The 56197-nt window shown below is 69.5% G+C and carries 52 protein-coding genes, 1 tRNA gene and 1 riboswitch (2 of these 54 only partly in view); of the genes, 25 read left to right on the forward strand and 28 right to left on the reverse strand.

The genetic code is table 11. From position 1 onward, the window contains the following. Positions 1 to 634, forward strand: the 3' portion of a protein-coding gene (locus ATK30_RS24670) for an MOSC domain-containing protein (protein ID WP_101441044.1). 41 nt of this gene lie to the left of the window's left edge; 634 of the gene's 675 nt are visible here — the last part of the coding sequence; the start codon falls outside the window, past its left edge; its stop codon occupies positions 632 to 634. On the opposite strand, the gene ATK30_RS24675 is transcribed toward ATK30_RS24670, so the two are convergent. After that, positions 611 to 2182, reverse strand: a complete 1572-nt coding sequence (locus ATK30_RS24675; protein ID WP_167441992.1) for a beta-N-acetylhexosaminidase — start codon at positions 2180 to 2182, stop codon at positions 611 to 613. The genes ATK30_RS24670 and ATK30_RS24675 overlap by 24 nt on opposite strands. A 118-nt stretch (positions 2183 to 2300) precedes the next feature. After that, positions 2301 to 4175, reverse strand: a complete 1875-nt coding sequence (locus ATK30_RS24680; protein ID WP_101437601.1) for a propionyl-CoA synthetase — start codon at positions 4173 to 4175, stop codon at positions 2301 to 2303. Between the two features lie 394 nt (positions 4176 to 4569). Between ATK30_RS24680 and ATK30_RS24685 the strand changes: the two genes are divergently transcribed. Further along, on the forward strand, positions 4570 to 6318 hold the full coding sequence (locus tag ATK30_RS24685; RefSeq protein WP_220817862.1) for a protein kinase domain-containing protein: 1749 nt from the start codon (positions 4570 to 4572) through the stop codon (positions 6316 to 6318). Between the two features lie 41 nt (positions 6319 to 6359). Here the strand turns inward: ATK30_RS24685 and ATK30_RS24690 are convergent, their stop codons facing one another. Beyond that, complete coding sequence (locus ATK30_RS24690) at positions 6360 to 6926, reverse strand: class I SAM-dependent methyltransferase (protein WP_101437602.1); 567 nt, start codon at positions 6924 to 6926, stop codon at positions 6360 to 6362. Between the two features lie 55 nt (positions 6927 to 6981). Between ATK30_RS24690 and ATK30_RS24695 the strand changes: the two genes are divergently transcribed. Then, a complete protein-coding gene (locus ATK30_RS24695) occupies positions 6982 to 7761 on the forward strand; it encodes an AraC family transcriptional regulator (protein ID WP_244194715.1) in 780 nt (259 codons plus the stop codon). Here ATK30_RS24695 and ATK30_RS24700 read toward each other — a convergent pair. Then, on the reverse strand, positions 7712 to 9280 hold the full coding sequence (locus ATK30_RS24700) for a dolichyl-phosphate-mannose--protein mannosyltransferase (protein ID WP_101437603.1): 1569 nt from the start codon (positions 9278 to 9280) through the stop codon (positions 7712 to 7714). The two genes, ATK30_RS24695 and ATK30_RS24700, sit on opposite strands and share 50 nt — an antisense overlap. Before the next feature lie 54 nt (positions 9281 to 9334). On the opposite strand from ATK30_RS24700, the gene rsmI reads away from it, so the two are divergent. Then, a complete protein-coding gene (rsmI, locus tag ATK30_RS24705; protein ID WP_101437604.1) occupies positions 9335 to 10174 on the forward strand; it encodes a 16S rRNA (cytidine(1402)-2'-O)-methyltransferase in 840 nt (279 codons plus the stop codon). A 75-nt stretch (positions 10175 to 10249) separates the two neighbouring features. Here rsmI and ATK30_RS24710 read toward each other — a convergent pair whose 3' ends face one another. Then, entirely contained in the window at positions 10250 to 10735 is a 486-nt protein-coding gene (locus tag ATK30_RS24710; protein WP_101437605.1) for a QsdR family transcriptional regulator, read from the reverse strand. Positions 10736 to 10911: 176 nt separating this feature from the next. Between ATK30_RS24710 and ATK30_RS24715 the strand changes: the two genes are divergently transcribed. After that, positions 10912 to 11871, forward strand: coding sequence for a quinone oxidoreductase family protein (locus tag ATK30_RS24715; RefSeq protein ID WP_101437606.1), 960 nt, complete (start codon positions 10912 to 10914; stop codon positions 11869 to 11871). A gap of 34 nt (positions 11872 to 11905) precedes the next feature. Here ATK30_RS24715 and ATK30_RS24720 read toward each other — a convergent pair whose 3' ends face one another. The 5 genes from ATK30_RS24720 to ATK30_RS24740 all read right to left on the reverse strand — a co-directional run bounded on the left by ATK30_RS24720 (position 11906) and on the right by ATK30_RS24740 (position 16338). After that, positions 11906 to 13144 (reverse strand): aminodeoxychorismate synthase component I, encoded by a 1239-nt coding sequence (locus ATK30_RS24720; protein ID WP_101437607.1) that lies wholly within the window; start codon positions 13142 to 13144, stop codon positions 11906 to 11908. 45 nt (positions 13145 to 13189) lie between these two features. Beyond that, a complete protein-coding gene (locus ATK30_RS24725) occupies positions 13190 to 13804 on the reverse strand; it encodes a glycoside hydrolase family 25 protein (protein WP_101437608.1) in 615 nt (204 codons plus the stop codon). A gap of 97 nt (positions 13805 to 13901) precedes the next feature. Continuing rightward, positions 13902 to 14666: an ABC transporter permease gene (locus tag ATK30_RS24730; protein ID WP_101437609.1), complete on the reverse strand. Its 765-nt coding sequence runs from the start codon at positions 14664 to 14666 to the stop codon at positions 13902 to 13904. Then, positions 14656 to 15654 (reverse strand): ATP-binding cassette domain-containing protein, encoded by a 999-nt coding sequence (locus ATK30_RS24735; protein WP_101437610.1) that lies wholly within the window; start codon positions 15652 to 15654, stop codon positions 14656 to 14658. Before ATK30_RS24735 ends, ATK30_RS24730 begins: the two co-directional genes overlap by 11 nt. 96 nt (positions 15655 to 15750) lie before the next feature. Then, complete coding sequence (locus ATK30_RS24740; protein WP_101437611.1) at positions 15751 to 16338, reverse strand: PadR family transcriptional regulator; 588 nt, start codon at positions 16336 to 16338, stop codon at positions 15751 to 15753. Positions 16339 to 16399: 61 nt separating this feature from the next. Here ATK30_RS24740 and metG point away from each other — a divergent pair, with 61 nt between their 5' ends. The 5 genes from metG (at position 16400) to ATK30_RS24765 (ending at position 24135) form a co-directional block, all read left to right on the forward strand. Then, positions 16400 to 18196 (forward strand): methionine--tRNA ligase, encoded by a 1797-nt coding sequence (metG, locus tag ATK30_RS24745; RefSeq protein WP_167441993.1) that lies wholly within the window; start codon positions 16400 to 16402, stop codon positions 18194 to 18196. 382 nt (positions 18197 to 18578) lie between these two features. Then, on the forward strand, positions 18579 to 19403 hold the full coding sequence (locus tag ATK30_RS24750) for a TatD family hydrolase (RefSeq protein ID WP_101437613.1): 825 nt from the start codon (positions 18579 to 18581) through the stop codon (positions 19401 to 19403). A 427-nt stretch (positions 19404 to 19830) separates the two neighbouring features. Continuing rightward, entirely contained in the window at positions 19831 to 21219 is a 1389-nt protein-coding gene (locus ATK30_RS24755; protein WP_167442216.1) for a resuscitation-promoting factor, read from the forward strand. Between the two features lie 98 nt (positions 21220 to 21317). Continuing rightward, on the forward strand, positions 21318 to 22160 hold the full coding sequence (rsmA, locus tag ATK30_RS24760) for a 16S rRNA (adenine(1518)-N(6)/adenine(1519)-N(6))-dimethyltransferase RsmA (protein WP_101437615.1): 843 nt from the start codon (positions 21318 to 21320) through the stop codon (positions 22158 to 22160). Between the two features lie 655 nt (positions 22161 to 22815). After that, positions 22816 to 22906: riboswitch (SAM riboswitch) on the forward strand. Positions 22907 to 23121: 215 nt separating this feature from the next. Then, positions 23122 to 24135, forward strand: a complete 1014-nt coding sequence (locus tag ATK30_RS24765; protein WP_101437616.1) for a methionine ABC transporter ATP-binding protein — start codon at positions 23122 to 23124, stop codon at positions 24133 to 24135. A gap of 106 nt (positions 24136 to 24241) precedes the next feature. On the opposite strand, the gene ATK30_RS24770 is transcribed toward ATK30_RS24765, so the two are convergent. Further along, entirely contained in the window at positions 24242 to 24718 is a 477-nt protein-coding gene (locus tag ATK30_RS24770) for a hypothetical protein (RefSeq protein WP_101437617.1), read from the reverse strand. Positions 24719 to 24839: 121 nt separating this feature from the next. Here ATK30_RS24770 and ATK30_RS24775 point away from each other — a divergent pair, with 121 nt between their 5' ends. The 3 genes from ATK30_RS24775 to ATK30_RS24785 all read left to right on the forward strand — a co-directional run bounded on the left by ATK30_RS24775 (position 24840) and on the right by ATK30_RS24785 (position 29384). Continuing rightward, positions 24840 to 25808 carry a 4-(cytidine 5'-diphospho)-2-C-methyl-D-erythritol kinase gene (locus ATK30_RS24775; protein WP_101437618.1) on the forward strand — a complete coding sequence of 323 codons (969 nt, stop codon included), beginning with the start codon at positions 24840 to 24842 and terminating at the stop codon, positions 25806 to 25808. Between the two features lie 38 nt (positions 25809 to 25846). After that, positions 25847 to 27616 carry an ABC-F family ATP-binding cassette domain-containing protein gene (locus tag ATK30_RS24780; protein ID WP_101437619.1) on the forward strand — a complete coding sequence of 590 codons (1770 nt, stop codon included), beginning with the start codon at positions 25847 to 25849 and terminating at the stop codon, positions 27614 to 27616. A gap of 79 nt (positions 27617 to 27695) precedes the next feature. Next, positions 27696 to 29384: a fatty acyl-AMP ligase gene (locus tag ATK30_RS24785; protein ID WP_101437620.1), complete on the forward strand. Its 1689-nt coding sequence runs from the start codon at positions 27696 to 27698 to the stop codon at positions 29382 to 29384. 239 nt (positions 29385 to 29623) lie between these two features. Here the strand turns inward: ATK30_RS24785 and ATK30_RS24790 are convergent, their stop codons facing one another. The 3 genes from ATK30_RS24790 to ATK30_RS24800 form a co-directional block, all read right to left on the reverse strand. Next, complete coding sequence (locus ATK30_RS24790; protein WP_101437621.1) at positions 29624 to 29992, reverse strand: DivIVA domain-containing protein; 369 nt, start codon at positions 29990 to 29992, stop codon at positions 29624 to 29626. A gap of 216 nt (positions 29993 to 30208) precedes the next feature. Continuing rightward, the gene (gene pth / locus ATK30_RS24795; protein ID WP_101437622.1) at positions 30209 to 30802 is read right to left on the reverse strand and encodes an aminoacyl-tRNA hydrolase; all 594 of its coding nucleotides are present in this window, start codon (positions 30800 to 30802) and stop codon (positions 30209 to 30211) included. Between the two features lie 10 nt (positions 30803 to 30812). Further along, on the reverse strand, positions 30813 to 31412 hold the full coding sequence (locus tag ATK30_RS24800) for a 50S ribosomal protein L25/general stress protein Ctc (protein WP_101437623.1): 600 nt from the start codon (positions 31410 to 31412) through the stop codon (positions 30813 to 30815). Positions 31413 to 31738: 326 nt separating this feature from the next. Between ATK30_RS24800 and ATK30_RS24805 the strand changes: the two genes are divergently transcribed. Beyond that, positions 31739 to 32854, forward strand: coding sequence for a hypothetical protein (locus ATK30_RS24805; protein ID WP_208637417.1), 1116 nt, complete (start codon positions 31739 to 31741; stop codon positions 32852 to 32854). Between the two features lie 110 nt (positions 32855 to 32964). Further along, on the forward strand, positions 32965 to 33609 hold the full coding sequence (locus ATK30_RS24810; protein WP_101437625.1) for an NAD(P)-dependent oxidoreductase: 645 nt from the start codon (positions 32965 to 32967) through the stop codon (positions 33607 to 33609). Positions 33610 to 33659: 50 nt separating this feature from the next. Here the strand turns inward: ATK30_RS24810 and ATK30_RS24815 are convergent, their stop codons facing one another. Then, complete coding sequence (locus tag ATK30_RS24815) at positions 33660 to 34505, reverse strand: esterase/lipase family protein (RefSeq protein ID WP_101437626.1); 846 nt, start codon at positions 34503 to 34505, stop codon at positions 33660 to 33662. Positions 34506 to 34615: 110 nt separating this feature from the next. Between ATK30_RS24815 and ATK30_RS24820 the strand changes: the two genes are divergently transcribed. Then, complete coding sequence (locus tag ATK30_RS24820; RefSeq protein ID WP_101437627.1) at positions 34616 to 35293, forward strand: TetR/AcrR family transcriptional regulator; 678 nt, start codon at positions 34616 to 34618, stop codon at positions 35291 to 35293. On the opposite strand, the gene ATK30_RS24825 is transcribed toward ATK30_RS24820, so the two are convergent. Then, positions 35229 to 36101, reverse strand: coding sequence for a TIGR03621 family F420-dependent LLM class oxidoreductase (locus tag ATK30_RS24825; protein WP_101437628.1), 873 nt, complete (start codon positions 36099 to 36101; stop codon positions 35229 to 35231). The two genes, ATK30_RS24820 and ATK30_RS24825, sit on opposite strands and share 65 nt — an antisense overlap. A 96-nt stretch (positions 36102 to 36197) precedes the next feature. On the opposite strand from ATK30_RS24825, the gene ATK30_RS24830 reads away from it, so the two are divergent. Then, positions 36198 to 36623, forward strand: coding sequence for a pyridoxamine 5'-phosphate oxidase family protein (locus ATK30_RS24830; RefSeq protein WP_101441047.1), 426 nt, complete (start codon positions 36198 to 36200; stop codon positions 36621 to 36623). 321 nt (positions 36624 to 36944) lie between these two features. Here the strand turns inward: ATK30_RS24830 and ATK30_RS24835 are convergent, their stop codons facing one another. From ATK30_RS24835 to ATK30_RS24850, 4 genes are all read right to left on the reverse strand, one after another. After that, a complete protein-coding gene (locus ATK30_RS24835) occupies positions 36945 to 37925 on the reverse strand; it encodes a ribose-phosphate diphosphokinase (protein ID WP_101437629.1) in 981 nt (326 codons plus the stop codon). Next, a complete protein-coding gene (gene glmU / locus ATK30_RS24840; protein ID WP_101437630.1) occupies positions 37922 to 39418 on the reverse strand; it encodes a bifunctional UDP-N-acetylglucosamine diphosphorylase/glucosamine-1-phosphate N-acetyltransferase GlmU in 1497 nt (498 codons plus the stop codon). The genes ATK30_RS24835 and glmU overlap by 4 nt, the downstream gene beginning before the upstream one ends. A 45-nt stretch (positions 39419 to 39463) precedes the next feature. Next, positions 39464 to 41143, reverse strand: a complete 1680-nt coding sequence (locus tag ATK30_RS24845) for a GGDEF domain-containing protein (RefSeq protein ID WP_101437631.1) — start codon at positions 41141 to 41143, stop codon at positions 39464 to 39466. A 90-nt stretch (positions 41144 to 41233) separates the two neighbouring features. After that, a tRNA-Gln gene (locus tag ATK30_RS24850) sits at positions 41234 to 41305 on the reverse strand. A gap of 197 nt (positions 41306 to 41502) precedes the next feature. Here ATK30_RS24850 and ATK30_RS24855 point away from each other — a divergent pair. Both ATK30_RS24855 and ATK30_RS24860 read left to right on the forward strand, forming a co-directional pair. Further along, the gene (locus ATK30_RS24855; protein WP_101437632.1) at positions 41503 to 42462 is read left to right on the forward strand and encodes an acyl-CoA desaturase; all 960 of its coding nucleotides are present in this window, start codon (positions 41503 to 41505) and stop codon (positions 42460 to 42462) included. A gap of 139 nt (positions 42463 to 42601) precedes the next feature. Then, on the forward strand, positions 42602 to 43192 hold the full coding sequence (locus tag ATK30_RS24860) for a TetR/AcrR family transcriptional regulator (RefSeq protein WP_143271500.1): 591 nt from the start codon (positions 42602 to 42604) through the stop codon (positions 43190 to 43192). A 4-nt stretch (positions 43193 to 43196) separates the two neighbouring features. On the opposite strand, the gene ATK30_RS24865 is transcribed toward ATK30_RS24860, so the two are convergent. From ATK30_RS24865 to ATK30_RS24875, 3 genes are read right to left on the reverse strand one after another with little or no spacing between them, the layout of a single operon-like run. Then, complete coding sequence (locus tag ATK30_RS24865) at positions 43197 to 43577, reverse strand: VOC family protein (protein ID WP_101437633.1); 381 nt, start codon at positions 43575 to 43577, stop codon at positions 43197 to 43199. Then, a complete protein-coding gene (locus ATK30_RS24870) occupies positions 43577 to 43975 on the reverse strand; it encodes an NUDIX hydrolase (protein ID WP_167441994.1) in 399 nt (132 codons plus the stop codon). Before ATK30_RS24870 ends, ATK30_RS24865 begins: the two co-directional genes overlap by 1 nt. 10 nt (positions 43976 to 43985) lie before the next feature. Beyond that, the gene (locus tag ATK30_RS24875; protein WP_101437635.1) at positions 43986 to 44519 is read right to left on the reverse strand and encodes a MarR family winged helix-turn-helix transcriptional regulator; all 534 of its coding nucleotides are present in this window, start codon (positions 44517 to 44519) and stop codon (positions 43986 to 43988) included. Positions 44520 to 44551: 32 nt separating this feature from the next. On the opposite strand from ATK30_RS24875, the gene ATK30_RS24880 reads away from it, so the two are divergent. Beyond that, entirely contained in the window at positions 44552 to 45268 is a 717-nt protein-coding gene (locus tag ATK30_RS24880; RefSeq protein ID WP_101437636.1) for an SDR family NAD(P)-dependent oxidoreductase, read from the forward strand. Between the two features lie 3 nt (positions 45269 to 45271). Here ATK30_RS24880 and ATK30_RS24885 read toward each other — a convergent pair whose 3' ends face one another. From ATK30_RS24885 to ATK30_RS24895, 3 genes are read right to left on the reverse strand one after another with little or no spacing between them, the layout of a single operon-like run. Next, entirely contained in the window at positions 45272 to 46423 is a 1152-nt protein-coding gene (locus ATK30_RS24885) for a PQQ-dependent sugar dehydrogenase (protein WP_101437637.1), read from the reverse strand. Positions 46424 to 46442: 19 nt separating this feature from the next. Then, complete coding sequence (locus ATK30_RS24890) at positions 46443 to 47096, reverse strand: response regulator (protein WP_101437638.1); 654 nt, start codon at positions 47094 to 47096, stop codon at positions 46443 to 46445. Then, positions 47093 to 48232: a sensor histidine kinase gene (locus ATK30_RS24895; RefSeq protein WP_101437639.1), complete on the reverse strand. Its 1140-nt coding sequence runs from the start codon at positions 48230 to 48232 to the stop codon at positions 47093 to 47095. The genes ATK30_RS24890 and ATK30_RS24895 overlap by 4 nt, the downstream gene beginning before the upstream one ends. 131 nt (positions 48233 to 48363) lie before the next feature. Between ATK30_RS24895 and ATK30_RS24900 the strand changes: the two genes are divergently transcribed. Both ATK30_RS24900 and ATK30_RS24905 read left to right on the forward strand, forming a co-directional pair. Further along, positions 48364 to 48969 carry a class I SAM-dependent methyltransferase gene (locus ATK30_RS24900; RefSeq protein ID WP_101437640.1) on the forward strand — a complete coding sequence of 202 codons (606 nt, stop codon included), beginning with the start codon at positions 48364 to 48366 and terminating at the stop codon, positions 48967 to 48969. Beyond that, entirely contained in the window at positions 48941 to 49447 is a 507-nt protein-coding gene (locus tag ATK30_RS24905; RefSeq protein ID WP_101437641.1) for a DedA family protein, read from the forward strand. The genes ATK30_RS24900 and ATK30_RS24905 overlap by 29 nt, the downstream gene beginning before the upstream one ends. Here ATK30_RS24905 and ATK30_RS24910 read toward each other — a convergent pair. Then, a complete protein-coding gene (locus ATK30_RS24910; protein ID WP_463672426.1) occupies positions 49425 to 50210 on the reverse strand; it encodes a helix-turn-helix domain-containing protein in 786 nt (261 codons plus the stop codon). The genes ATK30_RS24905 and ATK30_RS24910 overlap by 23 nt on opposite strands. Here ATK30_RS24910 and ATK30_RS24915 point away from each other — a divergent pair. Together ATK30_RS24915 and mfd are read left to right on the forward strand one after the other, a co-directional pair. After that, positions 50191 to 51231, forward strand: coding sequence for an LLM class flavin-dependent oxidoreductase (locus ATK30_RS24915; protein ID WP_416332794.1), 1041 nt, complete (start codon positions 50191 to 50193; stop codon positions 51229 to 51231). The genes ATK30_RS24910 and ATK30_RS24915 overlap by 20 nt on opposite strands. Before the next feature lie 24 nt (positions 51232 to 51255). Then, complete coding sequence (gene mfd, locus ATK30_RS24920) at positions 51256 to 54816, forward strand: transcription-repair coupling factor (RefSeq protein WP_101441049.1); 3561 nt, start codon at positions 51256 to 51258, stop codon at positions 54814 to 54816. A gap of 6 nt (positions 54817 to 54822) precedes the next feature. On the opposite strand, the gene ATK30_RS24925 is transcribed toward mfd, so the two are convergent. Continuing rightward, positions 54823 to 55716 carry a LysR family transcriptional regulator gene (locus tag ATK30_RS24925; RefSeq protein ID WP_101437643.1) on the reverse strand — a complete coding sequence of 298 codons (894 nt, stop codon included), beginning with the start codon at positions 55714 to 55716 and terminating at the stop codon, positions 54823 to 54825. Between the two features lie 115 nt (positions 55717 to 55831). On the opposite strand from ATK30_RS24925, the gene ATK30_RS24930 reads away from it, so the two are divergent. After that, positions 55832 to 56197: the start of an NAD(P)H-binding protein gene (locus ATK30_RS24930; RefSeq protein ID WP_101437644.1), read on the forward strand. It continues 438 nt past the right edge of the window; 366 of the gene's 804 nt are visible here — the first part of the coding sequence; its start codon is at positions 55832 to 55834; its stop codon lies beyond the right edge, outside the window.

Genomic DNA, 56197 nt, shown 5'->3' on the forward strand with positions numbered 1-56197 from the left:
CGGTCTTCGACGGGACACGCCGGTCCTGAGCGCCATCCGCAAAACCCGGGTCGACGCACCGGAACTGGCGCTGTCCGAGCTCAACCTGAACGGCGACCGGCAAGCCGACCTCACCGTGCACGGCGGTCCGGACAAGGCCGTCTACGTCTACCCGGCCGAGCACTATCCGTCCTGGACCGGCGAGGGCTACGACGTCGCGCACGGCGATTTCGGCGAGAACCTTTCCGTGCGGGGCATGCTGGAGGACGAGACCCGGATCGGCGACGTCTGGGCGTGGGGCGACGCGATCGTGCAGGTCTCGCAACCGCGCAACCCGTGCTTCAAGCTGGCCATGCGCACCGGCCGCAAGGACGTCGTGCCCGCGATGATCAGCACCGGCCGGTGCGGCTGGTACCTGCGCGTGCTGCGGCCGGGCACGGTCCCGACCGCCGGGCCCCTCGACCTGATCGAACGGGCCGAGGAGCCGACCGTCAGCGAGGCGTTCCTCGCGTCCTCGGCGAACTACGCGCAGCAGGACGTCCGGGAGCTGGCCGAGCGGGTGCTGGCCAGCACCGCGCTGCCGAAGACCTATCTGGCGATGATTCAGTCCAAAGTGGACCGCACGCGGGAGCTACCTCCAGTCGACCTGCGGTGAGCGGTAGAAGTCGATTCCCTGCGCTTCCCAGCGCGGTGCTTGCTTGGCGATGCGCTGCCGGTAGCCGTCCCAGGCCCGGGCCGACTTAGGCGACCAGCCGATCTCCGCGATGCCGGGCAGGCGCGGGAAGGCCATGTACTCGATGTCGTCGCTGGTCCGGATGGTTTCCGTCCACAGTGGAGCTTCGACCCCGGCGACCGACTTCTCCCCGACGCCGGGAACGAGCGTCGCCGGGTCCCATTCGTACGCGTCGCGGACTTCGACCAGGCCAGCCCAATCCTGGCCCAGTTTCGTCGATTCCGTGTACTTCATGTCGAGATAGGCGTGATTGGCGGGAGACATGACGAACTTGTTCCCGCGTGCCGCGGCGGCGGCCACGTCCGCGTTCGGGCCGCCCTGGTCCCAGTACTGCGGCACGGCGGACGTCGGCAACGGCGTCTTCGCGATTTCGTGCCAGCCGGTGATCAGCTTGCCGTACTTGGCGACCATCGGGCTTACCTTCTCGTAGAAGGTTTTGTAGTCCGCGGCGGACGTCGAATGCGCTTCGTCGCCGCCGATGCCGAGGTATTTGCCGGGGGTGATCGCGGCGAGCTCGCGGATCACGTCTTCCACGAATCGGTACGTGGTGGGCGAATTGATGCACAGCGAGCTGTACCCGACCTCGATGTCCGTGCGCGGCGGGACTGCCTCGCCGTCGCAGTTCAGCTCCGCGTACACCGACTGCGCCGCGTTCGTGTGTCCGGGCATGTCGATTTCCGGCACGACCGTCAGGTGTCGGCTCGCGGCGTACGCGACGATGTCGCGGTACTGCTCCTGCGTGTAGTAGCCGCCCGGGTCGCCGTACGCCGCGGTTTTGCCGCCTTCGGTCGCCAGCCGCGGCCAGCTCTTGATTTCGATGCGCCAACCCTGGTCGTCGCTGAGATGCAAGTGCAGCGTGTTGACCTTGTACTGGACGATCTGGTCGATGTACTTCTTCACCTGCGCGGGCGTGAAGAAATGCCGCGCGACGTCGAGCATCGCGCCGCGGTGGGCGAAGCGCGGGTAGTCGAGCACGCTGCCGCCGGAGATCGTCCACGTGCGGTGCTGCACGGTCTTCGCCTCGATCGCCGACGGCAGCAGCTGCCGCAGCGACTGGACGCCCTCGAACAGTCCGGCGGCGGTGTTGGCGCGCAGCCGGACGTCGTTCTTCGTGACGTCGAGCTGGTATCCCTCGTCGCCGACGCGCGGGTCGGCGTGGCCGAGGTCGAGCGAGATCGCGGACAGCCCCGGGCTCGCCGGGACGACCGGCAGCGGGAATCCGGTCGCGGGCCGCAGCAAGCCGCGCAGGTACGCGGCGACGTCACCGGCGCCGCGCCCGGCTCGGATCACGGTCAGCGGCGTGAGCCGGAAGGTGTCCGCCTTCGCCACAGCGTGCACCGGCACCGGCACGAGATCGGTGACCTGCCGTTCGCCGGCCGCCGGACTCGCCGTGGCCGGCCCGGGCGCTCCCACCGCGGCGAGCCCGAGCACAGCCACCCCAAGCACGGCCCTGGACAGGGTCTTCCTCACGGCATACCTCCGGTCGCGTCGCGGAGAAGGCGGACCTCAAGAGGTATAGACCACTGCGGTGCCGCTGACAACGCCCGAAAGGGTCGGCCGGCGATGCGTGTCCCGTTCGCCGGGATGCTCAGGGCCGCAGGATCGCCCGCAGCGCGTCGAGCACCGACGGATCCTCGATCGTCGACGGAACCGCCTCGTCGCGGCCGTCCGCGATACCGCGCATCGTCTTGCGCAGGATCTTCCCCGAACGCGTCTTCGGGAGCGCGCTGACCACCGAGACGTCCCGGAACGCCGCCACCGGCCCGATGTCCCGGCGAACCAGCGCGACCAGCTCGTCCCGGAGCTGGTCCTCGGGCACGTCCACACCGGACTTCAGCACCACGAAACCACGCGGCACCTGCCCCTTCAGCTGGTCCGCGACCCCGATGACCGCACACTCCGCGACCGCTGGATGCGACGCCAGCACCGCCTCCATCGACCCGGTCGACAGCCGGTGCCCGGCCACGTTGATCACGTCGTCGGTGCGGCCCATGACGAAGAGGTAACCGTCCTCGTCGAGGTAGCCCGAGTCGCCGGTCAGGTAATAGCCGGGGTAGCGCGACAGGTACGCCTCGCGGTAGCGCTCGTCGTCGCCCCACAGCGTCGGCAGCGAACCCGGCGGCAGCGGCAGTTTCAGCGTGATCGCACCCTCGCGGCCAGCCGGAAGCTCCTCGCCCGCCTGGTCGAGAATGCGCACGTCCCAGCCGGGCACCGGCTTCGTCGCCGACCCGGGTTTGACCGGCATCGGTTCGAGACCGCGCGGATTGGCCGCGATCGGCCAGCCGGTTTCGGTCTGCCACCAGTGGTCGACGACCGGCGTGCCGAGGATGTCGTGCGCCCAGTGGTAGGTCTCCGGGTCGAGCCGCTCGCCCGCCATGAACAGGGTGCGGAACTGGGACAGGTCGTACTTTTTGAGCTCGTCCGCGTCCGGGTCCACCTTCTTCACCGCGCGCAACGCCGTCGGCGCGGTGAAGAGCGCCTGCACGCCGTGCTCGGAGATGACCCGCCAGAACGCGCCGGCGTCCGGAGTTCCGACGGGTTTCCCCTCGTACAGCACAGTTGTCGCGCCGATCAGCAGCGGCGCGTAGACGATGTACGAATGCCCGACGACCCAGCCGACGTCGGAGGCCGTCCACCACACGTCCCCGGCGTGGATGTCGTACAGCGCGCCCATCGACCACGCCAGCGCGACCGCGTGCCCGCCCGTGTCGCGGACCACGCCCTTCGGCCGCCCGGTCGTGCCGGACGTGTAGAGGATGTACAGCGGGTCGGTCGCCTTCACCGGAACCGGATCCGCCGGGTCGGCGTCGGCGACGAGGTCGGACCAGTCGAGGTCGGTGCCGGAAAGCTCCGCGCGTGCCTGCTCGCGCTGGAACACCACGACGTGCTCCGGCTGGTGTTCGGTGGTCTCGAGAGCGGCGTCGATGATCGGCTTGTACTCGACGATCCGCGTCGGCTCGATCCCGCACGACGCGGCGAGGATCAGCTTCGGCTTCGCGTCTTCGATCCGCGCGGCCAGCTCCTTCGGGGCGAACCCGCCGAACACCACGGAGTGCACCGCGCCGATCCGCGCGCAGGCGAGCATCGCGATGACGGCCTGCGGAATCATCGGCAGGTAGAGGATCACGCGATCACCGCGGGTGACGCCGAGCGACGCGAGCGCGCCGGCGAAGGTCGCGACCTCGTCCCGCAGCTCGGAGTAGGTGTAGCGGCGTTTGCGCCCGGTGACCGGCGAGTCCCAGATCAGCGCGTCCTGCGAGCCGCGGCCGCCGTCGGCGTGCCGGTCGAGCGCGTTGTAGGAGGTGTTCAGCTCGCCGTCGGGATACCAGCGGTAGAACGGCGCGGCGGACGAATCGAGCGCGCGGGTGGGCCGCTTGGTCCAGTCGATCGCCCGGGCGGCTTCGAGCCAGAAGTGCTCCGGGTCGTCCAGGCTGCGCCGATACGTCTCCGTGTACGCGCCCACGAGGTCTCCTTTGACGTCTGACGGCCGAATCTGCCCTCATGATGGCCTTTCCCGCGGCTGGTCGCAGGTCAGCGGGGCCGCACCTGCCCGACCTGCTCGGCGCGACGGCTTCCGGCAGGCTGGTGATCGAGGCGAGGCGCAGCAGGCGTACTGGTCGCCGGCAGGACGTGACCCTCCCCAGGCATCACCACGCGGGACTGTGTTCGTGCGGACGCGGAACGTAGCGCGGGGAGCGCCGCCGCACGGGCGAGTTGATCGAGTCGGGTGCGGCCAGCGGAGATCGTCGGCCCGGCAAGATCGATGCAGTGGATCACGTTCCCGGCGCGACCCGGCAACCCCGCGGAGGCCGCGTGCGTCCTAAGCTGGACCGTGGGGATCGGCCGCGCAGCGGCACATGGGCAACACTGACAGTGAGGGGAACCAGCCGGTGAGCGGAATCGCGAGCGCGCTGCTCTCGTTCGCGCACACCTTGTTCGGCCCGGGGTTCTGCCCGGGCGACTGGGTGTGGGCGACGACCACAGCGGGTGCGCTCGTCGCGCTCTTCCCGGCGGCCGGTGCGCTGATCGTGGCGATCGTGCGCAAGGGGACCGGCAACCGGTACGACACGACCACGCTCACCGTGTTCGGGCTCATCGGCGTGATCAGCGTGCTGGTGCTGCCGTGGCTGATGGCGTCGGGCATCTCGGAAACCTTCCGCGCGGCCAACGCGGGCCAGGCGAGCGGACTGTCCGGCGGGGCCTCGCTGAGCACGAACTACTGCTCGTTCATCGGCACGCAGAAGACCTACCTCGGCGGCGGGTCGAACGTCTTCGAGACGCTCTTCTACCCGCGCGGCCTCAAGCTCGCCTACGTGCTTTACCTGCTCGCCTTCACCGTGCTGCCGGTCGGTTCGCTGCTGTTCGTGATGCTGCAGGCACGCACCGCATTCCGCCGCGGGCCCAAGTGGCCGTCGCGGTTCTTCTGGATTCCCTTCGTGGTCATGGCGGTCGCGACCGCGGGCATGTCGGCCAACACCGCCGTGCACTTCTGGCTCGGATTCCTGCCGTTCAGCGTCCTGGGGCTGATCCCGGTCGCGCTGGTCGGCCCGCCTCCGTGGTCGGTGATCAACCGGCCGGAGCCGCGCCGCGACGAACCGCCCGCCGTGCCGCCGCCGTCGCGCCGGGAGCCGTTGCCGCCGCCTCCGCCGCCGCAGAACAAGCCGTACCCCGCCACTGCGCTCGCGTCCGCTCCGGAGCCGCCGCCCGCCGGGATGCTGGCCGCCGCGCCCGGCGCGATCCCGCCGCCGCCCGGTTCGCGCAACGCGGGAAGCAGCCGGTACCGGCGCGTCCGCCAGCTCGGGCACGGCGGGTTCGGCACGGTCTGGGAAGCCGTCGACACGCAGCTCAACCGCACCGTCGCGCTCAAGATCGCGCACGCGCCCGACCGCGACACCGAGGAGCGCATGCAGCGCGAGGCGCGGGCGCTGGCCGTGGTGAACCACCCCAACTGCGTTCGCGTGTACGACCTGGTCGAGGAGCCGGACGGGCTCGCGCTCGTGATGGAGTACCTGCAGGGCCGCCCGCTCGCCGAGGTGGTCGACGCACAGGGCCCGATCGACGACGTCGCCGCGGGCCGGCTGTGGTCGACGATGGCGGGCGCGCTGGTCGCCGCGCACGAGCGGGGCGTGCTGCACCGCGACGTGAAACCGTCCAACGTCATTCTCGACCCGGCGGGCATCGCGCACCTCATCGACTTCGGCATCGCCCGCAGCCAGGGCGATTCCAAGATGACCGCCACCGGGATGATGATCGGCACGCCCGATTTCGTCGCACCGGAACAGGCGATGGGCTCCCCGGCGAGCCCGGCGTCGGACGCCTGGCAGCTCGCCGCGACGGTCAGCTACGCGCTGTCCGGCCAGCCGCCGCGCGGCACCCGCGAGACGCCGATGGCCGCGCTGATGGCCGCGGCCCGGGCCGATCCGGTGACGCACCTGCCGCAGCGTTCGGTGCACGCGCGGATCCTGGCTGCGTCGCTCGATCCGGAGCCGCGCCGCCGTCCGACGCTGAACTCGGTGCGCCGCGAGGTCGACGGCTGGCTGAGCCGGTCGGGCAAGGCGCTGGACGGGCCGGTCACGCAGATCGTGCCGCGCCGCTCACCCCGCTGAGTCTCGTGAGTGGTGATCACGGTTCTCACCGGGATTGGCACTCACGAAGGCTTCACGGCGGAAAACTCCAGCCGCTTCCGCTCCGTCCCCACGCGCACCTGCTCGAACCCGGCCGCCGCCAACCGGCTGGGCAGGGTGTCCGCGTCGAGGACGTTCATCGTGTCCCCGAGGTGCAGCAGCCGGAATCCGAAGCTGAGCTGACTGTCCACGCCGCAGTAGGCGCCGCCGGGCCGCAGCACCCGGAACGCCTCGGCGAAGATCCGGTCCTGCAGGTCGTCGGTCGGCACGTGGTGCAGCATCGTGAAGCACACGACCGCGGAAAACCGGCCGTCCTCGAACGGCATTTCCGCGCCGCTGCCCTCGACGATGCCGGCCCGGTCGCCGTATTTCTCCCGCAGCAGCCGGGTCGACGCCGGGTCGATTTCCAGAGCGGTCACCCGAGGGAGAGCGTCGACCAGCACCCGCGTGGTCGCCCCGAAACCAGGCCCGATTTCGAGCACGTCGTCGCCCAGTTCGAACCGGGCGAGCCAGTCCGGCAGCACCTCGGCCACCGCGGCGGCCCACTTCTCCGAGCTGCAGAGCTTGCGGTGCATCAGGTTCATCGGCATGGCCTCGACGCTAGGGAGACGCCGCGCTGACTGGAAGACGATAGGCTGTCACGTCATGTCGCAGTACGGTCAAACCGGCGCGATGCTGCTCGGCGACCTCCCGATCGCGGCCGGAGCCTGGTTCCCCTGGCACGAACATCCGGCGCATCAGCTGGTGTGGGCCGCGAGCGGGGTCGCCGCGGTGATGGTCGGCGACGCGCAGTGGGTGCTGCCGTCCACGCGCGCGCTCTGGATCCCGGCCGGCGTCCGCCATCGCACCGGCGCGGCCGGGAACGTCGAACTGCGCGGTATCTACGCCGATCCGGAGCAGTGCCCGGTCGACTGGCCGTCCCCGCGAATCGTCCTTGTCCGGCCGCTGCTGCGGGAACTGCTCGAGCACCTGTCCGCGGACGGCATCAGCGACGACGCCCGCCGCCGCGCCGAAGCGGTCGCGTTCGACCTGCTGGAGCCGATGGACGTCGCGCCGATCGTGGTCCCCACACCCGCCGACCCCCGAGCCCGGGACGTCGCCGACGCGGTGCTCGCCGACCCCGCCGACTCGCGCGGCCTGGCCGAGCTGGGCCGGGACGTCGGCGCGAGCGAGCGGACGCTGGCCCGCGCGTTCGTCCGCGACTGCCGGATGACGTTCGGCACCTGGCGCACGCAAGCCCGGCTGCGCGCGGCGTTGCCGTTGCTGGCGCGAGGAACGCCGATGACGACCGTCGCGCACCGGGTCGGGTACGCGACGGCCAGCGCGTTCGTCGCCGCCTTCCGCCGGGCGGTCGGGGTGCCGCCGGGTGCCTACTTCAGCGCCACGACGGCAGCCACATTTCCGCCTGCCAATGGTCGTTCGTGATCGGGACGCCGTTGAGGATCGGCCACAGCCAGGCGAAGTTCGCGACCACCAGCCCGACGTAGAGCGACACGACGAGCAGACCGGTGCCCCGGCGCTCGAACCCGCGTTGGGCGCTGCCGAGGATCTGCCCGAGCGCGAGCACCAGGCCGAGCACCAGGAACGGGGCCATCGGCGTGGCGTAGAAGAAGTACATCTGCCGGTCGATGTTGGTGAACCAGGGGAGGTAGCCGGCGAAGTAGCCGGTGAGCACGGCGGCGTAGCGCCAGTCCGCGCGGAAGAACCAGCGCCACAGGCCCCAGCCGAGCATCGGGACGGCCAGCCACCACATCGCGGGCGTGCCGATCAGCATCGTCGCGCCGAGGCAGCGCGATTCGCCGCAGCCGGTGACGTTGCCGTCGTAGTAGTAGAGCATCGGGCGCAGGCCCATCGGCCACGTCCACGGCTTCGACTCCCACGGATGCGGATTGTCCTTGGGCGTCACCAGAGTTTCGTGGAAATGCAGCACGTTGGCCGTGTAGCTGCCGAGCGAGCGCAGCGCGGGCGGGATCCAGCCGAACATGCCCGGGTCGATGTTCTTGATCTCGGTGTAATGCCGGTCCGTCGCGGTCTCGCTGGCGAACCACGCCCAGTACGCCGCCAGGTACATCAGCACCGGCACGACGAGGATCGCCCACAGCGCGGGCGCGACGTCCCGCCGGATCGTGCCGACCCACGGCCGCTGCACGCCCGCCGCGCGCCGGGCCGCGACGTCGAAGAACACGGTGAGCAGGCCGAACGCCGCGATGTAGTACAGCGCCGACCATTTGACGCCGAAGGTCAGGCCGATCATCAGCCCGGCCGCGAACCGCCACCAGCGGAAGCCGAGCTTCGGTCCCCACGGCGACTCGTTGACCCAGCCCTCGCGCACCGCTACGGCCATCCGTTGCCGCACCTGGTCGCGGTCGCAGAGCACGCAGGCGAACGCGGCGAGCACGAAGAACGCGATGAAGATGTCGAGCATCCCCATCCGCGACTGCAGGTGCAGCACACCGTCGCAGATCACCAGCACGCCCGCGATGCCGCCGAGCAGCGTAGAGCGGGTCAGCCGGCGCGCGACGCGCACGGTGAGCAGCACGATCAGCGTGCCGGCCACCGCCGACATGAACCGCCAGCCCCAGCCGTTGTAGCCGAACAGCCACTCGCCCAGCGCGATGAAGTCCTTGGCCAGCGGCGGGTGCACGATCAGCTCGTACCCGGCGTTGTCCTCGTACCCGCCGTTGCGCAGCATCTGCGCGGCCTGGGGCACGTAGTGCTTCTCGTCGAAGACGGGACTGAGGTGGTCAGTGGGAAAGCCCAGATTCTGCATCCGGACGACGCCGCCGATCACGGTCAGCACGATCGTGACGATCCAGCCGCGCAGCCGGTCGGCGGGCATCGCCCGGCCGAGCAGGGTGGCTTCGCGGTCGGTCGGGGGACGGCGCGCGTCGACCGGGTCCGGCCGCACGCTCTCGTCGTCGGCACGGGTCAGCAGCGCGGTCACGGGGCCCGATAGTACGGCCTGATCCACCGGTGGCGTCTGGTTAGGCTGACTGCCATGACTTCTGCGTCCGGACGGCTCGTCCTCGCCGCCACCCCGCTGGGCGATCCCGGCGACGCGTCCGCCCGGCTGATCGAGGCGCTGGGCTCGGCGAATGTGATCGCGGCCGAGGACACGCGGCGCCTGCGCACCCTCGCCTCCGCGCTCGGCGTGTCGCCTTCCGGCCGGGTGGTGAGCTTCTACGAGGACGTCGAGACTGCCCGGCTGCCGAAGCTGCTGGAGGCGCTGCGCGACGGTGAGACCGTGCTGGTGGTGACCGATGCCGGGATGCCGAGCGTGTCCGATCCGGGCTTCCGGCTCGTGGCTGCGTGCGTCGAGGAGGACCTGCCGGTCACCTGCCTTCCCGGCCCGTCGGCGGTGACGACGGCGCTCGCGTTGTCCGGGCTGCCGTGTGACCGGTTCTGCTTCGAGGGCTTCGCGCCGCGCAAGCCCGGCGAGCGGACGAAGTGGCTGGCGGAACTGGCTGGGGAGCGCCGGACGGTGGTGTTCTTCGAGTCGCCGCATCGGGTGGCTTCGCTGCTCTCGGACGCCGCTGCCGCGTTGGGCGAGTCGCGGCGGGCCGCGGTGTGCCGGGAGCTGACGAAGACGTATGAAGAGGTCAAACGCGGCACCCTCGCGGAGCTGGCGGAGTGGGCGGCGGACGGCGTGCGCGGCGAGATCACGGTGGTGCTGGAGGGTGCGACGCCTCGGCAGGTGGAGGTATCGGACCTGGTGCCGGAGGTGGCGGACCGGGTCGCCTCGGGGGAGCGGCTGAAGACCGTCGCGGCCGAGGTGGCGGGAGCGGCGGGGGTGTCCACAAAGGAGCTTTACGCGGCGGTGCTCGCGGCTCGGAAGTGAGTCAGGGGACGGGCGTTGTCCGCGGCCACCTGGTGTTTCGCAGAGAACGGCCTGGACGACAGTCACCCGTGAACGCTAGCGGGCGCTCCCGCCGCGCAGGAGCATTTTCGCGGCCACCAAAGCCTTTTCCGCGTCGGGCTCTTCCCCGGTGATCGCGTCCGTATAAATAAACGACTCGCCGACCCGCACCAGCAGGTACGCCAGATCCGTCACCGGCAGCGGCGACTCCAACCGGCCCGCTGCGATCTCGTCCGACAGCAGAGCGGCCACCTTCTCAATGGTGCGCGACTGCACCAAACTCGCCTTGGTCGTCAACAACCTCAGCGCGCGCTCCGGTTCCCGGCGCAGAAACGCACGGAACGGCGCGGACGCGTTGACCGTCCGCACGAACGCCCCGATCGCCTCCGCGATGCCGTCCCCGCCGCGGCCTGCATAACTCACGTTATCCAGCACCGCCGCCGTTTCCGCCCACAGGATTTCGCTCAGCAGGTGGTCTCGGCTGCCGACCCAGCGGTGCAGGGTCGCGCGGCTGACGCCGAGGTCGCCGGCCAGGTCTCGCATGTCGACGCGGTCTCCGGCGAGGAACCGGGCGCGGGCAAGGCGGAAGGCCGCGACGGCGGCGGGTCGCGAGGTGCGGGCGGACAGTGGCGTGTCGATGTGTGAGACGTTAGCAGAGAGTGTCGCAGGAATGAGACATGTGGCAGGATGTCTCACAGAGAGCGAGAGGAGCCGCGGAGATGCGTGCTGTGCAGGTGACCGAGTTCGGCGGTCCCGAGGTGCTGAAGCCGGTCGAGCTGCCCGATCCGGTGGCGGGGCCGGGGCAGGTGCTGATCGAGGTCGACCGCGTCGGGCTGAATTACGCGGACACGCACCAGGCGGAGAACTCGTATCTCGCCCCGAGCAAACTGCCGCTCGTGCCCGGCGGCGAGGTCGTCGGCCGCACGGCGGACGGCAAGCGCGTGGTCGCGCTGCTCAACGACGGCGGCGGTTACGCCGAGCGCGTCGCGGCCGACGAGGCCATGACGTTCCCGGTGCCGGACGGCGTCGACGACCTCAACGCGCTCTCGATGCTGGTCCAGGGCGCGACCGCGTGGATCATGCTGCGCAAGAACGCTCACCTCGAACCCGGCGAATCCGTGGTCGTGCACGCCGCGGCGGGCGGGGTCGGGTCGATCGCGGTGCAGCTCGCGAACGCGTGGGGCGCGGGCCGGGTCATCGCGACCGCGAGCAGCGAGGAGAAGCGCGCGCTGGCGATCGAACTCGGCGCGGACGTCGCGGTCGATTCCCGCGCGGAGAACATGACCGAAGTGCTCCGGGAAGCCAACGACGGCAAGCGGGTCGACGTCGTCCTCGACATGGTCGGCGGCCCGACGACCGACCAGAGCATCGCCGCGCTCGCCCCGTTCGGCCGTCTGGTGTTCTACGGGATGGCCGGCCGGCGGTCGCCGAAGCCGATCGAGCTGCGCAATCTTCTCGGCCACAGCACGACCGTCGCCGGGATGTGGCTGCCGCATGTGTTCCGCCTGCCGGGCAACGTTTTCGGCACCGCGCTCAGCGAGCTGTTCGCGATGGTGCAGGACGGGAAGCTCCGCGCGATCGCGGGCGGCGAGTACGCCTTGGCGGACGCGCGGAAGGCACACGAGGCGCTGCGTTCCCGCGGCACGACGGGCAAGCTGCTGCTCGACCCGCGCCGATAACCCTCGTGAGTGTTGATCACGGTTCTCACCGTGATCAACACTCACGAGGGTTGGCCAGCAGTTCCTCCAACGGTGCCGCTTTGTGCAGGCATTCCTGCCATTCCGCGGCGCTGTCCGAATCCGCGGTGATCCCGCCGCCGACCCCGAGCGCGATCCGGTCCCCGGCGATCTCGAACGTCCGGATCGCCACGTTCAGCTCCAGCCCCGCCAGCGGCGACACCATCCCGACCGCGCCGGTGTACACGCCGCGCGCGGCCGGTTCCAGTTCGGCGATCAGTTCCAGAGCCCGGATTTTCGGCGCGCCGGTGACGGAACCCGGAGGGAATGTCGCCGCCAGGAGCTCGGCGTCGGTCACGCCGTCCGCCAGCACACCCTCCACAGTGGACGCCAGATGCCATACCCCCGGAGCCGGACGCACCGCGAGCAGTTCCGGCACCACGACGCTGCCGACCTCGCACACCCGGCCCAGGTCGTTGCGCACCAGGTCGGTGATCATCACGTTCTCCGCGACGTCCTTCGCCGACTGCCGCAACCGCAGCGCGTTGCCGTCGTCCGCCGGACCGCGGCGGGGCAGCGTGCCCTTGATCGGCGACGACCGCACGCGGCGGCCGTGGCGTTCCACAAACAGTTCCGGCGACAGCGAAACCACCGAACCCCATTCACCGGTGACGTAAGCCGCCCGTCGCGGAGCCAGCCGTCGCACTCCTTCCGCGAACAGCGCGGCGGGCGATCCCTCGAACGTCCCGGTGAACCGCGAGCAGATGTTCGCCTGGAACAGTTCGCCCGCTTCAATCTCGTGGACGCACGCCTTCACCGCCAGCTCGTGCCCAGACGGCCGGTCCAACGCACTAGCGGACCACGCGAACTCCGCCGAACCAGCCAGCGCCCGCTCAATCACGGCAAGCTGCGCGTCGGCGTCCCCTTCGAGCGACTCGAACCAGCACCCGCCCGCCGCGTCCCAGCGCAGCACGTGATCCGCCCAGCCCCAGGCCGACGCGGGAACCCCGGTCGAACGTCCGGACGGATCCGCCGGGTCGTAAGCCAGAAAACCGAACCACCCACCGCCGATGCGCTCGGAAGGACCCGACACCGAAAAATCCGACGGGAACGGACGGGGAGTCACCGCCACGAACGGTGCCACCACCGCCCGCGACCCGAACCAGTCCCCGCACACCGCGGCGGGCTCGGGCAGACCGTGCGCCCGCGCGTACGCGGACAGCAGAACAAGCGCCCGCGAAGGCGTCAGGTCGGTCCGCAGCCGCTGGAAACGCATCGCGCCATTGTGCCGGAAACCGGCGATGACCAGCGGAAAAGGTGATCAGAGCAGCACATCGGACAGCGCGAACGGATAGACCACCGCGTCCTGGGCGACCGGACCGCAGACACCCGGCACTCCTGACGTGAAGGCGTGCTGGTGCAGCCCGAGCCGCGAATGGAACCAGCCGGGCCGCCCGGGAATGCCGTTGTGCCGCACGAGCCACAGCACGACGTCGGAATCGGCCCAGCGGTCCGGGTGCAGGCGATGCGCCCAGCAGTCGTGCCCGGCGTACACGAGCACCCGGCGGATCCGCGCGGCGTGCCGCACGTGCTTGATCCACGCCTTCACGAACCGGTCGTCGACGCTCTGCGCGTCCACCTCGAGCGCGGGGGCGAGCGACCCGGGCGCGAACGCGCCGAGCCTGCTTGCCGTCCGGACGAAATGGTCGGCCTGGTCGTGCACCGCGCCAGGCCGTGCGTAATGCCGGGCCCCGGTGTGGATGCCCGCGTGCTGAGCCGCGGCCAGCGTCCGCTCCGCGCCCGGATCGCTCCAATTGACGTTTTCGCTGATCGTGACCGAGGCGAACCGCACGTCGGCGCCGCGCACCGCCGCCCAATCGAGCACCTGCTCGCGATGAGTGAGCGTGAGTCCGCGCCCGCTCTCCGGTTCCGCCACCTAGCACCCCTGACCAGCCCCACGACGGGTGAAAGGCCACCCTACGTCCGCGGTTCCGGAGCGGGGTGACCTTTCCCGGCGTGTCGATAGGGATTGATCAGGCGTTTTCCCGCTGGAAGGTGCGCGTTCCCCACCACACGGCCAAAACGGCCATGACCAGCACGACCACGCTGCCGGTGAACAGCGCGCCCATCGAGAAGTCGCCGCGGAAGCTGTTGCGCTCCACGTCGACCACGTGCCGGAACGGGTTGATCTGCGAGATCGTGTACAGCCACTTCGGGGCCAGCCCGGACGTGATCGGGATGAGGATGCCGGACAGCAGCAGCAACGGCATCAGCACCGCGTTGAGCAGCGCCGGGAACGCCTCCTCGCTCTTGAGCGTGAGCGCCAGCGCGTAGGAGCAGGACGCCAGCGTGAGCGCGAGCAGGAACACGATCAGCAGGCTCAGCAACACGCCGGCGAACGGTGCGTTCAGATCGAACACCAGGTAGGCGAGCAGGATGATCAGCACCGCCTGCACGGCCGCCTGCAACGCGTTCGCCAGCACCTTCCCGAGCAGCAGCGCGGACCGGTGCACCGGGGTGACGCGCAGCCGTTCGACCACGCCGGACCGGAACTCGGCCAGCAGCCCGAAGCCCACGAACGAACTGCCGAACAGCGCCAGCTGCGCGATCAGCGCGGGCGTGAGCACCATCCAGCCGTCGACCTCGGACATCCCCTGCGCCCCGAGCGACTTCACCAGCAGCGGGCCGAAGAAGAACAAATACAGCAGCGGCTGGGCGAGGCCGATCAGCAGCCAGGCCGGGTTCCGCAGGGCGCCCAACATGTCGCGGCGGAAGATCAGCCAGGTGTCATGCCACACCGGACACCTCCGGTTCCGCCGGCGCGGGCTGCTCGGCTTCGCGCAGCGACCGGCCGGTGAGAGTAAGGAATACGTCGTCCAAGGTCGGCCTCGTGACCTGCATCGAGCTGGTCGGGATCTCCTTGGCGTCGAGCGCGCGCAGCAGCTCCGGCATCGCGGTGTCGCCGCGCGGCACCCGGAACCGGATCGACCCCTCGCGCACGGTGAACTCGTGCGCGCCGGGCAGCTGCCGGGCCAGGTCCGCGGCGGCTTCGGCGGAGCGCGGATCCACCTCGATCGCCACGCCGTCGCCGGAGACTTGCTCCTTCAGCGCGTCCGGATGGCCCTCGGCGACGATCCGGCCGTCGTCGATCACGATCAGCCGGTCGGCCAGCGCGTCCGCCTCGTCGAGATAGTGGGTGGTCAGGAAGATCGTGACGCCCTGTTCCGCGCGCAACCGCCGGATGTGCTCCCACAGGTTCGCCCGGCTCTGCGGGTCGAGCCCGGTGGACGGCTCGTCCAGGAACACCAGTCCCGGCGAATGGATCAGCCCCAGCGCGATGTCGAGCCTGCGCCGCTGACCCCCGGACAGCGTCTTCGTGGCCCGCTGGCCGAGGCCGGTCAGGTCGAGCTGCTCGGTGAGCACCTTGGCGCGCGCGATCGCGTCGGCCTTGCTCATCCGGTACAGCCTGCCCTGCAGCTCCAGTTCCTCGTCCACGCGCACTTCGGGCGCGGTGCCGCCGCCCTGCGCGACGTACCCGATGTTGCGGCGCACCCCCGCCGCGTCGGTGAGCAGGTCGTGCCCGCCGACGGTCGCCGTGCCCGCGGTCGGTTTCAGCAAGGTGGTGAGCATGCGCAGCGTGGTCGTCTTGCCCGCCCCGTTCGGGCCGAGGAACCCGACCAGTTCGCCCGCCTCGACGTCGAGATCGACCCCCTTCACCGCGTGCACCTCGCCACCGGCTCGGCCCTTGCGCCGGAACCGCCGCTCGAGTCCGCGTGCCGTGATCATGGACAACCCCCTCTCCTCCCAGAAAGATCAGCTAGTCAAGCTTGACTAGCTGACGCGCACACTGTGCCCGACGGGGAGAGAGTTAGTCAAATTTGATTACTCGGGAGCCGGCGGCCCGAAGGCCGAACCAGGATCGTCGGCCATCACGTACTCGCCCGCTTCCAGCCGCTCGATCAGCCCGGCGAGCCATTCCCGGCTCGCGCTGGCGATCCCGCCCCACAAGCGGAACAGCTCGTACACGTGCGGCGGCTTGCCCCAGGTGTCGTCCTCGAGGCTCAGCCGCGACCGGCGTTCTTCCGCTTCGAAGTGGATCAGGTTCTGCCTGAGCAGGCTGATCGTGTACTTGCGGGGGAGCGCGGGCATCAGGCTCACCGCCGCGCACAGCTCCGCGTTGCTCGCGCTGGGATCGGACAGCCCCTTCGCGATGAGCACCTGGAACTCCTGCTCGCCCGCGGGCGACAGCCGGTAGGCGACCCGGTCCGGCCCGCCGTCGCCCGGTTCGACGTCGATCTTCTCCAGCAGGTCCTCGGCGGCCATTTTCTTGAGCGCGTGGTAGATCGAACCGGGCTGGACGTTCGCCCATTTGTCCGCCGACCAGGACAGCAGTTCGCGGCGCACCTGGTAGCCGTGCGCGCGGCCGAACATCCGCACGACCCCGAGCACCAGCAGACGCGTCGCCGACACCTGCTCTCCCTTCCCCGACCACCACGAAACGCACTGGAGCGCATCCGTAGGCTAAACAGGTATGAGCACCCCTGTGTTGACCGCGGTGGCCTGGCCCTACGCCAACGGCCCCCGCCACATCGGCCACGTGTCCGGATTCGGCGTCCCGTCCGACGTCTTCTCCCGCTACCAGCGAATGGCCGGCAACCGGGTGCTCATGGTGTCCGGGACCGACGAACACGGCACGCCGATCACCGTCCAGGCGGACAAAGAGGGGATGACCCCGCAGGAGACCGCGGACAAGTACACCCGCCAGATCGACCAGGACCTGCAGGGACTCGGCCTTTCCTACGACCTGTTCACCCGCACCACCACCGGCAATCACGCCGCGGTGACGCAGGAGATCTTCCTCGCGCTCAACCGCAACGGCTACGTGGTCCCGAAGACCACCCGCGGCGCGATCAGCCCGTCCACCGGCCGCACGCTGCCCGACCGCTACATCGAGGGCACCTGCCCGATCTGCGGCTACGACGGCGCGCGCGGCGACCAGTGCGACAACTGCGGCAACCAGCTCGACGCGGCCGAGCTGATCAACCCGAAGTCGCGGATCAACGGCGAGACGCCGAAGTTCGTCGAGACCGAGCACTACTTCCTCGACCTGCCCGCGTTCACCAAAACCCTCGGCGACTGGCTGGGCACCAAGACCGACTGGCGGCCCAACGTCCTCAACTTCACCCGCAACCTGATCGACGACATGCGGCCGCGGCCGATCACCCGCGACCTCGACTGGGGCGTGAAGATCCCGCTGGACGGCTGGCGCGACCAGCCGCTCAAGCGGTTCTACGTCTGGTTCGACGCGGTCATCGGCTACTTCTCCGCCAGCGTCGAATGGGCCCGCCGCAACGGCACGCCGGACGCCTGGCAGGAGTGGTGGACCAACGCGGACGCGCGCGCCTACTACTTCATGGGCAAGGACAACATCACCTTCCACGCCCAGATCTGGCCCGCGCTGCTGCTCGGCCAGAACGGCGACGGCGACCGTGGCGGCGAGGCCGGCAAGTACGGCAAGCTGCACCTGCCGGACGAGATCGTGTCCAGCGAGTTCCTCACCATGAGCGGCTCGAAGTTCTCGACCTCGCGCGGCACGGTCATTTACGTGCACGACTTCCTGCGCGAGTTCGGCCCGGACGCGCTGCGCTACTTCATCTCGGTGGCCGGGCCGGAAACCCAGGACACCGACTTCACCTGGGACGAGTTCGTCCGGCGGACCAACTTCGAGCTGGCCAACGAATGGGGCAACCTCGTCAACCGCTCGATTTCGATGGCGCACAAGAACAACGGAGCGGTTCCGGCTCCTACCGCGCCCGCCCCGGCGGACGAGGAGCTGAAGGCGCTGTCGCGGCAGGCGTTCGAGACGGCGGGCGGGCACCTGGCGCGGTCGCGGTTCAAGCTGGCCGCGGCTGAGGCGATGCGGGTGGTCACGGCGGCTAACCGGTACCTGTCGGATCAGGAGCCGTGGAAGCTCAAGGACAACCCGGACCGCCGGGACGCGGTGCTGCACACGGCGTTGCAGGTGGTCAGTGACGCTAATACGTTGCTGACGCCGTTCTTGCCGCATTCGGCGCAGAAGGTGCATGAGGCTCTTGGCGGGACCGGAGTTTGGGCTGCGCAGCCTGAGCTTCAGGAGGTCGAGGACCTTGACGTGCCGGATCGGATCAACCCGATTCTTACTGGCGATTACAAGAGCGAGCAGGCGAAGTGGGAGTCGAAGCCGATCGAGATCGGGCGGCCGTTGGAGAAGCCGACGCCGTTGTTCACGAAGCTGGACCCGAAGTTGGGGGAGACTGGTCCGGAGTGGGCTCCGATCGTGACTGAGTGAGGTCTCGTCTCGGGCGGCTCGTCGCCTGGCGGCGACATTGCGGTTGTTGGGTTGCGTGGGGGCACCCCGAAGTTGAGTGTGACTACGGCGCGGGGGTGCTTGTCAAGGCGGGAAAGATGCCTTGACATGCACCTCCGCGCCGTGTTTTTGGCTTCGTACCGGGGTGCGGGGGGTGGTGTGGGTGCTTGGTGAGGTGGGTGCGCTGGCTGCGGTTGGTGGTGGGTGCGCGGTTTGGGTGGGTGGGTTCGTGGGGTTCGCGGGTTGCGGCTGGGTGCATCGCGGCGATAGCGAGGCGGTCCGTGAAGGGCTCCTTGCGGGAATCTGAGTCCGTGAGGGTTCCCCTCACGGCATCCGGGGGCGGGTGCGCAGTAGCTTGGGGGCCATGGGTGACGAAAAGCGCGAACTTCCCCCGATCCCCGACCGGCTGCCGGTGACGGTGGTCGACGCGCACACTCACCTGGACGCGTGCGGAGCGAAGACCGCGGCCGATGTCGCGGAGATGGTCGACCGGGCGGAGCGGGCTGGAGTTGCTCGCGTCGTCACTGTCGCGGACGATCTCGCCGCTGCTCGCTGGGCTTCCGAAGCGTCCACCTGGGACTCTCGCGTCTTCGCCGCGGTGGCTATCCATCCCACGCGTACCAAGGAATTCGGGCCGGATGAACAGTCCGAAGTGGAGCGTTTGGCGCGCGGGGAGCGAGTGGTCGCGGTTGGCGAGACCGGCCTCGATTACTACTGGGACTACTCGCCGCACGACGCGCAGCAGGCGGCGTTTCGCTGGCACATCGACCTCGCGAAGCGGCTTGGCAAGGCGCTCATGATCCACGATCGTGACGCGCACGAGGACGTGCTTCGCATTCTTGACGAGGAAGGCGCGCCCGAGACGGTCGTCTTCCACTGCTTCTCTGGCGACGAGCGCATCGCGCGCCGCTGTATCGACAAGGGCTACATCTTGTCGTTCGCCGGCACGGTCACCTTTAAGAACGCGCGCGGGCTGCACGAGGCCGCGCGCATCGTGCCGCGTGGGCAGTTCCTCGCCGAGACGGACGCGCCGTTTCTGACGCCTCATCCCTACCGTGGGCGGCCGAACGAGCCGTATTGCACCGCCTACACCGTTCGCTTCCTCGCCCAGCTGCGCGGCGAAGCGGTCCACGAGGTGGCCGAAGCGGTCCGGACCACTGCCGAACGCGCATACCAGCTGCCCACGTGATTCCGTAGTGTCACAACGGGTTGCACGGATTGCGACATTCGAGACCGCGCATTCGTCCACCTGATGAGTGACACAAGTCACGACACTCCGGGGGGTGTTTGCGCAACCTGCCGACACCCGTTACTGTCCCGTGATCGTGCCGGTCGGTACCGCGCAGCGGAGCCGGCTGATACGCCCACCAGTCACGTCAGTGCACGTCGGGGAAGCGGAACCGAGGTTGGTACGACTCGGAACCGTGACGATGGCGCTGGCTGGGGGTGTCGGACTTGAGAGGCGCGCCCGAGGGTGCGTCGCGAACGAAGGACGACGCGCGACGATCGCGCGGTGTCTTGGGAAAGGGAACGACCCGGTGACTGGTAGTCGGCAGGATGACTCGCGTCTTGACGCGGGTTCGGCGTATTTCTCCTCCTCCGAGTCCTCGGTGGCCGTGCTCGACCGCGAGCTCGAGGACACCGCCTACGGGCAGCTTGACTTCTCCGACGAGCTCCGCGTGACCGAGCAGGACGTGCTCGCCGCGCTCGGCCCGGACGCCGACGCTCTGATGTCGGAAATCGACGTCGACGTCGACGAGCTGATCCGCCTCATCAACGCGGAAACCACGATGCTTCCGCCGCTCGTCCTCCCGGACGAGGTCGAGCAGGACCGCACCGCCTCCCCGCAGGCCAAGAAGGCCGCGGTCGAGGAAGGGCTGCGCGAGGCGACCAAGACCTGGAAGCGCCGCTTCCTCAAGGGCGCCGTGCTCTCGCTGCTGGTCACCGTCGGCGGTGGCGGCGCGGCGGCGCTCGCGATGAACAAGAGCATCACCGTCGACGTCGACGGCCACCAGCAGACCGTGCACAGCTACGGCGGCACCGTCGGCGAGGTGCTCAAGGACGCGGGCCTGTCGGTCGGCGAGCACGACGCGCTTTCGCCCTCTCCGCAGGCGGAGGTCGGCGACGGCGGCGTCATCAAGCTCGAGCGCGGCCGTCAGCTGAACCTCGTCGTGGACGGCGTGTCGCGGCCCTCCTGGGTCCGGGCGACCACGCTCGGCGAGGCCATGAACCAGCTCGGCATGGGCAGCATGCTTTCGCAGGGCGCGTGGACGTCGATGCCGTCGTCCGGCGAACTGCCGCTCGAGGGCTCCACCGTCCAGGTCAAGACCCTCAAGCACATCACGCTTTTCGACGGCACCAACGCGCCGCGCCAGGTGAGCACCAACGCGGTGACCACCAAGGAGCTCGTCTCCGACCTGAAGCTGAACCTGGGCCCGGACGACGCGATCGAGGGCGGCCTCGACGTCAGCCTGAAGAACGGCGCCGAGGTCCACGTCAGCCGCATGGGCGTGTCGATGGTCAACCAGGAAGAGACCATCGACCCCGAGGTGCAGAAGGTCGACGACCCGACGCAGCTGCAGGGCCAGCAGAGCGTCGAGGACCCGGGCACGCCGGGCAAGAAGCTGGTGACCTACAAGGTCACCAAGCGCAACGGCGAAGAGATCTCTCGCGAGCAGGTCTCGGAGAAGACCCTGGTCGAGGCCAAGGCCAAGATCATCAAGGTCGGCACCAAGCAGCCGCCGCAGCCGGCGATCGGCGACGGGTCCGCGTGGGACCGCATCGCGCAGTGCGAGTCGGGCGGCAACTGGGCCATCAACTCCGGCAACGGCTACTACGGCGGCCTCCAGTTCGACAAGCAGACCTGGGACGCCTACGGCGGCGACCAGTACGCGTCCCTGCCGAACCAGGCGAGCCGGGAGCAGCAGATCGCGGTGGCCGAGAAGGTCCGCGACGCTCGTGGCGGCAGCTACAGCGCCTGGCCGGTCTGCGGCCAGCGCGCCTGACCGAATTTTCCGCCGGTGGTCGTGGGCTTCGTGCCCGCGGCCACCGGCTTTTTCGTGCCGCGAGCAGGGTCGCGGGCGGCGCTGGGTAGGCTCGTCCGGTGGTGGAACTGCTGGGACCCGCCGAAATCCGCGGGCTGGCCGACGAACTCGACGTCCGGCCCACGAAGAAGCTCGGGCAGAACTTCGTGCACGACCCCAACACGGTCCGCCGCATCGTCGAACTCGGCGGCGCGCGGCCGGGGGACGTCGTCCTGGAGGTCGGGCCCGGGCTCGGCTCGCTGACGTTGGGGCTGCTCGCCGCGGGCGCTCAGGTCATCGCTGTGGAGATCGACCCGGTACTCGCCGCCCGCCTGCCGCGCACCGTGGCCGAGCGCGCGCCGGAGGCAGCGGACCGGCTGACCGTCGTCGGAGCTGACGCGCTGCGGGTGCGGGCCGCCGATCTGCCTGCGGAGCCGGTGTCGATCGTGGCGAACCTCCCGTACAACGTCGCGGTGCCGGTGGTGCTGCACCTGCTGGCCGAACTGCCGTCGCTGCGCGGCGGGCTCGTGATGGTCCAGACCGAGGTCGCCGACCGGATGGCTGCCGGACCGGGCAGCCGCACCTATGGCGTGCCGAGCGTGAAGCTCGCTTGGTACGGCCCGGCGCGCAAGGTCGCCGCGGTGCCGCGTGCGGTGTTCTGGCCGGTGCCGAACGTCGATTCCGCGCTGGTGTCGTTCACCCGGACTGACCCGGTGTCCGGCGTGGATCGCGCGCGGCTGTTCGCTGTGGTCGACGCGGCGTTCTCTCAGCGGCGCAAGACATTGCGGGCGGCTTTGGCCGGGTGGGCCGGTTCCGCCGAGCGGGCTGGCGAGCTGCTCGCGCAGGCGGGGATCGATCCGAAGACGCGCGGGGAGCAGCTGGACGTGCACGCGTTCGCCCGGATCGCGGCTGCCGGAAACTGAGCAGGAACCCCTGCCGCGACGACGACGCTGGGTTCCCCAGTACCGTCGCTGGTCCGCCTTCTCCCTCGCGCTCCTTCGCAGGCGTGGCGAGCACCTCCCCCATCGCGGTACACCTTCGCCAGTCGAGCTCGTTTTCGCTGTTCAACGGCGGGAGCGCGGCGGGTATTCCGCGATCGGGAGCTGGGTTTGCGTCATCGCTGATCGTGGGCGATTCGGGGCCGCGCCACTACTCTCGGTCATGGCGTGAGCGCGGTGGAAGCTGTGACGAGCGGCTCGTCCGGCCCGCGGCATTCGGGGGAGTCCGCGTGCTCCCCGCTCCCGATTGTTCCGCGGCGCGACCGGAGGTGCTTCGCTCCGGTGACCTATCTCGACCCGGCCGTGGACCCGCCGAGCCGAGCGCCGAGGCCTGGGAGCGAAGCGCCCTTGACAACGAAAAAAGTCTTGTTCCATAAAGATCCTTGATCGTCCACAGTGGAACGAACTAGTTCGCGAACGCCAGTCGTCACGAGCGTTTCGCAGGTCGAGGCACTGTTCGGCGACCGAGGTTCCGGGTTTCGCGCTACAGGACGGGTGTCCCGGCATGCGGGCACCACCAGACGTGTGATCTGCACCAACGCGCTTGCGTTCAGCCAATGGGATCGGCTTTACTCGAAAGCGTCCATCCCGAGCGACTGAGAGACCTGGCTCGCCGAAGTCGCAGCAACCACCCTCCGCAGGGCAGGTGCTACCGCCAGGACCGATGGAGGCTGTTTTCGATGAAGAGGGTCACCCGCCCGCTCCTGCTGACCCGCCGGCGCGTAGTCGACGAAGGTCGCCGCTCGGTATGTGCGTGTCGACGCTCCATGGTCATCGCCTGATCGTTTTTTCCGCACTTTCTTGCGCCGTCCACTGTGGACGGTAATTCGATGACGCCTGGCGCGCCCGGAAACGGCGCCGCGCCTCGTTTGCCTGGAGCCCTTTCGTGATCACTGTCGAAAACGTGTCCAAGTCCTTTCCCTTCCACGGAAACCGGGTCGCCGCGCTGCGCGACGTGAGCGTTGACGTGCAAGCCGGCTCGCTGTTCGGGGTCGTGGGTCCGTCCGGTTCCGGCAAGTCGACCCTCGCCCGCTGCATCGCGCTGCAGGAGCGTCCCGACCGCGGCGTCGTGCGGCTCGACGGCCTCAATACCGCGACGCTCGACGGCAAGCGGCTGCGGGAGATCCGCCGCCAGCTGGGGGTCGTCGGGACCAAGCCGGAGCTGATCGCCGAGCGCACCATCGCCGGCAACATCGCCAGCCCGCTGGAGCAGCTGGGCGTCGACGGCCCGCAGCGGCGCAGCCGGGTCGGCTCGCTGCTCGACCTGGTCGGCCTCACCGCCCGCGCCGCACAGAAGCCGGAAGAACTCACCGACGGCCAGCTTCGCCGGGTCGCGGTCGCGAAGGCGCTCGCGGCCGGACCGGCCGTGCTGCTCGCCGACGACCCGACCGCCGGGGTCGCCGCCGAGGAGGCCGGCGCGGTGCTCGCCGTGCTCGACCGGGCACGGGCCGAGCTGGGCGTGACGGTCGTCGTCACCACGCCGGACGCGGACGTCGTCCGCCGGGTCTGCGACGACGTCGCGGTGCTCGACAACGGCGCGATCGTCGAGCGCGGCACGGTGCTTGACCTGATCTCGACGCCGGACAGCTGGACCGCGCAGGCGGTGCTGCCGTCGATCGAGACGTCGCGCGCCCAATCCGCGAAGTACGACCGCTCGGTCGACGTCGTCCTGATCGGTTTCGCGTCGGTGGGCGCGTTGCTGCCCGAGGCGGCCAGCCGCTTCGACGTGGAACTCGCCACCATCGGCGGCGGTCTCACCCGCATCGGGGACACCCCGATCGCCCGCTTCCGTCTCGGTGTCCGCGGCGAGCGGGCCGACGCCGCGCTGTCCTGGATCTCCGACCGGGGCGCGCACGTGAGCCAGCCGGTTCGCGGACCGCAGAGCGTGGTCGCTGCCTGATTTCCCTTTCGCCGAACCGTTTTTCGAGGGCCGCTCCAACCAGTTGGGGCGGCCCTCGCCGTATCCGCGGGACGCGCCGCCCCAGAAATTGGGTCACCCGGCCGGACTATTGGGACAACCGTCCTGAAGTCTGTCCATTGTGGTCGTTGCGGCGGAGGATCTCCGCGAGCTCCGGATCCGCGTGCGCCTCGGCGGTCTGCTTCCACGTGGCCACGAGGGTGGCGAACGGTGCCGGGTTGCCGAGCGATTCGGCTCGCTCCAGGGTTTCGGCCAGTTCGCCGGCGAACGTCCGCACCTCGTCCGCCGACAGGTACCGCGCCCACGGGAACGCGGCGGGCAGCGCCTCGGCGGCGAGCGCGGCCGTCTCGTTGCTGCGGCGCATCAGCTCCACGAGGAGCGTGACGGTCGCCGAAAACCCGGCCGCTGCCTGCTCGGCGCGGTCGGCGGTGACCAGGACCAGATCGGGTTTGTCCTTCTCCCGTCGGCGAATCCGGACCGAACGGCTCGGCGAACCTTCGAGCTGTTCGACGACCCGGCGGGGGTGCAGGGACAGCTCGGACAGGTTGACCTCCGGAGCGCGCATAGTTCCAAAGTAGTTCCAAACTAGTCCGCCTGACCACTCCCGGACGACGACTGGGGGAACTTCTGCGCCGACGTTTTCTCCTGGCGGGACCTGGCGCGGCGCAGCCACGTAGGCTGGACGGGTGCTCGCCGTCGTTCCTCCACCAGTCACCGTCCGGGTCCCGGCCAAGGTCAACCTGCACCTGGCCGTCGGCGACCTGCGGGCGGACGGGTTCCACGAGCTGGTCACCGTCTTCCAGGCGCTTTCGCTCACCGACGAGGTGACCGTCGCGGCCGCCGACGAGCCCGGGCTCGAGGTGTACGGCGAGGGGGAGCGCACGGTGCCCACCGACGGCGCCAATCTCGCCTGGCGCGCGGCTCGCGAACTGGCCTCCTACGCCGGACGGCCGGACGCGGACGAGCCGAAGGTGCGAATCGTGCTGCGCAAGGGCATTCCGGTCGCCGGCGGCATGGCGGGCGGGAGCGCGGACGCGGCGGCGGCGCTGGTCGGGCTCTCGTCGCTGTGGAAGCTCGACGTCACGCGCGACGAGCTGGCCACCGTCGCCGGACGGCTGGGCAGCGACGTGCCCTTTGCGCTGTACGGCGGCACTGCGCTCGGCACCGGCCGGGGTGAGCAGCTCGTGCCGGTGCTCGCGCGGCACACGTTCCATTGGGTGCTGGCCTTCGACGAGGAAGGTCTGTCCACGCCCAAAGTGTTCGGTGAACTCGACCGGCTGCGCGCCGACGGCAAACCGCCGCGGATCGGATCGCACACGCCGGTCGTGGAGGCGCTCGCGTCGGGTGATCCTCGCCAACTCGCCCTGTTGCTCGGCAATGACTTGCAGGCGGCCGCGGTGTCGCTGCGGCCCGGCCTGCGCCGCACGCTGCGCGCTGGGGTGAACGCGGGCGCGCTGGCCGGATGCGTGTCCGGCTCCGGGCCGACCTGCGCGTTCCTGTGCTCCGACGCGGAGACCGCGGTCGAGGTGGCCGCTGAGCTGTCCGGCGCGGGAGTCTGCCGCACGGTGCGGGTCGCGCACGGCCCGGTGCCCGGGGCCCGGGTGGTCGGCGGCGACGACGCGCCGCGCAACGCGCCGCCGCGCGTGCACGCCTGAAAAGCTTGAATCAACAGTCCACAGTGGAAAGGATCCGGATGGCCAACCTGGTCAACCTGGAATCGGTGAGCAAGTCCTACGGCGTGAAGCCGTTGCTGGACAACGTTTCCCTCGGCATCGCCGAGGGGCAGCGAATCGGTGTCGTCGGGCTCAACGGCGGCGGCAAGACGACGCTGCTCGAAGTCCTTTCCGGACTGAGCGAGCCGGATTCCGGCCGGGTGAGCCAGGTGCGCGACCTGAGGATGGCCGTCGTCACCCAGCGCACCGAACTGCCAACGGGCAGCACGGTCGGCGATGTGGTGCTGCAGCGCTACGGAGCCGAGCACGAATGGGCCGCCGACGCGCGCGTCCGGTCTATTGTGGACGGTCTGGGCATCACCGCGATCGGCCTCGACACCCCGACCGCGAACCTGTCCGGTGGCGAACGCCGTCGCGTCGCACTGGCCGCCGCGCTCACCGGCGAACTCGACCTGGTGGTGCTCGACGAGCCCACTAACCACCTTGACGTCGAAGGCGTTCGCTGGCTCGCCGACCATCTGCTGGGCCGCCGGATCGCGGTCGTGGTCGTGACGCACGACCGGTGGTTCCTCGACACCGTCGCGAGCCTCACGTGGGAGGTCGCGAACGGCAGGGTCGAGCAGTACGAAGGCGGTTACGCCGACTGGATTTTCGCGCGCGCCGAACGGGCCCGCCTCGCCGCGACCGCGGAGGAGAAGCGGCAGAACCTGGCGCGCAAGGAATTGGCGTGGCTGCGGCGCGGCCCGCAGGCGCGTTCCTCGAAGCCGCGGTACCGCGTCGAGGCCGCCGAGGCGCTGATCGCTGACGTGCCGCCGCCGCGCGATTCCGTGGAGCTGATGGCGTTCGCGAAACGCCGGCTCGGCAAGACGGTGCTGGAACTGGAAGACGTGTCGCTGTCCGTCGGCGACCGGACTCTGCTCGACCACGTCACGTGGCGGATCGGTCCGGGCGACCGGATCGGTCTCGTCGGCGTGAACGGCTCCGGCAAGACCACGTTGCTGAAACTGCTGGGCGGCGACGTCGAATCGTCGACCGGACGGCGGGTGCAAGGCAAGACGGTCGCGCTCGCGCACCTGCGGCAGGAACTCGACGACCTGCCCGCCGATCTTCGCGTGCTGCAGGCGATCGAGCAGGTCGCGGGCCGCGTCGTGTTCGGCAAGCAGGAGATGACCGCGTCGCAGCTGGGCGAGAAGCTCGGCTTCCCGGCCGCTCGCCAGTGGACGCCGGTCGGCGACCTCTCCGGCGGCGAACGGCGCCGGCTGCAGCTGTGCCGGTTGCTGATGGCCGAGCCGAACGTGCTGCTGCTGGACGAGCCGACGAACGACCTGGACATCGACACCCTGCAGCAGCTCGAAGACCTGCTCGACGGCTGGCCGGGCACGATGGTGGTGGTCTCGCACGACCGGTACCTGGTGGAGCGGGTCTGCGACGCCACGTACGCGCTCCTCGGCGACGGCAAGGTCACCCACCTGCCGGGCGGCATCGAGGAGTACCTGCAGCGCCGCGCTCGCGCGAAGGAAGCCGCGCCGCGTCGCGAGGCACCTCCCGCGGAGAAGACCGAGGCCAAGCGCAGCGCGGCGGAAACCCGTGCGGCGCAAAAGGAATTGGGCCGGTTGGAGCGGAAGCTGGACCAGCTCGCGAAGCGGGAAGAGAAGCTGCACGCGGCGCTCGCGGAGGCGGCGACCGACCCGGAGAAGCTGATCGAGCTGAACACCGACCTGAAGGCCGTGCTGGCGGAAAAGGACGACGTCGAGGCGCGCTGGCTGGAGACGTCCGAACTCGCCGAGTGAGGCCGCGTCCGCAACCCGTCATCCGCCGTTCACGCCGCCGCGGGAAGGCCCGGAAAAACCGGACAGTAATCTGACGCACATGAGTCGGTTTGTGGACACACTCGTCGGGACTGCGGCGGACCGGGGGCAGCGGCGCGGCATGGTGACCGGCGAGCCCAAGGAGCCGGTGCGCCGGACTTGGGCCCAGGTGCACGACGAAGCCCGCCGGGTCGCGGGCGGGCTGGTCAGCGGGGGATTGCAGCCGGGGAGCGCGGTGGCGGTGCTGGCCGCCGCGCCGGTGCTCATCGCCCCGACTGTGCAGGCGGTGTGGCTCACCGGCGGCAGCGTGACGATGCTGCACCAGCCGACGCCGCGCACCGACCTCGCCGAATGGGCCGAGGACACGGTGAAGGTGCTCGAGATGATCGGGGCCGAGCTGGTCGTGCTCGGCGAACCGTTCGACCAGCTCGCCCCGGTGCTGGAAGGCAAGGGCATCAACTACCGGCTGATCTCCGAACTGGCCGGAGCCGAACCGCTCGCCGAGATCGTGCCGACCGCCGAGAGCGACACCGCGCTCCTGCAGCTGACCAGCGGATCGACCGCGGAGCCGAAGGCCGTCCGGATCACCTACGGCAACCTGTACACCAACGTCAAGGCGATGGTCGACCGCGCCGAGTTCGACTTCGACAACGACGTGATGGTGTCCTGGCTGCCGACCTTCCACGACATGGGCATGGTCGGCTTCCTGACCGTGCCGATGACGTTCGGCGTCGAACTGATCAAGATCACCCCGGTCGAATTCCTCACCGGGCCGCTGATCTGGCCGGAGCTGATCAGCAAGTACGGCGGCACCACGACGGCCGCGCCGAACTTCGCGTACGCCATCGTCGGCAAGCGCATGGCCCGCGTCGAGGACGACAACGCCTACGACCTGTCGAAGCTGCGCATCGCGCTCAACGGCGCCGAGCCGATCGACGAGACGGCCGTCCAGACCTTTGTGGACGCCGGGAAGCGGTTCCACATGCCGCCCGAGTGCGTGTTCCCCGCGTACGGCATGGCAGAGGCGACGCTGGCGGTCTCGTTCGCGCCGCTGTTCACCGGCCTCACGCTGGACGTCGTCGAAGCGGACGCGCTGGAGGCCGACAACCGCGCGGTGCCGGTCCCCGAAGGCGACCCCCGCCGCGGAACGGACGAGGTGCGCTCGTTCGCCCTGCTCGGCCGCCCGCTGGACGGCTTGGAAGCGGACATCGTCGACGATTCCGGCACCGTGCTGGGCGAACGGCAGGTCGGCGAGATCCGCCTGCGCGGCGAGGCCGTGACACCCGGCTACCTGACCGTCGACGGCCCGCTGGACACCCAGGATCAGGACGGCTGGATGAAGACCGGCGACCTGGGTTACCTGGTCGACGGCCAGATCGTGATCTGCGGCCGCCGCAAGGACGTCATCATCATGGGCGGCCGCAACCTGTACCCGACCGACATCGAACGCGCCGCCGGTTCGGTCGAGGGCGTCCGGGCAGGCAACGCCGTCGCCGTCCGCCTGGACGCGGGCAGCCGCCGCGAACGCTTCGCCGTGGTCGTGGAGTCCAAACTGGCCGGTGACGCCGCCGAGGAAAACCGCCTGTCGAAGGAAATCGCCGCCCGCGTCCGAGACGCCGTGGACATGCGCCCCTTCGCCGTAGTGGTCCTCCCCGCCGGCAGCCTCCCCAAAACCCCCTCCGGCAAGGTGAAACGCGCCGCGACCGCGGTCCAATACGCGGACAAAATCGCGAAAAACGCAGACGCCTAGCCACCCACCCAACCGCACCTGGCACACAAAACCCACCAGCGCAGCCAGACCCGGCCCTGCACCCCGATACGAAGCCAAAAAGACGGTCTGAGGGTGCTTGTCAAGGCATCTTTCCCGCCTTGACAAGCACCCTCAGACCGTAGTCACACTCAGCTTCGGGGTGCCCCCACGCAACCCTCCCCGGGCGCAATGTGCGAAGCACGAGCCGTCAGCTCATTCCCCGGCTAACACCGCCGAGCTCACCGCCGCGGCATCTCCTCCACCGGCGCCTCCGCGACCACCGGCCACGCAGCCCTCCCCGCAGTGGCCTGCCCAGGATCCCGGCTCCCCGGAATCATCGGAGCCCTTCGTCCGGACCTCTCGGCCAGCTGCGTCTCCACCTCGTCGAGAAACTGGTCGACCTCGCGCTCGTCGTACCCTCGCTTGCCGATCAACGGCTTGGAGAACAGCACGTGGTGGACCTCGGCCGCGGTGAGATCGTCCTCGTCGGCGAGGGTTTTGGCGATCCGCCGCACGAAGTCGTCGACCTCGTGCTTGGCGTAGCCGCGGCGGCCGATCGGGGCGTTACCGAAAGCGACCTCAGCGAGATCCTCGGCGGTAAACGGCATGGATCATTCTCCGATTCAGGGTCGGGGTGATGCGCTCTCCTGAACTCCGTCCTAACTGGTCCCGGCCACTCCGGGAAGCCCGCACCCGCCCGGACGACTCGATCAGGGCCCCAGAAGCCGCCCATCGAGTGAGAAATCCATCACGCACGGCCACGACGTCTCACCCACACGCACAACGGCCTGACGCGGCCTCAACGTCGCGTTGGGGGAGAGCGTTCAGGCGGCGTGGAACGCGTTCTGCGCGGCGGCCAGCCCCTGCGAAATCAACGCCTCGGTAGCGTCCGCGCACCGGTCGATCTCGAACGGGAGCTCCTTGCGCTCGACCGTCGAGAAGTCCTTCAGCACGAAATCCGCCGGATCCTGCCTGCCCGGCGGCCGCCCGATGCCGAAACGCACGCGGTAGTAGTCACGCGTGCCGAGCGATTTGGTGATGGACCGAAGTCCGTTGTGCCCGTTGTCGCCGCCGCCGAGCTTGAGCTTCAGCGCGCCGAAATCGACGTCCAGCTCGTCGTGCACCACCACGACGCCGGACGGCGGGACTTTGTAGAACCGGGCCGCGCCGACCACCGGGCCGCCAGAGAGGTTCATGAACGACCGCGGCTTCACCAGCACCACGCGGGAGCCCGCGAGCCTGCCCTCGAGCACCTCGGCCCCGCTGCGGTGGGCCTTGAACTTCCCGCCGATCCGGCCGGCCAGCTCGTCCAGCACCATGAACCCGACGTTGTGCCGGTTCCCGGCGTACTGGGGCCCGGGATTGCCGAGGCCGGCGAGCAGAATCAGCTCGCCGGCCCCGGGCACGTCTTCACTCACGAAAGCGAGTTTATTCGGCGTCTTCGGCCGCGGCTTCCTCGGCTTCGGCGTCCTCGTCAGCGGAGCCGCGCGGGGCCTCGTTGACGGCGACGACGAGCGCCTCGGGGTCGGTGACCAGCTCGGCGCCCGCGGGCAGGCTGATCTGGCCGGCGGTGATCTGCGTGCCGGCCTCGATGCCCTCGACCGAGACCTCGAACTGCTCGGGGATGTGCAGCGCCTCGACCTCGACCTGGATCGTGTCGATGTCCTGGGCGACCAGGGTGCCCGGGCCAGGCGTGCCGGAGACGACGACCGGGACGTCGACGGTGACCTTCTCGCCGCGCTTGACGACCAGCAGGTCGACGTGCTCGATGTAGTTCTTGAGCGGGTGGACCACGATGGTCTTGGTCAGGGCCAGCTCGATGTTGCCCTGCAGGTCGAGCGTGATGACGGCGTTGGTGCCGTTCTCGCGGACGACGCGCGCGAACTCGATGGCCGGCAGCGCGAAGTGCCGCGGGTCCGAGCCGTGCCCGTAAAGCACCGCGGGGATTTTGCCGGCGCGACGGGTGCGGCGGGCGGCACCCTTTCCGAACTCGGTGCGCGGTTCGACGGAAAGACGTACCTCGGACACGGTGTAGCACTCCTTCAAATCACACGACGTGCGGCAGGGGGCGGCGGGATCGTCGATCTCTGCTCGGGGGCGGTTGTGCACGGCGGCGAGATTGCGGGCGTGAGCAGACCACGGGGCTTCTCGAGCCGCCGCGTCGATCACGCCGGGCACCCACTGGCGCACCCGCCTCGCCGAGACAACCCGAGAAGTGTAAACCAGCCGGTCCGCGCGGGCGTGCACCGGGTCGTCCCACGCTCCCCCGCGCGGGTGGGTGACGACACAATTCCCGTCCCGCCCGCCGATCTCAGGGGGGTGGCATGATTCCGGCGGAAAGAGGGGCGGCCGACATGCGGGCTCGATGGACTGCGACAGCACTGGTGTTGCTTGGTGGGCTTCTCGCGGGCTGCCAGGTCGCGGTGACCGGCACGGCGGGACTGTCCGATGCCGACCGGCAGCTGGCTACGGAGCGTGCGCAGCAACAGGCGGCGGTCGACGCCGCGCTGCAGTCGCTGGAGCAGGCACCGGCGCTGCAATACGACGCGACGCTGAAGGACGGTGCCGGCAACCCGGCGACGCTGACGTACCGCGTCGCGCGCGACGGCAACGGCTTCGGCGCGCTGCCGTTGGAAGGCAAGTCGGTGCGGATCACCGAGCCGGACGGGCAGCTGTACCTCGCGGCCGACGCGGACTACTGGAAGTCGCACGGCCTGGAAGAGAACAGCACCCAATTCGGCGACGGATGGGTGCACACCGTCGGCAGCGAACTGCCCGTCGACCCGGCCGCGCGGATGGCCCCGCCGAAGCTCGCCGGCGAACTGCGCAAGGCGCTCGGCGGCCTCGGTTCCGGCGCTCCGCAGAAGCAGAAGCTGCCCGACGGCACCGAGGTGTACGACCTCGGCGGCGCGCTGCAGGTGACCGCCGCAGAACCGCACCGGGTCACCGGATTCGCGCCGGCGCTGCTCGATCCGCGCGGCGGCCCGAAGCTGGGTGCGGCGTTCCGGGTCCGGCCGCTCAACGCGTCCGAGATCAAGCAGTTCCACACCGATTTCGACGGCGCGATCGACGCGATCGGGCAGCCGTTCGACGGGCTCGCGCAGGCGAGCGTCACGGTGCTCAACGACAAACTCGACTGCCAGGACTACGTCGGTTCCTGCAAGACCACAGTGGACGTTTCGAACAGCGTCGTCGGCAATCAGCCTGGTTCGAAACCGAGCGTGCACATCAAGCTTTCGGTGGAGATCAGCGCGGACACGCTCGGCTCGCAAACCTGCGCCACGGAGGGCGACGCCGACGCGGACGCGACCATCACGATGTCCTGCTCGGTCAAATTCACCCTGCCCAACCGCACCGCGAGCTACCAGGTGCTGGCGAAGCCGACGGCGGTCGCCGAGGTGCGGTCGCCGGTCGACGCGAACGCGGTGAAGGCGAAGCTGGCCACCGCTTTCGCCGCGCTCGGCGGCTGACTTGCACGCTCACCTCGGGGTGCGTTGCTTCCGTTGAAGTAGCCGAAGACCCGTCCCTACCATCGGCGGCGTCGAGGTCTTAGAGACGGACTTACTTTCAAGGAGCGGCAATGAGCAAGCTGGTGGTGTTCGGCGCGACGGGATTCGCCGGCGGCCGGATCACCGAAGAGGCGCTGCGGCGCGGGCACTCCGTGACCGGGGTCGCGCGCAAGGCCGAGGGGTTGCCGTCGGAGGTCGAAGCGCGGTCGGGGTCGATGCACGACGCGGAGTTCGTCGCTTCGGTGGCCAAGGGTGCGGACGTGCTCGTGGTCGCCACGCCGGGTCGCGCGGACGACGAGGGTCGCCGTCTGGTGGATGCCCTGCCGACGCTGGTCGAAGCGGCGCGTGCGAACGGTGCGCGGCTGTCGTTCGTCGGCGGTGCCGGTTCCCTGCGGGTCAGCGAGGACGGCCCGCGTTTGATCGACACCCCGGAGTTCCCGGAGGAGTACAAGCCGGAGGCGGGCAGCCACGTGCTCGTCTTGGAGGCGCTGCGCGAGCTTCCGGACGACGTCGACTGGTTCTACGTCAGCCCGGCGGCCGAGTTCGGTGCGTGGATCCCCGGCGAGCGCACCGGCAAGTTCCGCCTTGGCGGCGACGTGCTGATCAGCGACGCCGACGGCCGCTCGCACATCAGCGGCGCGGACCTGGCGATCGCGTTCCTGGACGAGATCGAAGAGCCGAAGCACTCGCGCGCCCGGTTCACGCTGGCGTACTGAGCGCGGAACCCGGTGGTGCCTGGTGACGGCACCACCGGGTCGCATGGGGGTCAGCCGGGAGATCCGGCGGTGCACAGGAATTTCGTGGCGTGGGCCGGGTCGAGTGCGTTGGTGACCAGGTTCCAGACGTTGAGGTCGTAGGCCTCGCCGATGTGCCCGACGGGATCGAACGGGCAGGTGTCCTGGACGTATTCGTTCGTGACGCCCGGCTCGCGCACGAAAGACGTTTCGGTGGGCGTGACGAGTTCGTCGGACCGCGACGTGAGCACCGTGTAGCGCACGCCGGGCTGTGCGATGGGACCGTTCGTGAGCGTCTGGACCGCGCTGCCGCCGGTGATCAGGTTGTCGCAAGCCGGGCAGCCGAACGCGGTGAGGGCCGCGCCGACCTCATCGCGCGCTCCCAGCAGATACGCCAGTTTCGTCAGCCCGGCGAAGGTGGTGCCGTGCGTGGGCGGCGCGATGGCCACGACGGAACCGATCCGGTCGGCGATGCCTTGCGTCTTGGTGACGTACAGGGTCTGGAAGCCGCCCTCGGAGTGGCCGACCAGATCCACTTGCGCCGCACCGGTTTCCGCCAGCACCTCGCCGACGAACTGCTTGATTTCCGTTGCGGAGTCGGCGATCGGGCGCAATCCGCCCACGAGCGGGAATTGCGGATACGCGCCATAGGTGCGGCTGAAGGTGCAGTATCCCTGGGCGGCCACGTGCTCCTGCAGGTAGTTCAAGTCCTCATAGGACGTCGCGCCGAGCCCGTGCAGGAACACCACCGGACGCGGATGCGCGCTGCTCGGCCGGCACGCCGGATCGTTGACGCCGCCGGACGTGGCGGCGGTGGCTGGGGCGGCGAACGCGGCGGTCAGCAATGCCGCGGCGGCCAGGACGATGCGCAACCTCATCGGAGCGGTCCTTCCCTGTCGTCCTTGACAGTGGATACCCGTGGGTATTGGATACCTGAAGGTATTGAGCGGGCTGAGCCAGTGTCAACCCCCGGATGAGGGAGAAGCCGATGACCGGCCGGACGCGGCCGACGCGGGCGGAGACCCGGCGGCGCATCCTCGACGCGGCGTTCGCCGTGTTCGGGGAACAGGGCATCGCCGCGACGAAACTGACCGAGGTGGCCGCCGCGGCTGGACTGACGAAAGGCGCGGTCTACTCGAGTTTTGCGTCGAAAGACGAACTGGTGCTGGCGTTGATGGAAGAACACGCCGCGCACCGGCTCGAGGCGAGCCTGGCGAGTTTCGCCGAGGCGGGCGACGGCGGCGCCGGGCTGGCGAACGTCGCCGCGGTGCTGATGTACGAAATGCGCGCCGACGCGGTGTGGCACCGGCTGCTGGCCGAGTTCTTCGCGATGGCGCACCACGACGACCGGCGGCGCGACGCATTGCGCCGCCGCCGCCGGGAGGTCCGCGACACGATCGCGCGTGCCTTGAACCGGCTCGCCGAGGGACTGGACCTCGAACTTCCTTTGCCCGCCGAGGAATTCGCCGTCGTGCTGCTCGCCTTGAGCAACGGTTTGGCCGTGGAGGCCGACATCGACGACGAAGCGGTGCCGGACGGCCTCCTCGGCCGAGTGCTCACGCTCATCGCCGGTGACGCCGTCGCGAAGGTGCAGGCGGCGGCTAGCGACCCCGCAGTTCAGCCACCACCGGAGCGAAAGTCTCCATCATCCCCTCGAACACGGTGAAGTAGGAGAAGCCGTACCGTTCGCGGTGCGCGAGCAGCTGCTGCACCATTTCGTCCACCGTGCCGAAGAGAAGCTGCGGTGCGCGCAGCAGTTCGTCGACGTCCGCCGCACTGCGTTCCTCGGTCTCGGCGTGCCATTCCGCCGCGGCCTCGCGACGGTCGTCCGTGACCACGACGCGCTGGATCAGCACGTTGTAGTCGATCTCGCGATTCCCCGCCAGGGAACGGAAATACGCGACGCGCTGGTCCATCGCCACGTCGTTGTCGAGTACGAAAGTGCCTGGCGGACGCCCGCGGTCCTGGCGAAGACCAGAGAACCCGACGATGTCCGCCTGTTCCGCCGCCAGCTTGAGCACGCCGTCGCTGTTGCCCGCGATCAACAGCTTCGGCATGCCGCCCTCGTCCTCGAGGCGCGTGCGCAACTCGTCGAGACCTTCGGCGAGGTACGCGATCCGGTCCGCGGCCTTGCGCCACGGCAGCCCGGCGTCATCGAACTCGTGCTTCATGTGTCCTGAGCCGAGGCCGAGTTCGAAGCGGCCTTCGGTGAGTTTGTTGGTAGTGGCGACGTCGCGGGCGAAGAGCGCGATGTTGTAGAAGGGCACGTTGGACACCAGGGTGCCGACCCGCACCCGCTCGGTCACCGCGGCGGCGGCCGTGAGCGCGGGGAACGGCGACAGCCGCCCCGGCCCGAGATGGTCGGGCACCGTCAGGTGGTCGTAGCCGAGTTCCTCGGCCCGCCGGCTCTTCTCGGTCCACTCGGTGCCGTTGGCGGTGAGCCGGAGGCTGACGCCGAATTCGAATTTCCCCATGGCTTGGACGCTATCCAGTCCCAGACGGGTGACGCACCAGTTTTCGCCGCCGGCAGAACCCGGTTTTTGTCGTACCCCATCGCTAGCTTCGGGGGCATGGTGTTGTCGAGTGAAGAACGGGAACAGTTTCTTGCCGAACCACACATCGGGGCGCTCTCGGTGGTCGAGCGCCCGGATCGGGCACCGCTCACGGTGCCGATCTGGTACCAGTACACGCCCGGCGGCGAGCTGTGGGTGAGCACGCCACCGGAATCGCGCAAGGCGAAGGCGATCGAAGCGGCCGGCCGGTTCAGCCTGATGGTGCAACGGGTCGAGCCGACTGTGCGGTACGTGTCGGTCGAGGGGCCGGTGGTGCGCACTCGGCCGGGGAGTTATGAGCTGACGTGGGAGATGGCTTCGCGGTACCTGCCCGCCGACAAGGTGGCCGGGTATGTGGAGTTCGAGCGGACGCAGTTGGGGGAGCACATCGCGATCCACATGCGGCCGGAGAGGTGGTTGTCCGCGGACATGGGGAGTGTGTGAGAGCGCGTGGGGGGAGTGAAGGGAGCTTTGGCTGACAACGGTGGCGCGGCTGGGGTGATTGCCCGGGTAGAGCCCTTTGGAGGAACCTGATTCCCTCAAGGAGTTCCCTGCCGGACCTCGGCGGGAGAGAAGCCCCGGTCCGTAGCTCGGAGCGAACCGCATCGCCCAGGCGGCCGTGATCAGGCGAGCAGCATCGTCGGCGAAAGGGCGTAGTCGCCAAACGACGCGACCCGGAGGAGCCAATGCGACCTCAGGCCGCACCGCCCGCTCCGGGCCGCGTCGATCAGAACCGTTCAGCGCGCCGTTCGCGCGCCGCGGGGCTCAGGCGTTGCCGTCGAACAGCGAGGTGACCGAGCCGTCCTCGAAGACCTGCTGAATGGCCTCCGCCAGCATCGGGGCGATCGACAGCACCGTCAGGCCCGGGAAGCGCTTCTCGTCCGGGATCGGCAGCGAGTTCGTCACGATGACCTCGCGGGCCTTGCACTGCGAGAGCCGCTCGGTGGCCGGGTCGGAGAGGATGCCGTGCGTGGTCGCGATGACCACGTCCGCCGCGCCCTCTTCCAGCAGGGCCTCGGTGGCCTTCACGATCGTGCCGCCGGTGTCGATCATGTCGTCGATCAGGACGCAGAGCTTGCCCTGGACCTTGCCGACGACGCGATTGGCCACGGCCTGGTTCGGCTTGTCCGGGTCGCGGGTCTTGTGGATGAACGCGATCGGCCGGTCGCCGAGCTGCTGCGCCCACTTCTCGGCCAGCCGCACACGGCCCGAGTCCGGCGAGACGACGGTGATGTCGGCGTTGCCGTAGGTCTCCTTGATGTGGTCGGCGAGCACCGTCTGCGCCATCAGGTGGTCGACCGGGCCGTCGAAGAAGCCCTGGATCTGCGCGGTGTGCAGGTCGACCGTCATGATCCGGTCCGCGCCCGCGGTCTTGAACAGGTCCGCGATGAGCCGCGCCGAGATCGGCTCGCGGCCCTTGTGCTTCTTGTCCTGCCGTGCGTACGGATAGAACGGCATGACCACGGTGATCCGCTTGGCGCTCGCGCGCTTGAGCGCGTCCACCATGATCAGCTGCTCCATCACGTACTCGTTGATGGGCGTGGTGTGCGCCTGGATCACAAACGCGTCGGTACCGCGCACCGACTCCTCGAAGCGCACGAACAACTCGCCGTTGGCGAACGTGTGCGCCGTCTGCGGGGTGATCGTCACGTTGAGGTGCTTGGCGACCTCTTCCGCGAGCTCGTGGTGCGCACGCCCGGAGAAGAGCATCAGATTCTTCTTCGGCGTACCTGACTTCGGACTCATGCTGGCGACTCCCCGTCGGTTCCTGCTGCTGACTCGGACACAACGGTGTCCTGCTGCTGGGCGGCGAGAGCAGCTTCCGCTGCCTCCGCCGCGGGCGTACCCGGCCTGCGCCGGACCGCCCAGCCTTCGATGGTGCGCTGCGGGCCGGCCGACAGCGCCAAGGAGCCAGGCGGAACGTCGTCGCGGATCACCGCACCGGCTCCACTGTAAGCGCCGTCCCCGATCCGCACCGGCGCGACCAGCGTGTTGTCCGCCCCAAGCCGGACATGCGAACCGACGACGGTCTGGTGCTTGCTCACCCCGTCGTAGTTCACGAACACGCTGGAACAGCCGATGTTGCTGTGCTCGCCGACGATCGCGTCGCCCACATACGTGAGATGCGGCACCTTCGTCCCGGTGCCGATTTGCGCGTTTTTCGTCTCCACGAACGCGCCCAGCTTGCCCTTCGCGCCGAGCTTCGTGCCCGGCCGCAGGTAGGTGTAGGGACCGACATTCACGCCGTCGCCCAGCTCGGAGCCCGAACCGTGCACGCGGACGACCGAGGCGCCCGCGCCGATCCGCACGTCGGTCAGCGTCGTGTCCGGGCCCACCACCGAGCCCTCGCCGACCGAGCAATGGCCCTTGAGCTGGGTGTTCGGCTCGATCAGCACGTCACGGGAGAGCATGACGTCCGCCTCGATCCAGGTCGTGTTCGGGTCGGTGACCGTGACGCCTTCGCGCTGCCAGCGGCGCACGATGCGGCGGTTGTACTCGGCGCCGAGCACCGAAAGCTGCACGCGGTCGTTCACGCCCTCGGTGACCCACGGGTCGTCGACCACCAGCGCGCCGACGCCCTTGCCGTCCTCGCGCGCGATGCCGAGGACGTCGGTGAGGTAAAGCTCACCCTGCGCGTTGTCGGTGGACAGCCGCGACAGGCCGTCGATCAGCACGGACGCGTCGAAGGCGTAGACGCCGGAGTTGATTTCGGTGATCGCCCGCTGCTCGGGCGTCGCGTCCTTGTGCTCGACGATCGCGCTGACCGAACCGTCGGCGCCGCGGACGATGCGGCCGTAGCCGGTCGGGTCGGCGACCTGGGCGGTGAGCACGGTGACCGCGTTGCCCGTCTTGGCGTGCTCGGCCCGCAGCGATTCCAGGGTTTCGGTGTCCAGCAGCGGAACGTCGCCGTAGCTGACGACCACGGTGCCGGTGAGTCCTTCCGGCAGCTGCGCCAGCGCGCACGAAACGGCGTGCCCGGTGCCCTTCTGCTCTTCCTGCACGGCGGTGGCGACCTCGCGGCCGAGCGCCTCTCCGACCCGGTCGAGTTCGGCGCGCACGGCGTCGCGGCCGTGTCCGATCACGACCACCAGATGCTGCGGCGCGAGGCCGGCGGCGGCGCGCACAGCGTGTTCCACCAGCGGCCTTCCGGCGATGGGGTGCAACACCTTAGGAGTGGAGGAACGCATGCGGGTGCCCTCACCCGCAGCGAGGATCAGCGTGCTCAGCGGGCCGCTCACGAGTCTCCCAACGATTCACCGGTGCGTTGACGAGCACCAACGATCCTACGTGGGGTCCTCAGCGCTCCACGCGGGGTCGGTCGGAGCGGTTTCCGCAGGCCAGCCGCCCGCGCCGTCACCTGCCATCGAGTTGGCCGACGCGACCTGGTTGCCCCCGCCGCGTTTCGCTTCGTACATCGCCGCATCCGCGCGCGCGAGGACCTGTTCGGCCCGCTCCTGCGGACGCAGCGACACCAGGCCGATGGACAACGTCACCCCGTGCGAAAGGTGGTGCGGCAGCGTCGCGACCGACTTGGCCGCACGGCCAAGCGCCATCTTCGCCGCCGATGCCGGTGCTCCGGGCAACAGCACGACGAACTCGTCGCCGCCGTAGCGGGCCACTACGTCGTCGCCGCGCAAAGCGTCGCGCAGAGTGCTTGCGACGACACGCAAAACGTTGTCGCCCTCGGCGTGCGACTGCTTGTCGTTGACGCCCTTGAACCCGTCGAGGTCGACGAGCGCGACCGCGAGCGGCTGGGCGTCCGCCGACGACGCCAGCGCGCGCAGCCGTTCGTCGAGCGCGCGACGGTTCGGCAGACCGGTGAGCGGATCTTGCAGCGCCTGCTGGGTGATCGCGCCGTGTTCGGCGGAAAGCCGTTCATGCTCGCGACGCGCGTTCAGCGTGGCGATCTGCGATTCGCGCAGTGCCCACATTTCGGTTTCCAGCGCGGTCGCGTAGTCGATCAGCGACTGGCTCCCGGCTTCCGGGTCGAGGCGGGCGAGTTCGCGGGAGAGGGTGAGCCGCATCGACGGCTGCGAGACGTCCTCGGCCAGCACCTCGCGGGACTCGCGCAGCACGCGCAGCGCGTCGGCGCGGCGGCCGGCCTGGTCGAGGCAGCGGGCCAGTGCGATCGCGACCAGCTCCTGCTCGTGCGGGTAGTGGTGGCCGAGATGCATGCTCTGCAGCCGTTCGACGTGCTCGGCGGACGGGTCGTTCAGCGCGAGCGCCGCGGCCAGCACGCCGACCTGGTCGACCGCGGCCACCCCGATCTTGCGCGGGAACAGCGATTCGGCGAACGGGCCCTCCGCGGCCACCGCCATCGACGCGGCGGTACGGAACTTCTCCGCCGATTCGTCGTACTGCTCGATCCGCTCGAGCCGAAGGCCCCAGCCGAGCAGCATCTTGACCCGGTTCATCAGCTGCAGGGTGATCTCGTGCGGGCTCGCGCTTTCCCGGATCGCCTGGTGTGCGCGGCCGATCACCTCTTCGGCGGCCTCGTAGACGCCGAGCTGGTTGAGCACTATCCAGCAGTCGATGAGCGCCATCGACTGCATGCGGTTCCAGTTGCGCACGCCGACCTGGCGGTCCGGGATCGTAGAATCGTCGAGGATCGCGAGTGCGCGGGCGATCTCGGTGAGCGCGGCGTCCTCCTGCGCGGCGAGCACGAGCCGGCGCCCGCGCAGCGCGTGCGCGTCCGCGCGCAGCAGCGACAAGCCGTGCCGCCGGGTGTGGGCGAGCATCTCGTCGAGCCGGGGTTCGGCCTCGGCGGCGAGGCCGCGGGTGACGAGCCGGGCGAAAGCGGAGGCGCGCAGCAACTGGGCGACGAGCGTGGGCTCACCCCGGCGGAGGGTTTCCTCGAGCAGCTCGTCCATGATCTTGACGATCTCGAGCTGGCTCTCGTGCTCCTGGCGCTGAACGGCCGCGATGAGTTCCCGCGCGCGCCCCACCAGCCACGCGTCCGACATCTCGACCAGGGTCGGGCGACGGGCGCCCGCGGGGTCGCTCGGTTCCTCGCTCAGCCGCCCCCACTCCCATCGCCCTCGCCGGATGTGCAGCTCCGCCGCCAGGATTCGAACCTGAACTGTCAGAACCAAAATCTGAAGTGCTGCCGATTACACTACGGCGGATCGGTCCTGGTCAGGATAGCGATGATCGAGGACCGGGGCGCCAGGAGGGGGAGGCGTGCGCCACAGCGCCGTCCCGGGCACCGGGCAATCGGACTTTTCGGGCCTCCACAGCGCCGGAAACCTCCTGTACCGTAACTTACGACACCGTAGGTAAGGGCACCCTTCGCAAGGGGTTGCGAGAGGAAAGAAGTGAGCGCATGACGGCGACCCTCGATCGTTCTCAGTCAGCGGGCGACCCGCCCAAGGGGCCCAAGCCGATCATCGAAGGACAGCGGTCGATCGGGGTCCAGCTGTCGGTGTACTTCGGGGTGCTGCTGCCGATCGTGGCGCTGCTAGTCGCGGTTCCGTTCGCCTGGGGCTGGGGACTGACCTGGCTGGACGTCGCGCTGTTCGTCGTGTTCTACGGGATCAGCGGCCTGGGCATCACGGTCGCCTACCACCGCCACTTCACCCACGGCTCGTTCAAGGCCAAGCCGTGGCTGCGGGTCGTGATGGCGATCGCGGGCAGCATCGCGTTGCAGGGACCGGTGATCACCTGGGTGGCCGACCACCGGCGCCATCACGCGTTCTCCGACCGCGACGGCGACCCGCACTCGCCGTGGGCGTACGGCACCTCGCCGCTGGCCATCGCCAAGGGTTTCTGGCACGCGCACATGGGCTGGCTGTTCGAGCGCGACAAGAGCAACCAGGGCCGCTTCGCGCCGGACCTGGTGAAGGACCCGGCGATCCGCAAGGTCGACGACCTGTTCTGGCTGTGGTCGTTGGTGAGCCTGCTCGGCCCGGCGCTGCTGGGCGGCCTGATCTCGTGGTCGCTGTGGGGCGCGGTGACCGCGTTCTTCTGGGCGGGCCTCGTCCGGATCTGCGTGCTGCACCACGTGACCTGGTCGGTCAACTCGATCTGCCACATGATCGGCGAGCGCCCGTTCGCCGCCCGCGACCGTTCGGCGAACTTCTGGCCGCTGGCGATCTTCTCCTTCGGCGAGTCCTGGCACAACCTGCACCACGCCGATCCGACCTCGGCGCGGCACGGCGTGAAGCGCGGCCAGATCGACATGTCGGCACGGCTGATCTGGATGTTCGAGAAGTTCGGCTGGGCGCACGACGTGCGGTGGCCGACCCCGCAGCGGCTGGCCCGGATCGCGGCTCAGGCCAAGTAGCGGTCGTGAGCGGCGATCCCGGTTAGAACCGGGATCGCCGCTCACGACTACCCTGCAGCGAATGGCGGGGAGACGACGGGCGAAACGAGAAGCGGCGGTCACCGGCGCGCGGCCGGCCGCACCGGTCGCCCGGGTGCGCATGACCGGTACCGAGCGCAGGCAGCAACTGCTCAACGTGGCACGCGCGTTGTTCGCCGAAAAGGGTTTCGACGGCACCTCGGTCGAGGAGATCGCCGCGCGGGCGAACGTGTCCAAACCGGTTGTCTACGAGCACTTCGGCGGCAAGGAAGGCATTTACGCCGTCGTCGTCGACCGCGAGACGCAGCTGCTGCTCGACCGGATGGTCTCGACGCTCCACGGCGGGCATCCGCGGGTCATGCTCGAGCAGGCGGCCGTCGCGCTGCTGAGCTACGTCGAGGATTCCCACGACGGTTTCCGGATTCTCGTCCGCGATTCCCCGGTCGCCAGTTCCACCGGGACCTTCTCGACGGTCCTCAACGACATCGCCAGCCAGGTCGAGCACATCCTCGCGCAGCAGTTCGCGGCCCGCGGGTATGAGGAGAAGCTGTCCGCGCTCTACGCGCAGGCGCTCGTCGGCATGGTCGCGCTCACCGGGCAATGGTGGCTGGACGCGCGCAAGCCGAAGCGCGACGAGGTCGCCGCGCACCTGGTGAACCTCGCCTGGAACGGGTTGTCCCACCTGGAAAGCAAGCCGCGGCTGCTGGGCTGAAGCCTCAGCTGCCGGACGGCGCGTTGCTCAGATCCACTACGCAGAACAGGTTGTCGTCCGGATCGGCGAGGACCACGAAGTCCGGTTTCGGCGGGTAATGCTCCCAGTCGACGCGGCGAGCGCCGAGCCGGACGAGCCGTTCCACCTCGGCGCGCTGCTCGTCCGCGGTGTCGGTGTAGAGGTCCAGGTGCAGCCGCGGCCTCGGTTCGGCGGGCGACTCGCTCCGCAGCAATCCCAGCGCGTGCGCACCGCCAGGGTGGGCCAGCGTCCGCCACGTTTCGCTGGCCCATTCCGGATCCTCGACGAGCCCGAGCGCCTCGGACCAGAACCGCGTCGCGCGTTCGACGTCGGCGACTCCGAGCACCGTGATGCCGAGTCGCAGCATCAGACCAGGTTTCCTTGGGCGTGCAGGTCGTCGAGGATCAGCCGGACCGTCGCCGACACCCGGTCGCGGTCGGCGTGGGCGAGCCAGCCGAACGACTCGATCTCGCTGCTCGGCTTCAGTTCGCCGGCGTAATCCGCGGTGTAGCAGGTCATCCGCACCACGACACCGTCCGCTTTGCCGTGCGCCTGCGCTTCCCAGGTGCCGGCCAGCCGCGCGGAAGCCGGGTCCAGCGTCACGCTCAGTTCCTCGGCGATTTCCCGGACCAGCGTCTCGACGTCCGACTCGCCCTCCTCGCGTTTCCCGCCCGGCAGGTACCAGGTGTCCTTGCCCGCCGAACGCGCGGCGAGCAGCTTGCCGTCGACCACGTGCAGCCAGGCGACTTTGTCGATGGTGGACATGTCAGCCACCCTACCTCCGCGCCCGCCGGTCCAGGTCCGCGAGCAGGATGCGCAGGAGATCGGCGAGCTGCTCGCGTTGGGCCGGGGACAGTGCGGACACGAGGGTTTCCTCGTGCTCCAGCAGATCGCCGACGGTTCGCTCGATCAGTTCGTGCCCGGCCTCGGTCAGCTCGACGTACACCGCGCGACGGTCCGAAGTGGACTTGACCCGGCGGACGTGCCCGTCGCGTTCGGCGCGGGCGGTCTGCTGGGAGATCGCGCCGGGGCTGACCCGGCAGCGCTTCGCGAGTTCGCCCGCGCTGAGCCGGTACGGCGGCCCGGCCCGGCGCAGCGTGCTGAGCAGGGTGCGGGTCGAGGCGTCCATCCCGAGTTCGAGCATGGTCGCGCGCCGGTCGTCCTCCAGCAGTTTCGCGATGTGCCAGATCCGCGTGATCACGCCGATGGACGACACCGGCGTGCCCGGCCGCTCGCGCAGCCACGCCCGCTGAATCTCGTCCACCTCGTCGCTTGACGGTTTTTCGCCGCCGCAGGTACCGTCGTCCACGAGAGGTACTTTAGCAATAAAGGATGTGCGTGATGAATCGGGAAGCAGTGGTGACCGGGGGCGGTACCGGAATCGGGTACGCGATCGCCGCGGCGTTTGCCCGGGCCGGCGACCGGGTCACGATCACGGGGCGGCGCGAGGACGTGCTGACCGAGGCGGCGACGCTGCTCGGCGCGCGTGCGGTGAGCTTCGACGCGAGCGATCCGGAGGCGGTCGAGGCGGCGCTCGACCAGTTGCCCGAACGGGTCGACGTGCTGGTGAACAACGCTGGTGGCAACACGGATTTCCAGCACGACCGCGGTAGGGACCTGAAGGCGCTCGACGCTGCCTGGACGGCCAACATCCGGGCGAACCTGTTCAGCGCCGCGTTCGTGACCACGGCACTGAAGGAGCGGATGGCCGATCACGGCCGCGTCGTCACCATCGGTTCCATCGCCGGGCACACCGGAGCCGAATCGTACGGCTGGGCGAAAGCCGCGGTGGAAGTGTGGAATACCGAAATCGCCCGTCAATTGGGGCCGCGCGGGATCACCGCGAACGTCGTCGCGCCGGGACTGATCGTGGACACCGAGTTCTTCCGCGGGAAGCTTTCCGCCGAACGCGAGGAACGGCTGGTCGAGAACACGATGACAAAACGCGCGGGCAAACCGGACGATGTCGCCGAGGTGGTGCGGTTCCTGGCGTCCCCGGAAGCCGGACACGTCACCGGACAGGTCGTGCACGTGAACGGCGGCGCGTACGGCGGCTGACCCTTACTTGGGGGTCACGCGCAGCACTTTGTCGTTGGTGCCGTTGGAAGTCGTCACGTACAGCGAGCCGTCCGGTGCGCTCCGGGCCGCTCGCAACCGGCCGAATTTGTCGTTGAACTCCGCGGGCAGCGTGACTCCGGTGACCTTCGCGGCCGCGTCCAGGTGCAGCAGCAGGAGCTTCTGTCCCTTCAACGCGACCACGACCAGCGCGCCTTCGTTCGCGCCCCATTGCTTGCCGGTGAGGAACGCGTCGCCGCTGATCGCCTCGGTGATCCGCCCGCTGGTCCACAGTGGACGGACCGCGTCCGGGAACCGGGTGGTGTCGGTCATCGGCACGCTCTCGTCGTAGCTGGGATCGGTGCCGCCCTTCGACGGATCCCAGCCGTAGTTCCCGCCTGGCCGCAGGAGGTTCACCTCGTCGTCGAACGCCGGGCCGTGTTCGGAGGTGATCACCTGGCCGGTGCCCGGCCGGATCGCGACGCCCTGCACGTTGCGGTGGCCGTAGGTGTAGATCCGGCGTTCGTTCGGGTCGGTAGACGACAGGAAGGGGTTGCCCGGCAACGGTTCCCCGGTCTTCGCGTCGATCCGCAGCACCTTGCCGCCGAGGCTGTGCCGGTCTTGGGCCACCGTGGACCGCGCGGTGTCGCCGGTGCCGACGAGCAGGGCGCCGTCGGGAGCGAGCGTCGGTCGGCAGCCGGAATGCCGTCCGCTCGGATTGACCGGCAGGCCGGTCAGCAGGTTGCGGACCTTGGCCGCGCTCGCGCCGTCGTCGGCGAGCCGCCAGGTGACGAGCCGGACGTCCACCGCGCGGCCGTTTTCCTGGTGGGTCTGGCAGGTGGTGAACTCGCGCGAGGTCGCGAAGTCCGCCGCGAGGACCAGGCCCATCAGGCCGCCTTCTCCCTGCACGAGAACGTCGGAGAAATCGGCGCGCACGTCGGTCGTCCGGCCGTCGCGGACCAGCGCGAGCTTGCCGGGCCGCTGTGGCACGAGCAGTGAACCGTCGGGCAGGAAGGCGACGTCCCATGCGTGTTCGAGGCCGTTCGCGACCTCCTGCACGGCGAATCCGCCTGGCTCCGATTTTCCCGGAGCACTCGCTGGCGCGGCCGAGCAGGCGGCGAGCACCAGGACGGAGGCGAGCAACGCGACGAGACGCATGGGTCCAGCATGCCCCGATTCAGCCGCCCGGACGTACCAATCCGGATTCATAAGCGAACACGACCGCGTGCACCCGGTCCCGCAGTCCGAGCTTGCTCAGCAACCGTCCGACGTGCGTCTTCACCGTCGTTTCGCCGATGAACAGCGTCGCGGCGATCTCGGTGTTCGACAATCCGCGCGCGATCAGGCCGAGCACGTCCTTCTCGCGTTCGGTCAGCGTCTCCAGCTTCTGCTCGTCCAGCGGCGTCCGATGGGCGCTGAGATAACGGTCGAGCAGGCGTTTCGTGACCGACGGCGACACCATCGCGTCACCGCGCAGCACGCCGCGGATCGCCACCAGCATCTCGTCCGACGGCGCGTCCTTGACCAGGAATCCGCTGGCCCCGGCGCGAAGCGCGGAGTAGGCGTACTCGTCGAGGTCGAACGTCGTGATCACCAGCACTGACGTGTCCGGCAGTTCGGCGCAGATCTGCGCCGTGGCCGCGACGCCGTCGAGCACCGGCATCCGGACGTCCATCAGCACGAGGTCCGGCCGTTGTGCGCGGGCGAGTTCGACGGCTTCCGCGCCGTCGCCCGCTTCGGCGACGACCTCGAGATCAGGCTGGCTGTCCACGATCATCCGCAGCCCGACGCGCACCAGTTCCTGGTCGTCGCAGATCAGCACGGAGGTCATGCGGCGTCCGTCCGCAGCGTGGCCGAGACGCGGTAGCCGCCGTCGGGGAGCTCGCCGGTTTCGAGCTTGCCGTGGTACATCGCGACGCGCTGGGCCATGCCGGTGAGCCCGCGTCCGGACCCGGGCAGGCCCGCCGCGACCGGTTGCCGTCCGCCGGAGTTGGTGACTTCGACGTGGATTTCCGGACCGGCGAAGGTGACCCGGACCCGGCCGGTCGCGTCGGACGGCGCGTGTTTGAGCATGTTGGTCAAGGCCTCCTGGACGATGCGGTACGCCTGAAGCGCCACGCCGGCGGGCAGGTCGGCGATGTCGCCGTTGACTTCGAGCGTGATGTCGCGGCCGGACTGCGCGACGAGCGTGCGCAACTGGTCGAGCGTCGGCTGCGGAGCACGCGCGGGTTCGCCAGCATGCATCACTTCTAACAGCCGCCGCAGTTCGGCGAGCGCGGAACGGCCGGTTTTGCTGATTGTGTCGAGCGTACGGTCGACAGCGTCGGGGTCGTGATGGCGTGCGAGCTTCGCTCCTTCGGCGTTCAGGACGATCACGCTCATGCTGTGTGCGAGTACGTCGTGAAGCTCGCGCGCGATTCTCGTGCGCTCTTCGGCGACTGAAGCGCGACTGCGGGCTTGTTCCTCGGACGCTGCTAGCTCAGCCCTCAGCCGTTCTTCTTCAGTGAGTTGTTCCTTCGTACGGAAGAACGCGCCGAGCGCCCAGGCCGCTAGGTACAGCGGTACTACGCCGAAGATGGTGAGCGCCGGGTTCAGGGTGTTGACGCCCCAGGTGAATCCCCAGTAGGCGTCCAGCCCGGCGATAGCGACCGCGAAGCCGATGAACCATCTGTCACCGGCTTTCACGAGCGTGTACAGAACCACTGCCATCGCGAGGTCGCTACGGCCACGGTCATACGCCCATATCTCGTTCGTATAGACGACAGCTACTCCGATGAGGATCAGGAGCGCGACTGTGCGCGGGTAGCGGCGGCGAAACAACAGCGGCAGCAGGAACAGCATCGAAATCATGCGCACCGGCCACGTCTGCTGATCCGCGATGTTGGGTCCGAAGGCGACGAAGACGGCGTACAGCGGCAAGTCGAGCAACCAACGCTGCTTGCGTACCCAAGTGACCAGTCCACGCACGAAACGAACGTAACGCGTGGTCGTCGTCGGGCGCGTCGTTCCGGAGGATGGCTGTGGTCCTCCGTGCGGACGACTTTTCGCGCCGACCGAGCCGATCCGCGACGACAGGGACGCTTCCTACCGTCGGAAACATGTCGATTACCAGGGAGTTCTTCCGACACCCGATGCGTACCGGCGCGATCGCGGCCAGTTCGGCACGGCTGGCCGGAGTGATGACTGCCGGGCTGGGCGTCGAGAGCGCGCACAGCGTCGTGGAGCTAGGGCCGGGAACGGGCGTATTCACGGAAGTGCTGCTTCGCATGCTTCAGCGCGACGCGCACTTCACGGCAGTGGAAATCAACCCGCACCTTGTACAGGAGTTACGCGAACGCTTCCCGTCGCTGCACGTTGCGGAAGGCTCCGCAGAGCACGTTGCTGCGTACGTGACCATGCCGGTCGATGTCGTCGTCTCCGGTCTGCCGTGGACAGCTATGCATTCTGCGCCACAGGCTGCGGTACTGAACTCTGTCTGCGAGGTGCTTTCCCCGCAGGGCCGCTTCACCACCTTCGCGTACGCGCACACGGCATGGACACCGCCAGCGCGTCGGTTCGCACGGTTGCTGCGAAGCCGCTTCGCGGTTGTCGAACGCACCAGTGTGGTTTGGCGGAATCTGCCGCCGGCGTACGTGTACCGCGCGGCCTTGCCGGTGCGGTCTGGACTGGACCGCTATGGGCAGCCTGCTTCAGCCGCTTCTTGACGCACCCGCGCCGCTCGTCTATTTGATCTGCGCGCTGGTGATCATGGCCGAGACAGCGTTGTTGCCCGGCATTGTGCTGCCGACGCTGTCCACCTTGCTGCTCATGGGTTTCCTGGTGCAGCGCGGGACTTTACAGCTGTGGCCTGCGCTCACAGTCTGCGTCGCGGCAGCGCTCGCCGGGGACCTGCTCGCGTACTGGGAGGGACGACTGTGGGGCCCGAAACTGCGTCGCTCACGCGTAGGCCAGCGGATCGGCGAAGCGAAGTGGGACAAGGCTGAAGCGACCGTTGCACGTTATGGCGTGCCAGCAGTCGTCCTAGGGCGGTGCCTGGCGGGCGTACGCACTCTCGTGCCGCGCGTCGCCGGTTCTGCCGGACTGTCGTACCGACGCTTCTTCCTCGGAAGCCTGTGCGCGGCAATGCTGTGGGCGGGTGTGGAGTTGACGATGGGTCAGCTCACTGGGTGGGTCGCGCCTTGAGCAGCTCCGCGGTTGGGGCGTCGGCGGGGAGGAAGGTTTCGAGGCTCAACTCAGCGACCGTCACGTCGACCGCGGTGGCGAACTGCGTGATCGCGGTGAGCAGCCGCAGTTCGCCCGCTGAAGTGGACAACTGCAGCGGCACGGCGAATCCGAGGTGGTCACCGGACGGTTCGCCGGGTGACGGGAGGTAGCCGGTGAGTTCGTCCAGCAACGCCTGGTGCCGCGGATCAGGCCCGTGCGCCAGACCGCGGCGAGGACGTTCGAGCACGTGCTGCGCCCAATCGGCGAAGTTCTGGATCCGCGGAGCCATCCCGCGCGGGTGCAACGCCAGCCGCAGCACGTTGACCGGCGGTTCGAGCAGCTCCGCCGCGACGCCCTCGGTGAGCAGCCTGAAGCCGTCGTTCGCCGCGACGAGATCCCCGTAGCGGTTCACGACCAGCGCCGGGTACGGCTCGTGCCCGGCGAGCAGCGCGCGCAGCGACCCCAGTACCGGCGTCAGCGCGGGGTCGTCCAGCCGGGTTTCGGGGTAGACCGGCGCGTATCCGGCGGTCAGCAGCAAGGCGTTGCGCTCGCGCAGCGGCAGGCCGAGCGCCTCGGCGACGCGCACCACCATGCCGCGGCCGGGCAGCGAACGGCCGCGTTCCATGAAGCTGATGTGGCGCTGTGTCGTCCCGGCTTTCAAAGCGAGGTCGAGCTGGCTGAGCCGGTGGCGGGAACGGGCGTCGCGCAAGGCGTCGGCGAACGTGGTGGGCACCTGCGCGATTCTGGCCGAGTCCGAGGCCGGCGGGCCATTCCCCGCAGGGAATTGCCGGGACGCCGCGCCGCGCTGGATCGTCGACACCGTGGAATTCGGACTTCTTCTTCCTGCCGGACAGGCACAGCTCGAAGCTGGCGGCACCCCGCGTGCCCTCGTCGCATTGGCCCGCGAAGCCGAACGGCTCGGATTCGCGTCGATCTGGGCCGGTGACTCGCTTTCCCGTCCCCGGATCGAACCGCTCACCCTGCTCACCGCGGTCGCGCAGGCGACCGAACGCGTCACCGTCGGGACCGCCGTGCTGTTGCCCGCGCACCGCAATCCGGTGCAGACCGCGATGACGCTCGCGTCGGTCGACCTGATCTCGGAAGGACGGCTGGCGGTCGGTGTCGGCGCGGGTTTCCCCGGCTTCAGCGAGCGGGAGTTCGAGCTCGCCGGGGTCGATTTCCGGACGCGGTTCTCGCACCTGGACGACGTCGTCGCGCTCTGGCGCGAGCTGTGGACCGGGCAGCCGGGCTCGTTCCACGGCAAGGTGCTGCACTACGACTGGCTGCCGCAGGCGGTTCGGCCCGCGCGCCCCGGCGGCCCGCCGATCTGGCTGGGCGGCGCGACGCCCGCCGCGCTTCGCCGCACCGCTCTGCACTACGACGGCTGGCTTCCGTATCCGCCGGACCCCGCGGATTACGCGTCCGGCCTTCAGGCGATCCGCGCCGCCACTGACCGCCCGGTCACCCCGTCGCTGTTCCTGACCGTCTACGTCGATCCTGACCCGCGCCGCGGCCTCCGCGTCCTGGAGGACTACGCACAGGGGAACTACGGGCGGCCGCTGGCGCAGATCAGGACCATCCAGGCGACTGTGACCGGTCCGGTCTCGGAGGTCGCGGAGACCGTGCGCCGGTACGCCGCGGCCGGGGCGGAGCACGTGCTGCTGCGCGTCGGCTCCCTGGAACCCGGTGCGGTCGAGCGGCAGCTGCCCCTGTTGGCGGAGGTGATCGCCGGGGAGCGGAAACCTGTCGGTGCCGCGACGTAGTCTGGGACGGTGACCGACGCTGTACTGTCCGGACTCCTCCAAGCCATCCTTCCCGACCCGGCGCTGCGCGGCGTTGTCGAGCGCGCCGGGGCTCCGCTGCTCGAACTGCAAGGCGCTGTCGCCGTGCGACAGCTCGTGGCCGCCGCGCTGGCCGAAGACCCCGAGCGCGGCGGCGCGGGCCGCCCGGTGCTGGCCGTCACCGCCACCGGGCGCGAAGCCGACGAGCTGACCGCCTCGCTCAGCGCGCTGCTGGGCCCCGGCCGCGTGGCCGACTTCCCGTCCTGGGAGACGCTGCCGCACGAGCGCCTTTCGCCGCGCGCGGACACCGTCGGGCGGCGGCTCGAAGTGCTGCACCGGCTGCACACCGGCGACGACGAGCTGCGGGTCGTGGTCGCGACCGTGCGCAGCCTCATCCAGCCGATGGCTCCCGGCCTCGGCTCGCTCGCGCCGATCGACCTGGTCGTCGGCGAGGAGCAGAGCTTTGAGGGCCTGCTCGAACGGCTTGTCGAGCTGGCTTACACGCGCGTGGACATGGTCGAGAAGCGCGGCGAGTTCGCGGTCCGCGGCGGCATCCTCGACCTGTTCGGACCCACCGCGCAGCATCCGGTCCGCGTCGAGTTCTGGGGCGACGAGGTCAGCGAGATCCGCGCGTTCGCGGTGTCCGACCAGCGGTCGCTGCCCGGAGAGATCCAGCGGGTCACCGCGCCGCCGTGCCGCGAGCTGCTGCTCACGCCGGACGTCAAGGCGCGCGCGGCCGAGCTGGCCACCACGTACGAGGCCGACGCGCACCTGGCCGAAATGCTCACCAAGCTGTCCGGCGGCGTCCCGGTCGAGGGCATGGAGGCGCTCATCCCGGTGCTCTGCGAGGGTGAGCTGGCCCTGCTCACCGACGCGATGCCGGCGGGCAGCCACGTGCTGCTGGCCGACCCGGAGAAGATCCGCGCCCGCGCGGCCGACCTCGTCCGCACCGGGCAGGAGTTCCTCGAAGCCTCCTGGACCACCGCCGCGGCGGGCGGGCAGGCCCCGATCGACCTCGGCGCGTCGGCGTATCGCGATCTGTCCGAGATCGCGTCGCACGCGCAGGAGACGAAGCGCCCGTGGTGGACGCTCACGCAGCTGACCAGCGAAGACCCGGACGTCTACCGCGTCGGCATCGAGCCCGCGCCCGCCTACCGGGGCGAGCTGGAACGCGCGATGACCGACCTGCGCGCGCACCTCGCGTCCGGCGGCACCGGCGTGCTCGTCGTCGCCGGACAGGGCACCGCCAGCCGCGCGGTGGAGCAGCTGATGGCGGCCGAGGTCCCGGCGAAGCACGTCGAGGCGCTCGCCGACGTGCCGCCGGCCGGCGTCGTCACGGTCACCTGCGGCGGGCTCGCGGAGGGCTTCGTCTCGCCGGAGCGCGCGCTCGTGGTGCTGTCCGAGGCGGACCTGACCGGCCGCGGCGCCGCCGCCGGAACGTCCACAAAGGACTTGAACACGAAGATGCCGTCGCGCCGCCGCGGCGCGGTCGACCCGCTGGCGCTCAAGGCGGGCGACTACGTGGTGCACGACCAGCACGGCATCGGCCGGTTCGTGGAAATGGTGCAGCGCACGGTCGCCGGCGCGACCCGCGAGTACCTGCTGCTGGAGTACGCGTCGTCCAAACGGGGCCAGCCCGGCGACCGGCTGTTCGTGCCCACCGACCAGCTCGACGAGGTGTCCCGCTACGTCGGCGGCGAGCTGCCCACGCTCAACCGGCTCGGCGGCTCGGATTGGAAGAACACCAAGGCGCGCGCCAAAAAGGCGGTCAAGGAGATCGCGGCCGAGCTGGTGCAGCTCTACGCCGCCCGGCAGGCCGCGCCCGGCCACGCGTTCGGCCCGGACACGCCGTGGCAGTCCGAGCTCGAAGACGCATTCCCGTTCACCGAGACCAATGACCAGCTCGCGGCCATCGACGAGGTCAAGTCGGACATGGAGCGCGGCGTCCCGATGGACCGGGTGATCTGCGGCGACGTCGGCTACGGCAAGACCGAGATCGCGGTGCGCGCGGCGTTCAAGGCGGTGCAGGACGGCAAACAGGTGGCCGTGCTCGTGCCGACCACGCTGCTCGCGCAGCAGCACCTGAACACGTTCACCGAGCGCATGCGGTCGTTCCCGGTCACCATCAAGGGCCTTTCCCGGTTCACGCACAAGGCCGAATCGGACCAGATCCTGGAACAGCTCGCCGACGGCGAGGTCGACATCGTCATCGGCACGCACCGGCTGCTGCAGACCGGCATCCGCTACAAGGACCTCGGCCTCGTGATCGTCGACGAGGAACAGCGGTTCGGCGTGGAGCACAAGGAACACATCAAGGCGCTGCGCACGCACGTCGACGTGCTCACCATGTCGGCGACGCCGATCCCGCGCACGCTGGAGATGTCGCTGGCGGGCATCCGCGAGATGTCGACCATTCTCACCCCGCCGGAAGACCGGCACCCGATCCTCACCTACGTCGGCGCGTACGACGACAAGCAGGTCGGCGCCGCGATCCGGCGCGAGCTGCTGCGCGACGGTCAGGTGTTCTACGTGCACAACCGGGTGTCGTCGATCGAGAAGGCGGCGAAACGGATCCGCGAGCTGGTGCCGGAGGCGCGCGTCGTCACCGCGCACGGGCAGATGAACGAGGACAAGCTCGAAAAGATCATCCAGGGCTTCTGGGAGAACGAGTACGACGTCCTCGTCTGCACCACGATCGTCGAGACCGGCCTGGACATCTCCAACGCCAACACGCTGATCGTGGAACGCGGCGACATGCTCGGCCTCGCCCAGCTGCACCAGCTGCGCGGCCGGGTCGGGCGTGGTCGCGAGCGCGGCTACGCGTACTTCCTGTACCCGCCGGAAGCGCCGCTCACCGAGACCGCGCACGACCGGCTCGCCACCATCGCGCAGAACACCGAACTCGGCGCGGGCATGGCGGTCGCGATGAAGGACCTGGAAATCCGCGGCGCGGGCAACATCCTCGGCGCGGAACAGTCCGGGCACATCGCGGGCGTCGGGTTCGACCTGTACGTCCGGCTCGTCGGCGAAGCGGTCGAGGCGTTCCGGCGGCACGCGGGCGCGGAGCCGGCGGAGGACGAGGAACTGGCCGAAGTCCGCGTCGACCTGCCGGTGGACGCGCACATCCCGCACGACTACGTCCCCGGCGAACGGCTGCGGCTGGAGGCGTACCGCAAGATCGCGTCGGCCCCGGACACCGCGGCGCTCGACGCGGTGCGCGAGGAACTGGTCGACCGCTACGGCCAGCCGCCCGCCCCGGTCACCCGGCTGCTCGCGGTCGCGGCGTTCCGGCACGCCTGCCGCGCCGCCGGCGTCACCGAGGTCGCGGTGCAGGGCAACACGATCCGGTTCGCGCCGCTGCCGTTGATGGACTCGCAGCTGGTGCGGCTGAAACGCTTGTACCCCAAGGCGTTGTACAAGGCGGTCACCAACACGGTGTCGGTGCCGAAGCCGACCGAAGGCCCGGCGGGCGGCCGGATGGGCGCGCCGGTGCTGCGGGACCAGGAACTGCTCGACTGGTGCACGAAGCTGTTGGCACAGCTGACAAAAACCCCGGCGGCGGTGTGAGCGGCGTTATTCCGAGAGGTGCTGCACCACTAGGTCGGCGAACGCCTTGGCGGCGGCCCCTGCGGTACGTCCCGCTGGGGTCGCCAGGGAAATCGGCCAGTCGAGGTCGGCGTCGGCAATCGGCAGCACGGCGAGGTCGTCGTCTTGCGGAAGGATCGCCCGGGGCAACAGGGCCACGCCAAGGCGCTGCCGGACGAAATCGGTGCCCGCGGCGAGGTCGGTGATCTCGATGGCGAGCTGCCGCCGTACCCCGGCGGCGGCGAACGCGCGATCGGTCACGGCGCGATTTCCGTAGCCGGGCGGGAAATCGATGAAGGGTTCGTCGGCCAGGTCCGCCAGCGTTAGGTCTTTTCGGCGGGCGAGCGGATGATCGCGGGGAACCACGAGATCCAGGGGAGTGGCCGTCAGCGTCCGCAGGCGCACGGTGGCCGGCGCGTGTCCGGGAAGCGAGACGAAGGCGAGATCGAGCCGTCCGGCAGCTACCTCCGCGACCAGCCCGGGCGATCCGCCTTCGGATGACGCGGTCGCGAGCTGAACCGACACGCGGGGGTGCTCGCGGTGAAAGCCGCCCAGCAGCGCGGGCAAATCGATCAGCCCCAGGCAACTCATGGTCCCGATGCGCAGCGTCCCGCGCAGCCCGCCGCGGACAGCGTGCACGGTGTCGCGGGCATCGCGTGCGGCGTCGAGCGCTGCCCGCGCTTTCGGCAGAAGCGCGAGCCCAGCGTCAGTGAGGCTGACCCGCCTGGTCGTGCGCAGCAACAGCGGCGCGTCCAGTTCCCGTTCCAGGGAAGCGATCGTCGCCGACACCGTGGCCTGTACGAGGTGCAGTCGAGTCGCGGCGCGGGTGAAGCTCGCTTCCTCGGCGACCGCGACGAAGCACTCCAGCTTCCGCAACTCCATGACCGGATTAATAGCACTGATCGATCAATGTGACTAGTAATCTTTGTTGGACTCGATCAGTGGGGTCGCGGAAAGGTGGGGGTCGTAGAGACGAATTCCCCTCCGGAGGCACCCCTTGACGATCTTGATCACCGGCGCTCGTGGCGGCATCGGGGCGAGCCTCCTTCGCCGCTTGCCCGACGTCCGAGCCGCCAGCCGAGCCCCGGACCGGCTCGATTTGCCGGCCGTCCAGCTGGACCTCGCCAATCCGTCGACGTTCGCTCCAGCGCTGGCGGGGGTTACCGGCATGTTCCTCTACGCCGAGCCGACCGGTATCGAGGACCTGCTGGACGCCGCGGTCTCCGCCGGAGTGCGGCGAGTCGTGCTGCTCTCCTCGGACTCGGTGACCCTGCCCGATGCCGAACACAACGCGTTGGCCCAGCACCACTTTCTGGTGGAACGGGCGCTCCTCTCGGCACCATTGACCGCGACCGTGCTGCGC

It is taken from the genome of Amycolatopsis echigonensis (assembly GCF_002846615.1).
GTDB classification, from domain to species: Bacteria; Actinomycetota; Actinomycetes; order Mycobacteriales; family Pseudonocardiaceae; genus Amycolatopsis; species Amycolatopsis echigonensis.

Bases quoted from the DNA above. Each gene is read 5' to 3' on its own strand.
- ATK30_RS24860 (WP_143271500.1), top strand. From the start codon at position 42,602: ATGACCGGTACCGAGCGCAGGCAGCAACTGCTCAACGTGGCACGCGCG.
- ATK30_RS24855 (WP_101437632.1), top strand. From the start codon at position 41,503: ATGACGGCGACCCTCGATCGTTCTCAGTCAGCGGGCGACCCGCCCAAG.
- ATK30_RS24750 (WP_101437613.1), top strand. From the start codon at position 18,579: ATGGGTGACGAAAAGCGCGAACTTCCCCCGATCCCCGACCGGCTGCCG.
- ATK30_RS24785 (WP_101437620.1), top strand. From the start codon at position 27,696: ATGAGTCGGTTTGTGGACACACTCGTCGGGACTGCGGCGGACCGGGGG.
- ATK30_RS24835 (WP_101437629.1), bottom strand. From the start codon at position 37,925: ATGAGTCCGAAGTCAGGTACGCCGAAGAAGAATCTGATGCTCTTCTCC.
- ATK30_RS24715 (WP_101437606.1), top strand. From the start codon at position 10,912: ATGCGTGCTGTGCAGGTGACCGAGTTCGGCGGTCCCGAGGTGCTGAAG.
- ATK30_RS24690 (WP_101437602.1), bottom strand. From the start codon at position 6,926: ATGCCGATGAACCTGATGCACCGCAAGCTCTGCAGCTCGGAGAAGTGG.
- ATK30_RS24880 (WP_101437636.1), top strand. From the start codon at position 44,552: ATGAATCGGGAAGCAGTGGTGACCGGGGGCGGTACCGGAATCGGGTAC.
- ATK30_RS24825 (WP_101437628.1), bottom strand. From the start codon at position 36,101: ATGGGGAAATTCGAATTCGGCGTCAGCCTCCGGCTCACCGCCAACGGC.
- rsmI (WP_101437604.1), top strand. From the start codon at position 9,335: ATGACTTCTGCGTCCGGACGGCTCGTCCTCGCCGCCACCCCGCTGGGC.
- ATK30_RS24890 (WP_101437638.1), bottom strand. From the start codon at position 47,096: ATGACCTCCGTGCTGATCTGCGACGACCAGGAACTGGTGCGCGTCGGG.
- ATK30_RS24820 (WP_101437627.1), top strand. From the start codon at position 34,616: ATGACCGGCCGGACGCGGCCGACGCGGGCGGAGACCCGGCGGCGCATC.
- ATK30_RS24710 (WP_101437605.1), bottom strand. From the start codon at position 10,735: ATGCGAGACCTGGCCGGCGACCTCGGCGTCAGCCGCGCGACCCTGCAC.
- ATK30_RS24870 (WP_167441994.1), bottom strand. From the start codon at position 43,975: ATGTCCACCATCGACAAAGTCGCCTGGCTGCACGTGGTCGACGGCAAG.
- ATK30_RS24810 (WP_101437625.1), top strand. From the start codon at position 32,965: ATGAGCAAGCTGGTGGTGTTCGGCGCGACGGGATTCGCCGGCGGCCGG.
- ATK30_RS24805 (WP_208637417.1), top strand. From the start codon at position 31,739: ATGCGGGCTCGATGGACTGCGACAGCACTGGTGTTGCTTGGTGGGCTT.
- ATK30_RS24720 (WP_101437607.1), bottom strand. From the start codon at position 13,144: ATGCGTTTCCAGCGGCTGCGGACCGACCTGACGCCTTCGCGGGCGCTT.
- ATK30_RS24790 (WP_101437621.1), bottom strand. From the start codon at position 29,992: ATGCCGTTTACCGCCGAGGATCTCGCTGAGGTCGCTTTCGGTAACGCC.
- metG (WP_167441993.1), top strand. From the start codon at position 16,400: ATGAGCACCCCTGTGTTGACCGCGGTGGCCTGGCCCTACGCCAACGGC.
- ATK30_RS24695 (WP_244194715.1), top strand. From the start codon at position 6,982: ATGTCGCAGTACGGTCAAACCGGCGCGATGCTGCTCGGCGACCTCCCG.
- ATK30_RS24845 (WP_101437631.1), bottom strand. From the start codon at position 41,143: ATGTCGGACGCGTGGCTGGTGGGGCGCGCGCGGGAACTCATCGCGGCC.
- ATK30_RS24735 (WP_101437610.1), bottom strand. From the start codon at position 15,654: ATGATCACGGCACGCGGACTCGAGCGGCGGTTCCGGCGCAAGGGCCGA.
- ATK30_RS24815 (WP_101437626.1), bottom strand. From the start codon at position 34,505: ATGAGGTTGCGCATCGTCCTGGCCGCCGCGGCATTGCTGACCGCCGCG.
- ATK30_RS24830 (WP_101441047.1), top strand. From the start codon at position 36,198: ATGGTGTTGTCGAGTGAAGAACGGGAACAGTTTCTTGCCGAACCACAC.
- ATK30_RS24905 (WP_101437641.1), top strand. From the start codon at position 48,941: ATGGGCAGCCTGCTTCAGCCGCTTCTTGACGCACCCGCGCCGCTCGTC.
- ATK30_RS24900 (WP_101437640.1), top strand. From the start codon at position 48,364: ATGTCGATTACCAGGGAGTTCTTCCGACACCCGATGCGTACCGGCGCG.
- ATK30_RS24780 (WP_101437619.1), top strand. From the start codon at position 25,847: ATGGCCAACCTGGTCAACCTGGAATCGGTGAGCAAGTCCTACGGCGTG.
- ATK30_RS24885 (WP_101437637.1), bottom strand. From the start codon at position 46,423: ATGCGTCTCGTCGCGTTGCTCGCCTCCGTCCTGGTGCTCGCCGCCTGC.
- ATK30_RS24685 (WP_220817862.1), top strand. From the start codon at position 4,570: ATGGGCAACACTGACAGTGAGGGGAACCAGCCGGTGAGCGGAATCGCG.
- ATK30_RS24865 (WP_101437633.1), bottom strand. From the start codon at position 43,577: ATGCTGCGACTCGGCATCACGGTGCTCGGAGTCGCCGACGTCGAACGC.
- ATK30_RS24925 (WP_101437643.1), bottom strand. From the start codon at position 55,716: ATGGAGTTGCGGAAGCTGGAGTGCTTCGTCGCGGTCGCCGAGGAAGCG.
- ATK30_RS24770 (WP_101437617.1), bottom strand. From the start codon at position 24,718: ATGCGCGCTCCGGAGGTCAACCTGTCCGAGCTGTCCCTGCACCCCCGC.